The organism is Ewingella americana ATCC 33852, assembly GCF_000735345.1.
Classification (GTDB): domain Bacteria; phylum Pseudomonadota; class Gammaproteobacteria; order Enterobacterales; family Enterobacteriaceae; genus Ewingella; species Ewingella americana.
Genome location: NZ_JMPJ01000076.1, coordinates 55,942 through 113,612 on the forward strand (window position 1 = coordinate 55,942; position 57,671 = coordinate 113,612).

The 57,671-nt window shown below is 54.0% G+C and carries 49 protein-coding genes and 1 pseudogene (2 of these 50 only partly in view); 25 read left to right on the top strand and 25 right to left on the bottom strand.

Features of this window, described 5'->3' with window-relative positions; genetic code table 11:
* Nucleotides 1–783: the final stretch of a peptidase domain-containing ABC transporter gene (locus GEAM_RS21845; RefSeq protein WP_034796108.1), read on the top strand. 1,329 nt of this gene lie to the left of the window's left edge; only the last 783 of its 2,112 coding nucleotides appear in the window; the start codon falls outside the window, past its left edge; the stop codon is at nucleotides 781–783.
* Nucleotides 784–812: 29 nt separating this feature from the next.
* Here the strand turns inward: GEAM_RS21845 and GEAM_RS21850 are convergent, their stop codons facing one another.
* Complete coding sequence (locus GEAM_RS21850) at nucleotides 813–2,012, bottom strand: enolase C-terminal domain-like protein (RefSeq protein ID WP_034796110.1); 1,200 nt, start codon at nucleotides 2,010–2,012, stop codon at nucleotides 813–815.
* A gap of 343 nt (nucleotides 2,013–2,355) precedes the next feature.
* On the opposite strand from GEAM_RS21850, the gene GEAM_RS21855 reads away from it, so the two are divergent.
* Nucleotides 2,356–3,771: a PTS transporter subunit EIIC gene (locus GEAM_RS21855; protein ID WP_034796112.1), complete on the top strand. Its 1,416-nt coding sequence runs from the start codon at nucleotides 2,356–2,358 to the stop codon at nucleotides 3,769–3,771.
* On the opposite strand, the gene GEAM_RS21860 is transcribed toward GEAM_RS21855, so the two are convergent.
* The 5 genes from GEAM_RS21860 to GEAM_RS21880 are packed head-to-tail and all read right to left on the bottom strand — an operon-like array spanning nucleotide 3,763 to nucleotide 9,347.
* Entirely contained in the window at nucleotides 3,763–4,731 is a 969-nt protein-coding gene (locus GEAM_RS21860) for an ABC transporter ATP-binding protein (protein ID WP_034796114.1), read from the bottom strand. The genes GEAM_RS21855 and GEAM_RS21860 overlap by 9 nt on opposite strands.
* On the bottom strand, nucleotides 4,728–5,738 hold the full coding sequence (locus GEAM_RS21865; RefSeq protein ID WP_034796118.1) for an ABC transporter ATP-binding protein: 1,011 nt from the start codon (nucleotides 5,736–5,738) through the stop codon (nucleotides 4,728–4,730). The genes GEAM_RS21860 and GEAM_RS21865 overlap by 4 nt, the downstream gene beginning before the upstream one ends.
* A gap of 4 nt (nucleotides 5,739–5,742) precedes the next feature.
* A complete protein-coding gene (locus GEAM_RS21870) occupies nucleotides 5,743–6,684 on the bottom strand; it encodes an ABC transporter permease (RefSeq protein WP_034796120.1) in 942 nt (313 codons plus the stop codon).
* Entirely contained in the window at nucleotides 6,684–7,643 is a 960-nt protein-coding gene (locus GEAM_RS21875; protein ID WP_034796122.1) for an ABC transporter permease, read from the bottom strand. Before GEAM_RS21875 ends, GEAM_RS21870 begins: the two co-directional genes overlap by 1 nt.
* A 51-nt stretch (nucleotides 7,644–7,694) precedes the next feature.
* Nucleotides 7,695–9,347: an ABC transporter substrate-binding protein gene (locus GEAM_RS21880; protein WP_419471244.1), complete on the bottom strand. Its 1,653-nt coding sequence runs from the start codon at nucleotides 9,345–9,347 to the stop codon at nucleotides 7,695–7,697.
* Nucleotides 9,348–9,605: 258 nt separating this feature from the next.
* Here GEAM_RS21880 and GEAM_RS21885 point away from each other — a divergent pair, with 258 nt between their 5' ends.
* Nucleotides 9,606–9,824 (top strand): DUF7661 family protein, encoded by a 219-nt coding sequence (locus tag GEAM_RS21885; protein WP_034796129.1) that lies wholly within the window; start codon nucleotides 9,606–9,608, stop codon nucleotides 9,822–9,824.
* Between the two features lie 153 nt (nucleotides 9,825–9,977).
* On the opposite strand, the gene GEAM_RS21890 is transcribed toward GEAM_RS21885, so the two are convergent.
* From GEAM_RS21890 to parA, 3 genes are all read right to left on the bottom strand, one after another.
* The gene (locus GEAM_RS21890; protein WP_034796133.1) at nucleotides 9,978–10,967 is read right to left on the bottom strand and encodes a replication initiation protein; all 990 of its coding nucleotides are present in this window, start codon (nucleotides 10,965–10,967) and stop codon (nucleotides 9,978–9,980) included.
* A gap of 1,261 nt (nucleotides 10,968–12,228) precedes the next feature.
* Complete coding sequence (locus GEAM_RS21895; RefSeq protein ID WP_034796136.1) at nucleotides 12,229–12,438, bottom strand: plasmid partition protein ParG; 210 nt, start codon at nucleotides 12,436–12,438, stop codon at nucleotides 12,229–12,231.
* On the bottom strand, nucleotides 12,435–13,061 hold the full coding sequence (parA, locus tag GEAM_RS21900) for a ParA family partition ATPase (RefSeq protein ID WP_034796139.1): 627 nt from the start codon (nucleotides 13,059–13,061) through the stop codon (nucleotides 12,435–12,437). Before parA ends, GEAM_RS21895 begins: the two co-directional genes overlap by 4 nt.
* A gap of 1,084 nt (nucleotides 13,062–14,145) precedes the next feature.
* Between parA and GEAM_RS21905 the strand changes: the two genes are divergently transcribed.
* The 3 genes from GEAM_RS21905 (at nucleotide 14,146) to GEAM_RS21915 (ending at nucleotide 18,232) form a co-directional block, all read left to right on the top strand.
* Entirely contained in the window at nucleotides 14,146–15,780 is a 1,635-nt protein-coding gene (locus GEAM_RS21905; RefSeq protein WP_072009949.1) for a methyl-accepting chemotaxis protein, read from the top strand.
* Nucleotides 15,773–17,086, top strand: a complete 1,314-nt coding sequence (locus tag GEAM_RS21910; RefSeq protein WP_034796141.1) for an ABC transporter substrate-binding protein — start codon at nucleotides 15,773–15,775, stop codon at nucleotides 17,084–17,086. The genes GEAM_RS21905 and GEAM_RS21910 overlap by 8 nt, the downstream gene beginning before the upstream one ends.
* A 651-nt stretch (nucleotides 17,087–17,737) precedes the next feature.
* Nucleotides 17,738–18,232: an Rrf2 family transcriptional regulator gene (locus tag GEAM_RS21915; protein WP_034796144.1), complete on the top strand. Its 495-nt coding sequence runs from the start codon at nucleotides 17,738–17,740 to the stop codon at nucleotides 18,230–18,232.
* 105 nt (nucleotides 18,233–18,337) lie between these two features.
* Here the strand turns inward: GEAM_RS21915 and GEAM_RS21920 are convergent, their stop codons facing one another.
* Both GEAM_RS21920 and GEAM_RS21925 read right to left on the bottom strand, forming a co-directional pair.
* Nucleotides 18,338–21,487, bottom strand: coding sequence for an efflux RND transporter permease subunit (locus GEAM_RS21920; RefSeq protein WP_034796147.1), 3,150 nt, complete (start codon nucleotides 21,485–21,487; stop codon nucleotides 18,338–18,340).
* A 23-nt stretch (nucleotides 21,488–21,510) separates the two neighbouring features.
* The gene (locus GEAM_RS21925) at nucleotides 21,511–22,695 is read right to left on the bottom strand and encodes an efflux RND transporter periplasmic adaptor subunit (protein ID WP_072009951.1); all 1,185 of its coding nucleotides are present in this window, start codon (nucleotides 22,693–22,695) and stop codon (nucleotides 21,511–21,513) included.
* Between the two features lie 403 nt (nucleotides 22,696–23,098).
* Between GEAM_RS21925 and GEAM_RS21930 the strand changes: the two genes are divergently transcribed.
* Complete coding sequence (locus tag GEAM_RS21930; protein WP_034796152.1) at nucleotides 23,099–23,458, top strand: helix-turn-helix domain-containing protein; 360 nt, start codon at nucleotides 23,099–23,101, stop codon at nucleotides 23,456–23,458.
* Nucleotides 23,459–23,536: 78 nt separating this feature from the next.
* On the opposite strand, the gene GEAM_RS21935 is transcribed toward GEAM_RS21930, so the two are convergent.
* Nucleotides 23,537–24,658, bottom strand: coding sequence for an NADH:flavin oxidoreductase (locus tag GEAM_RS21935; RefSeq protein ID WP_034796153.1), 1,122 nt, complete (start codon nucleotides 24,656–24,658; stop codon nucleotides 23,537–23,539).
* Nucleotides 24,659–24,757: 99 nt separating this feature from the next.
* Here GEAM_RS21935 and GEAM_RS21940 point away from each other — a divergent pair, with 99 nt between their 5' ends.
* A complete protein-coding gene (locus GEAM_RS21940) occupies nucleotides 24,758–25,129 on the top strand; it encodes a winged helix-turn-helix transcriptional regulator (RefSeq protein WP_034796154.1) in 372 nt (123 codons plus the stop codon).
* Between the two features lie 43 nt (nucleotides 25,130–25,172).
* On the opposite strand, the gene GEAM_RS21945 is transcribed toward GEAM_RS21940, so the two are convergent.
* From GEAM_RS21945 to GEAM_RS21965, 5 genes are all read right to left on the bottom strand, one after another.
* The gene (locus GEAM_RS21945) at nucleotides 25,173–25,634 is read right to left on the bottom strand and encodes a helix-turn-helix transcriptional regulator (RefSeq protein WP_034796155.1); all 462 of its coding nucleotides are present in this window, start codon (nucleotides 25,632–25,634) and stop codon (nucleotides 25,173–25,175) included.
* Nucleotides 25,631–26,980: a type II toxin-antitoxin system HipA family toxin gene (locus GEAM_RS21950; protein WP_034796156.1), complete on the bottom strand. Its 1,350-nt coding sequence runs from the start codon at nucleotides 26,978–26,980 to the stop codon at nucleotides 25,631–25,633. Before GEAM_RS21950 ends, GEAM_RS21945 begins: the two co-directional genes overlap by 4 nt.
* A gap of 240 nt (nucleotides 26,981–27,220) precedes the next feature.
* A complete protein-coding gene (locus GEAM_RS21955) occupies nucleotides 27,221–29,617 on the bottom strand; it encodes a virulence factor SrfC family protein (protein WP_034796157.1) in 2,397 nt (798 codons plus the stop codon).
* Nucleotides 29,614–32,616 (bottom strand): virulence factor SrfB, encoded by a 3,003-nt coding sequence (locus tag GEAM_RS21960; RefSeq protein WP_034796158.1) that lies wholly within the window; start codon nucleotides 32,614–32,616, stop codon nucleotides 29,614–29,616. Before GEAM_RS21960 ends, GEAM_RS21955 begins: the two co-directional genes overlap by 4 nt.
* A 3-nt stretch (nucleotides 32,617–32,619) precedes the next feature.
* The gene (locus GEAM_RS21965; protein WP_034796159.1) at nucleotides 32,620–34,002 is read right to left on the bottom strand and encodes an SrfA family protein; all 1,383 of its coding nucleotides are present in this window, start codon (nucleotides 34,000–34,002) and stop codon (nucleotides 32,620–32,622) included.
* Nucleotides 34,003–34,400: 398 nt separating this feature from the next.
* Between GEAM_RS21965 and abiEi the strand changes: the two genes are divergently transcribed.
* The 3 genes from abiEi (at nucleotide 34,401) to GEAM_RS21980 (ending at nucleotide 36,049) form a co-directional block, all read left to right on the top strand.
* Nucleotides 34,401–34,934 carry a type IV toxin-antitoxin system AbiEi family antitoxin gene (gene abiEi / locus GEAM_RS21970; protein ID WP_034796161.1) on the top strand — a complete coding sequence of 178 codons (534 nt, stop codon included), beginning with the start codon at nucleotides 34,401–34,403 and terminating at the stop codon, nucleotides 34,932–34,934.
* On the top strand, nucleotides 34,927–35,244 hold the full coding sequence (locus GEAM_RS23505; protein ID WP_034796164.1) for a hypothetical protein: 318 nt from the start codon (nucleotides 34,927–34,929) through the stop codon (nucleotides 35,242–35,244). Before abiEi ends, GEAM_RS23505 begins: the two co-directional genes overlap by 8 nt.
* A gap of 163 nt (nucleotides 35,245–35,407) precedes the next feature.
* The gene (locus GEAM_RS21980) at nucleotides 35,408–36,049 is read left to right on the top strand and encodes a hypothetical protein (RefSeq protein WP_034796166.1); all 642 of its coding nucleotides are present in this window, start codon (nucleotides 35,408–35,410) and stop codon (nucleotides 36,047–36,049) included.
* A 953-nt stretch (nucleotides 36,050–37,002) separates the two neighbouring features.
* On the opposite strand, the pseudogene GEAM_RS23040 reads toward GEAM_RS21980, so the two are convergent.
* Together GEAM_RS23040 and GEAM_RS22000 are read right to left on the bottom strand one after the other, a co-directional pair.
* Nucleotides 37,003–37,624: pseudogene (locus GEAM_RS23040) on the bottom strand (transposase); the annotation flags it as partial.
* 250 nt (nucleotides 37,625–37,874) lie between these two features.
* The gene (locus GEAM_RS22000) at nucleotides 37,875–39,611 is read right to left on the bottom strand and encodes an ABC-F family ATP-binding cassette domain-containing protein (RefSeq protein WP_034796172.1); all 1,737 of its coding nucleotides are present in this window, start codon (nucleotides 39,609–39,611) and stop codon (nucleotides 37,875–37,877) included.
* 330 nt (nucleotides 39,612–39,941) lie between these two features.
* On the opposite strand from GEAM_RS22000, the gene GEAM_RS22005 reads away from it, so the two are divergent.
* From GEAM_RS22005 to GEAM_RS22030, 6 genes are all read left to right on the top strand, one after another.
* Nucleotides 39,942–41,306: a cation:proton antiporter gene (locus tag GEAM_RS22005; protein ID WP_034796175.1), complete on the top strand. Its 1,365-nt coding sequence runs from the start codon at nucleotides 39,942–39,944 to the stop codon at nucleotides 41,304–41,306.
* A gap of 78 nt (nucleotides 41,307–41,384) precedes the next feature.
* Entirely contained in the window at nucleotides 41,385–42,161 is a 777-nt protein-coding gene (locus tag GEAM_RS22010; RefSeq protein WP_034796177.1) for a DUF3750 domain-containing protein, read from the top strand.
* A 182-nt stretch (nucleotides 42,162–42,343) separates the two neighbouring features.
* Complete coding sequence (locus tag GEAM_RS22015; RefSeq protein WP_034796180.1) at nucleotides 42,344–43,969, top strand: ABC-F family ATP-binding cassette domain-containing protein; 1,626 nt, start codon at nucleotides 42,344–42,346, stop codon at nucleotides 43,967–43,969.
* Between the two features lie 87 nt (nucleotides 43,970–44,056).
* Nucleotides 44,057–44,773, top strand: coding sequence for a dienelactone hydrolase family protein (locus tag GEAM_RS22020; protein WP_034796181.1), 717 nt, complete (start codon nucleotides 44,057–44,059; stop codon nucleotides 44,771–44,773).
* Between the two features lie 232 nt (nucleotides 44,774–45,005).
* Nucleotides 45,006–45,305, top strand: coding sequence for a helix-turn-helix domain-containing protein (locus GEAM_RS22025; RefSeq protein WP_034796182.1), 300 nt, complete (start codon nucleotides 45,006–45,008; stop codon nucleotides 45,303–45,305).
* Between the two features lie 42 nt (nucleotides 45,306–45,347).
* The gene (locus tag GEAM_RS22030; protein WP_034796183.1) at nucleotides 45,348–45,674 is read left to right on the top strand and encodes an NIPSNAP family protein; all 327 of its coding nucleotides are present in this window, start codon (nucleotides 45,348–45,350) and stop codon (nucleotides 45,672–45,674) included.
* Nucleotides 45,675–45,737: 63 nt separating this feature from the next.
* Here GEAM_RS22030 and GEAM_RS22940 read toward each other — a convergent pair whose 3' ends face one another.
* From GEAM_RS22940 to GEAM_RS22045, 3 genes are all read right to left on the bottom strand, one after another.
* Complete coding sequence (locus GEAM_RS22940; protein WP_425591326.1) at nucleotides 45,738–45,962, bottom strand: HigA family addiction module antitoxin; 225 nt, start codon at nucleotides 45,960–45,962, stop codon at nucleotides 45,738–45,740.
* 231 nt (nucleotides 45,963–46,193) lie between these two features.
* Nucleotides 46,194–46,418, bottom strand: coding sequence for a YgdI/YgdR family lipoprotein (locus tag GEAM_RS22040; protein ID WP_034796184.1), 225 nt, complete (start codon nucleotides 46,416–46,418; stop codon nucleotides 46,194–46,196).
* 71 nt (nucleotides 46,419–46,489) lie between these two features.
* Nucleotides 46,490–47,281: an AraC family transcriptional regulator gene (locus GEAM_RS22045; RefSeq protein WP_034796185.1), complete on the bottom strand. Its 792-nt coding sequence runs from the start codon at nucleotides 47,279–47,281 to the stop codon at nucleotides 46,490–46,492.
* Nucleotides 47,282–47,392: 111 nt separating this feature from the next.
* On the opposite strand from GEAM_RS22045, the gene GEAM_RS22050 reads away from it, so the two are divergent.
* Nucleotides 47,393–48,211, top strand: a complete 819-nt coding sequence (locus GEAM_RS22050; RefSeq protein WP_034796186.1) for a sulfite exporter TauE/SafE family protein — start codon at nucleotides 47,393–47,395, stop codon at nucleotides 48,209–48,211.
* A gap of 60 nt (nucleotides 48,212–48,271) precedes the next feature.
* Here GEAM_RS22050 and GEAM_RS22055 read toward each other — a convergent pair whose 3' ends face one another.
* Complete coding sequence (locus GEAM_RS22055) at nucleotides 48,272–49,297, bottom strand: YrzE family protein (protein ID WP_034796187.1); 1,026 nt, start codon at nucleotides 49,295–49,297, stop codon at nucleotides 48,272–48,274.
* Nucleotides 49,298–49,662: 365 nt separating this feature from the next.
* On the opposite strand from GEAM_RS22055, the gene GEAM_RS22060 reads away from it, so the two are divergent.
* The 7 genes from GEAM_RS22060 (at nucleotide 49,663) to GEAM_RS22090 (ending at nucleotide 55,723) form a co-directional block, all read left to right on the top strand.
* Nucleotides 49,663–51,063 (top strand): ATP-binding protein, encoded by a 1,401-nt coding sequence (locus GEAM_RS22060; protein WP_051899615.1) that lies wholly within the window; start codon nucleotides 49,663–49,665, stop codon nucleotides 51,061–51,063.
* Entirely contained in the window at nucleotides 51,053–51,715 is a 663-nt protein-coding gene (locus tag GEAM_RS22065) for a response regulator transcription factor (RefSeq protein ID WP_034796188.1), read from the top strand. The genes GEAM_RS22060 and GEAM_RS22065 overlap by 11 nt, the downstream gene beginning before the upstream one ends.
* Entirely contained in the window at nucleotides 51,712–52,542 is an 831-nt protein-coding gene (locus tag GEAM_RS22070; RefSeq protein ID WP_034796189.1) for a DUF2861 family protein, read from the top strand. Before GEAM_RS22065 ends, GEAM_RS22070 begins: the two co-directional genes overlap by 4 nt.
* Before the next feature lie 87 nt (nucleotides 52,543–52,629).
* Nucleotides 52,630–53,583 (top strand): hypothetical protein, encoded by a 954-nt coding sequence (locus tag GEAM_RS22075; RefSeq protein ID WP_210435897.1) that lies wholly within the window; start codon nucleotides 52,630–52,632, stop codon nucleotides 53,581–53,583.
* Nucleotides 53,584–53,691: 108 nt separating this feature from the next.
* The gene (locus GEAM_RS22080) at nucleotides 53,692–54,990 is read left to right on the top strand and encodes an NtaA/DmoA family FMN-dependent monooxygenase (RefSeq protein ID WP_034796190.1); all 1,299 of its coding nucleotides are present in this window, start codon (nucleotides 53,692–53,694) and stop codon (nucleotides 54,988–54,990) included.
* Between the two features lie 157 nt (nucleotides 54,991–55,147).
* The gene (locus GEAM_RS22085; RefSeq protein ID WP_034796191.1) at nucleotides 55,148–55,369 is read left to right on the top strand and encodes a putative periplasmic lipoprotein; all 222 of its coding nucleotides are present in this window, start codon (nucleotides 55,148–55,150) and stop codon (nucleotides 55,367–55,369) included.
* Between the two features lie 132 nt (nucleotides 55,370–55,501).
* Nucleotides 55,502–55,723, top strand: a complete 222-nt coding sequence (locus GEAM_RS22090; RefSeq protein ID WP_034796193.1) for a hypothetical protein — start codon at nucleotides 55,502–55,504, stop codon at nucleotides 55,721–55,723.
* A gap of 18 nt (nucleotides 55,724–55,741) precedes the next feature.
* Here GEAM_RS22090 and lldD read toward each other — a convergent pair whose 3' ends face one another.
* On the bottom strand, nucleotides 55,742–56,887 hold the full coding sequence (gene lldD / locus GEAM_RS22095; protein WP_034796195.1) for an FMN-dependent L-lactate dehydrogenase LldD: 1,146 nt from the start codon (nucleotides 56,885–56,887) through the stop codon (nucleotides 55,742–55,744).
* Between the two features lie 43 nt (nucleotides 56,888–56,930).
* Nucleotides 56,931–57,671, bottom strand: the 3' portion of a protein-coding gene (gene fucP / locus GEAM_RS22100) for an L-fucose:H+ symporter permease (protein ID WP_034796196.1). The gene runs 495 nt beyond the window's last position; the window shows 741 of its 1,236 coding nt (coding positions 496–1,236); the start codon falls outside the window, past its right edge; its stop codon occupies nucleotides 56,931–56,933.

Consider the following 57,671-nt stretch of genomic DNA (forward strand, 5'->3'; position numbering starts at 1 on the left):
GAGCGCGCCTCAAGCCTCATCGATATGCTGCTGGCCCTGCGAATGCTCAGCCTGCATAACGAAAGGGTCTCAGACATCGTGCTCTCTGATAAAGAAAAACAGATGCCTAACCAGAACCTCTTTCATGCCGGAAAAGCACTCTCTTTTGATGTCCACCAGCTGTCTTACCAATATGACGACATTTCAAAGCCCTTAATTAGGGATATGAGTTTCCATATTCATTCCGGCGAAAGCGTGGCAATAATCGGCCCGTCGGGCATCGGCAAGACAACATTAATGAAATTGATGTGCGGATTATTAGTACCGACATCAGGAACGCTGCGGGTTGATGGCGTAGATATACATGCCATAGGTATTAATAATTATCGAAAATGCATCGCCTGTGTGTTGCAAGACGATAAACTTTTGGCCGGCTCAATTGCGGAAAATATCGCCGGATTTACCTCGTCTGCTGATAAACAGTGGATTGAAGAGTGCGCGCAGCACGCCAATATTCACGAAGAGATCATTGCCATGCCGATGGGTTATGAAACCTTAATTGGCGAGCTGGGAGGAAGTTTGTCTGGAGGCCAGAAACAGAGATTGCTGATTGCCCGAGCCTTATATCGCCGCCCGAGCATCCTCTTTATGGACGAAGCCACCAGCCATCTCGATCTTGATAACGAAGCCTGTATTAACGCGGCGATCTCAGCGCTGCACATTACCCGAATCATTATTGCCCACCGCCCATCAACCATCGCTTCAGCAGGAAGAGTCATCAGGCTTGAACCTCCCGCCTTTTGACCCTCACTCTCGCCTTTAACCGCCCTGCTTTACGGCGTATGGATCGCGCCATTCGGCAAACGGCTCTGGGTCCATTCGTGTGGGCGATAGACCACCGGGAATTCCTCCGCGGCCTTGGCATCAAAACCGACGCCGATCCCTGCCTTTTCAATTGGATAGAAGTATCCACCTTCGGGTTTCACGGCATCTGGGAACACGCGCTGAGTGTTGGCCGGATAGGCCACGAACTCCTGAATCGCCGCGTTGTGCAGGTGAATATTCAGATGAGTATTGACCGCCGCGCCGATGGGCGTCATGTCTGGCGGACAGTGCCAAGCGAGACGCACACCGAAGCTTTGGCAAAAGCTACCCAGCTTGAGGGCTGGGGTGATGCCGCCAATCTGCGAGACGTGGCAGCGGATAAAATCAATGCGGCGATTGATCACCAAATCTTTCCACTCGGCCGGGTTGTTGAACAGTTCGCCGGTCGCCAGCGGCACGGCGGTTTGATTGCGGATCTGCTCCAGCCACTCGTTTTGGTGCGGCGGCAGGATGTCTTCGATGAAGTACGGACGGTAGGCTTCCACCTGTTTGGCGAACTGCAAAGCCTGCTGCGGGAATAAGCGCTCGTGGACGTCGTGCAGGATATGGAAGCGATTGCCGTATTTCGCGCGCAGCGCTTTGAACATCGCCAGCGTGTTGTCCATGTACTGATCTTGGTCGTAATACGCGCCCTCGGTCGGATTTTTGGTACTGTGGAAATCCTGCGCATTGCCGCCATAAAACCCCAGCTGGCAGCGAATATGGCGATAGCCTTCCGCCAGCAGGCGATCTACTTCGGCATACAACCCTTCCAGTGTGTCACTGGCCGCGTGGCTGTAGGCGGTGATGGCGTCTTTGGATTTGCCGCCGAACAGCTGGTAAAGGGGCATATCCGCCAATTGGCCTTTAATGTCCCACAGCGCCATATCAATTCCCGCCACGGCGTTGTTCATCACCGGGCCGTTGCGCCAGTAAGCGTTGACCATCATCATCTGCCACAGGTCTTCAATATGGTTGGCGTCGCGGCCTATCAGCAGCGGCTTAAGGTACTCATCCACCATCAGTTTTACCGCCAGCGGGCGCTGCTGGAAGGTCGCGCAACCCAATCCGCGAATGCCTTTATCTGTCTCAATGGTCACCACCACCAGATTATGGCGATCGGGGCGAGTTATCTGACATTCAATATTGGTAATAAGGGTGGGTTGCATAATGTATTCCTCGGCGGCTCGAATAAAATTGCCGGTAAAAGCTATTTTTCGAGTGACCATGGTGGATTGAAATAATCTGATTTAATTAATTTCACCCTATTTTAAGCCCTGTTGTAAACCTTAAATTTAATTCATTTTAAATGGTTTGGCATTCCACATTAAAGACCCATAAAAACCATACCAATTGACTCATACCCCTATCAAACCCAGCCTTTAACGGTGGTTTTGTGAGGTGAGTCATGTTTTATTGGTTTGTTTTTATAGAATGGGAACATTAGTATCCCATGCTATTCACCACATTATTTTTGACTTCATAATAATAACTGTTCGCAGTGAGGCTTTTATGGCAAAAACAGAAGCAATGCAGAAAATTATCCAACTTGTGGGTGGGCCGGAAAATATTAATAAAGTTTGGCACTGCATGACTCGGCTGCGTTTTGATCTGATTGATGAAAATAAAGTGGCGTGGCAGGAAATAAAAGCCCTGCCCGGCGTATTAGGTGCGCAAAGCCAAAGTGAGCAGGTACAGATCATCATCGGCCCGAAGGTGAATGACTGGTATGAAGAAATAGTCAGCCATCTCAAGCCGGTGACGCTGGAAAAAACCGATAAACCGAAAGCGTGTAAAGGGCTGGTGTCGCTGTTTATGGATACCGTCTCCGGCGTTTTTGGCCCTATCGTTCCGGCCATCGCGGGTGCCGGGATGATCAAAGGCCTGCTGGCCGGGCTGATCGCGCTGAAAGTGATTTCAGCCAAGAGCGACACGGTGATGGTTATCGACCTGATCGCCAGCGGCGTGTTTTACTTCCTGCCCTTCTTCCTCGCGGTGTCTGCGGCGAAAATCTTTAAAACCAATGAATATTTAGCCGCGGCGGTAGCAGCATGCCTGATGTACCCGACGCTTATCGACGCCGCCAAGGCACTGGCCAGCCACACGCCCGGCGCGGCCAACGCGATTTACTTTATGGATGTCATCCCGGTCTCGGTGTTCAACTACTCGGCCAGCGTGATCCCGGTGATTTTCTCGGTTCTGGCGCTCAGCTATATTCACCGCTGGGTAGACAGGTTTATGCCGGACGTGCTGAAGACCGTGTTCACCCCAACGCTGACGCTGTTTATCGCCGCGCTGGTGTCGCTGTCCGTGATTGGACCGGCGGGCATTTACCTCGGCAAGCTGCTGGCGTTCTTCATTCAGGGGCTGTTTGACGTCTCGTCGGTGTTTGCGGGCTTTATTGTCGGTGCCATCCGGCCAGTGGCAATTTTGACCGGCATGCATCACGCCATGACGCCGATTGCCTTGCAGAACTTCACCGATCAGGGCTGGGATATGTTGATGCCAATGATGTTCATGGCCAACATGGCGATTGCCGGTTCGACCTTTGCCATCTACTTCCACGTGAAAACTCGCGAGGAGAAAACGCTGGTGGTTTCGGCCGCCGTCTCTGGCTTACTGGGAATTACCGAGCCAGCGCTGTTTGGCGTGCTGACCCGTTATAAGAAAGCCTTTATCGCCACCACCATCAGCAGTTCGATTGCCTCGGCCTTCATCGCTTTCTTCGGCGTGCGGCTGTATGGCTATATTTTGTCGAGCATTTTCAGCCTGCCAGCCTACATCGGGCCTTACTTTATCTACATCCTGATGGGGGTGACCATCGCGCTGGTGCTATCATTTACCCTGACCTATATGCTGGTGGTGAGAGGCGATAAAATCTCAGAATCACAAAATCCTGAGATTATAGCATCCCAAGATTCACACTAAGTGACAGGCCACTCGATGCCCCGCTCCGCCAATTGCGCGCAGTTGGGGCACTTCTTTGCGGCAACGCTCGGTAGCTAACGGGCATCGCGTATTGAAGCGGCATCCCGACGGCGGCTGCGACGGGTCGGGGATCTCACCTTTGGCCATCGCCACCGGCACGCTGCCGGGGTCCAAGGTCGGCACCGCAGCCAGCAGAGCCTGAGTGTAAGGATGCAGCGGCTGGCGGAACAGGGTGTCGCGGTCAGCGGTTTCGACAATCTGCCCAAGGTACATCACCGCCACGTCATCGCACAGATGCTCCACCACCCCAAGGTCGTGGGAGATGAACAGGAAAGTGACGCCGTGGTCATCGCGCAAATCCGAAAACAGGTTGATGATCTGCGCCTGAATCGACACGTCCAGCGCCGAAATAGGCTCGTCGGCAATGATAAAGTCAGGTTGCAGGATAAGCGCTCTGGCAATACCAATACGCTGGCGCTGGCCGCCTGAGAACTCGTGCGGGAAACGGTTGTAATGCAGCTCGGATAAGCCGCAAATCTTCATCACTTCCAGCACTTTGCCGCGCAGCTCGCCCGGCGCGCACAGCTTGTGTTCCAGCATTGCTTCGCCAATGGCATCGCCCACCCGGATTCGCGGGTTCAGCGAGCTATAGGGGTCCTGAAATACCAGCTGAATTTTCGGCCGCAGGGCTTTTAGCTGTTTGGGCTTCAACGCCGAAAGGTCTTCGCCGCGAAACTTCACGCTGCCCGCCGTCTTCTCATATAAACCGAGCAGGGTTCTGCCGACGGTGGTTTTGCCACTCCCCGACTCCCCCACCAGCCCAAAGATAGAGCCTTTGCGGATGTTGAAACTCACGCCGTCCACGGCACGAAGCTGGCCGGTCACCTGCCCGAATAGGCCATTTTGAATCGGAAAATGCTTTTTAAGGTCTTGCACTTCGACCAGATATTCTGTGTTCACGGCTGTACCTCTAACGGCGTCGCGGTGGCAAGTCCGCTGGCTGGCAAACCACTGTAAAAGCAGGCGGCCTGACGGGTATCACCCACCAATGGCGGGATCCCCTGACGGCAGCGTTCGGTGGCTTTGGCGCAGCGCTCGGTAAATGCGCAGTACGGCGGCAGCGCGGTAAGGCTAGGCACCTGACCGGGGATGGAATACAAGCGGCGGCGGCGTTCGCCGGGAACCGGCCTTGAGGCAATCAGCCCCTGGGTGTAAGGGTGCAGCGGGTTGCGCAGCACGTCGGCAGTCGGCCCCTGCTCAACGATTTTCCCGGCATACATCACCACCACGTGGTCGGCCATCTGGGCTATCACGCCCAAGTCGTGGGTGATGAGCATCAGCGCCATGTGCTGGCGCTGGGCCTGCTCGCGCAGCAAGGTGAGGATCTGCGCCTGCACCGTGACGTCCAGCGCGGTGGTCGGCTCGTCGGCAATGAGTAATTTAGGCTTGCAGCTCAGCGCCATGGCTATCATTACGCGTTGCAACATGCCGCCGGAGAGTTGGTGCGGGTAGCTCTCCATCAGGCTTTCCGCGCGGGCTAAGCCGACTTCGGTCAGCAGAGCCGCGGCCTTGGCCCATGCGGCTTTTGGCTTCTCACCAAGATGGCGAATCAACGGTTCCACCAGCTGCTCGCCGATAGTTAGTACCGGGTTTAGCGCGCTCATGGGCTCTTGGAAAATCATCGCCAGCTGATTGCCGCGCAGATCCGCCATGCGGGAGGGCCGCAGCGTCAGCAGATTGGTGCCTTCGAATAGGATCTCGCCGGAGTCGATGCGCGCCGACTGCGGCGGCAGTAAGCCCATCAAGGACATGGCGGTGACGCTTTTACCGCAGCCGGACTCGCCGACCACGCCGACCGTCTGGCCGGGCATCACGTCGAAACTCACGCCTTGCACCGCGCGTACTCGGCCCTGCTCACTGGAAAATGACAGCGAGAGGTTGTTAAAACTGACTAAAGGTTGCGTCATGGCGTTAACCCCGCTTCATTTTTGGGTCTAAGGCGTCACGCAGCCCGTCGCCCAGCACGTTAATCGCAATCACGGTGAGGAAGATGGCAATCCCCGGTGGCATCCACAACCACGGGCGACGCTGGAAGTCGATCAGGCTGTTGGCGGCGTCCATCATGTTGCCCCAAGAGGCCATCGGCGGCACGACGCCCAAACCGAGGTAGCTCAGCGCCGACTCCATCAGAATGGCGTTGGCCACCGCCATGGTCGCCATCACCACCAGAATAGGCACGGTGTTTGGCAATAAGTGGCGGAACACGCGGCGGCGAGAAGAGAGCCCCAGCACCTGCGTCGCCAGCATAAATTCGCGCTCGCGCAGTGAGAGGATCTGCCCGCGCACCAGACGCGCCAGCTTAGGGCATTCAATCAGGCTAAGCATCACGATGACCATATAGATGCGCGAGTCCGGCGAGAAATCCAGCTCAGACAGCATCGCGCCCATCACCAGCAGCAAAGGCAAAGTGGGAATGGTCATCATCAGGTCGGCAAGGCGCATGACGATTTTGTCCGTCAGGCCACCGACATAGCCTGAAAGCGCCCCGAGCAGATAGCCCAGCGTCACCGAAAGCAGCATGGTCAGCAGGCCGATCACCAGTGAAATGCGCCCGGCCAGCAGCAGGCGGGTGTAGATATCACGGCCCAAAAAGTCAGTACCCAGCCAGTGCTGGGCATTGGGGGCTTTGTTGATCATCAGGGCGTCGGTGGCTTCATCGCGCCAAGGGGAGAACATCGGGCCAAACACGCACCACAGCGCCATGACCACCAGCAGAATCAGACAGAACATCGCCAGCGGGTTGCTGCGCAATGCTTTCCACGCCTGATGAAGGGGCGAAGGCGTGGCCTGCGCCAGTGCGGGGATCTGCGCTTTTCGCAGGCGGCGCTGGCTGGAGAATAGAGAACTTAACATTATGACTTCACCCGAATTCGTGGATCAGCCCAGGCATAAAGCACGTCAGCGATCAGGTTGCCAAGGATAGTGAGTACCGCCAAAAACAGCGTGAAACCCATCAATACTGGGTAATCGCGGGCAGCCAGTGAGTCAATATTGATGTGCCCGGCTCCCGGCCAGTTAAAGACCTTCTCGGTGATGATCGCACCCGAAAATAGCCCCGGCAGCTCAAAGCCCATCAGGGTGATCAGCGGCAACAGCGCGTTGCGCAGCGCGTGCTTGAAGATAACCGTTCTCTCGCGCAGCCCTTTGGCGCGGGCGGTGCGGATGAAGTCCATGCGGATAACGTCCAACATGCTGGCGCGGAAGTAGCGCGTCAGGCTCCCGGCCTGCAACATCACCAAGGCCAGCACAGGCAGGATCAGGTGTGCTGCGACCTGCATCACCCAAGCCCAGCCGGTGGCATCGCTGCCGGTATTGGTCATGCCGCCGACCGGCAGCCAGTGTAAATCCACCGCGAACCATTTAATCAGCAGCAGACAGAGGAAGAAGGTGGGGAAAGACATGGCGGCGAAAATCACCACGCTGACCACGTGATCAAACAGCGAATAAGGTTTCAACGCTGAGACAATACCCACCGCCAGCGCGATGCCCCAATAGAGCACCATGGAGATCGCGGCCAGCAGGAAAGAGTTCCAGATATATTGGTTGAGCAGCTGACTGACAGGGATTTGGTATTGCAGCGAAAAGCCGAGATTGCCTTGCAGCAGCTGGCCCAGCCAGCGGAAATAGCGGGTAAGCATGGGTTGATCAAGGCCGTAAAGCGCTTTGAGTTCGGCGGCACGCTGCGCCGTGAGCGTTACGTTGCCATCAATAAAGTCGCCCGGAGTGAACGCAAACAGCATGAAGATCAACAGCGAGGCGAGGAACAGCATCGGGATGGTTTGCAGCAATCGCCGCAGGATAAAATTTCTCATGACGTTCTCATTGCCACTGCCAGCAAAGACCGGCAGTGGCGTTATTTCTGATTATTTAACTACTTTCACATCCGGCAGGCTTCCCGTCAGACCGTTGTAGATATCCGGTTTGAAGCCTGTGACCCGTGCGCTACTGGCCGAGAGAATTTTACGGTTTGCCAACAAGATAACCGGCGGATCGTTCGCCAATACCTGATACAACTTGTGGTAAATCGGCTTGCGTTTCTCAATGTCCAATTCGGCATTGGCCTGATGGATCAGTTCATCCACCTGCGGGTTGTTGTATCCACCCTGAGTGGCGGCTTCTTTGCTGTAGAAATCCCATACGCCGTCGTGCGGATCGTTTAGCGTGCTGGTGCTAAAGGAAGCCAAATCGTAGTTGCCCGCTTTGCGTTGGGACATCAGCGCGTTGAAGTCCAACACCTGAGGTTTGAGCAGCACGCCAATCTGGCGATAGTTTTCTTTGGCAATCGGGATCAGCGCGTCGTTCAGCACTTTCTTGCTGACCAGCAGCGTCAGCTCAAGGCGCTTACCGTCTTTCTCACGAATGCCGTCAGAGCCGACTTTCCAGCCCGCTTCATCCAGTAATTTTTTGGCCTGCGCAGCGTCGTATTTGTACTGGTTCACGCCTTCGGAGTTAAAAGCCCAAGAGATTGGCGAGATAGGCTCGTTGGCGACGGTGCCATAACCCTGATAGACCACGTCGACCAATTTCTGGCGGTCAAGACCGTAAATCAGTGCTTGACGGACTTTGACGTCTTGCAGCGCCGGGCGGCGGAAGTTGAACTCAATTTTGCTGTAATCGCTCGAACCATAAAGGTTGATGTTGGCGAAGCCCAGTAGCTTGAGTTGTTCGATATCATCAGGGCGCGAGGTAAAGGCGTCGTAGTCGGTGTCACCGGTCTGGAACAGCTGGAAGTTAGTTGACGGGTTGGTCACGCGGTAGATAAAGCGCGGCGTTGGCGGCACACCTTTATAGTAATGGGTGTTGGCGTGGAAACGGATCTCTTGCCCCGGAATGTATTTCTCGTAGACATAAGGGCCATTGCCCAGCGGCTTGCCGTGCAGGGTTCTTAAATAGTCGAGATTGCCGCGCGAGTAGCCTTTGCCATAATAGGCTTTCGACAGCACCGGGCCGCCGATTTTTTGCAGCGTCGTCGCACCCGCTTCCGTGGTGGTGACTTGCAGGGTTTGCGGGTCGATCACTTTCAGCCCAGAAACGCTATCTGCTTTACCGGCTTTATAGTCATCCCCGCCGACGATATGGGCTAATGAAATGTCGGTGTCACCGTCATATTTCGGGTCATAAAGCACGGTCAGCGTGAACGCCACGTCTTCAGCGGTTAACGGCGATCCGTCGCTGAAGGTCAGATTGGGGTGCAGCTTGATGGTGTAGGTTTTGCCATCGGGGGATACGGTCCAGCTTTCGGCTAAGCCGGGGACAGATTCGCCGTGGCTGTCTAAATCGATCAGTCGGGCGAAAATCACATTAGTGACGTTTTCATCCCAACCGTTGACGAAGAAGTAAGGGTTAAAAATACCCTGAGGTTCAGAGATACCCGCGATCACGGTATCTTTGCGTAACTTAGCCGCAGCGGGAATTTGGCTGGCATCGGTGGCAGGCGTAATGCCTTCTTTTAACTGCTCGTCAGCAATAGACAGAGAGGAGAATAGAAGAGAGCCACAGAGCACTGCCAGCTTCAGTGGCGTAAAACGCGGCAGGCCGCGGGTCTTAGAATCGTGCAGAGACTTTGCCAAAAGACGTTCCTCATCAAGGTATTTGCATTAATTTTTACAAAACGTGACAAAGAGTAAGGTCGGGTTTTAAGCTTGTCTAACAACGAAAAAGTATGGCTTATAGCAAATTTGTACTGGCACTATGCTGGTAAGGCTGAACCATACAGCAGCTTATACTCACGTCTAAAATAGCCATAATGAAGAATGTAACCAAGGGGTGGGCAGATGATGATTTACAACGTGTTCGGGCGCCTGTTGGGCGTAAAGCAGGTCAATGGTCGCTGGCAGGTTTTCAACGTGGCGCTGCCCGAACGGAAGTACTCGCTCAATCATCAGGTCGCTATTCCAGACTTTATAGAAGAGCATGAGATAGCCACTTACCTCGGCGACATCTTCCACGAAGCGGCCACTGAAAAACACCCGGATGTGCTAAAGGTGGAATGATTTCCTGCTCTCACCCAGTAAGCACTTACTAACCATGTAAGCCATATTAAAAGAGCCCTCCCCTGAGGGAGAGCGCCGAAATAAGGTGTTCTTCAGAAGTTAATTACGCGTAATTACGTGAAGATTAAAGCGGATTTTGTGTTTGCTGCGGCATCACTTCGCGGCGGCTTTTTTGCTGCGGGAACCGACTTCAGCCATCACTTCTTTCTGTTTGTTCTTATCGCCAATAATCTTATACCAGCCCGCCAGCTTGCGAAGATCCGGCACTGCGGATTTTTCATCAGCATCGTAATTAGCTAATTTAATTCGATAATCTTCGAATATGGCGATACAGCGACGTGCCCACTCCCCCTCAAGCTGCGAGCCTGCTACAGCGCGTGGGCGACGCGGTAGGCGTGGTCGCATAGGCTTGGTGGCCTCTGGCGTGGACTCGTCCATGTAGGCGAATTTAATCGATACCACGGTTCTGCCACTCTTCACCGGCTCCCATACCACGGAGATGTCGGTATTGGCGTTGATCCGGTTGATCGTCGGCTCCAGCAGCTTCTGGCGGAAGTCGCGGTAATCCTCGTATTTGCCCGCCAAACCGGCCTTCTCGCGCATCCAATTAAGATCCAGTGTCACCTCAATGGCTTTGCCGGGGCGACGGCCGTAAAGGTTCTTGGCTTTGATCAACCAGCCATACAATCGCACCGAGAACGGCGTATCCAGCTTGGCAATGTTGGCAAAATTAAGTTTGGTAAAAGACTCTTTTAATTCATAGAGATAAGGGGCAACGTCTTGGCCGAAACGCAGCACGACGGCGCTGTGATCGTCGCTACTGACATACTCAAGTCGCGAGAACCAAGAGAGCTGAACCGTTCGGATCTTGCCGGTTTTAGCATCCGGCTTGTAGATAGTAACCGGCTTTTTCATCAAGCTTTCAGCGGCTTCGCGCAGCTGTCTGTGGCTGCTGGTGGGATTCACGCCATAGATCCGCTGATAATCCTGAGGGAAAAGTCGGTAAAGAGTGTCTGGCTGTGGTTTCCTGCTATCGATTTGGGCTAAAGCCAAATTGAGTAACCGCATCTCATCAAGCGTAACGCTATAAGCGCCCTCAAGAAGATCATTTCCCTGAACAACGGTTAGTTTATTGAGTTCCATGTCGCAGGATCCATAGGTGGAATGTAGACAAATTATTCCACATATAAATTGCTGCCGTAAAGCAAAAATACTAACTAATTAATTCTTTAATATCATTATGTTATGTAAGTTCCAAAAAAGTGCGATCAGGAAATTTCTCCACATAAGATTTTTCGAGATGTCTCGCAAGATAAGATCCTTGGCGATTTGTGGCGCTGACCGAACAGGAAATTCCTCCACATTAAGCGATAAGGATCGCACTTCGCCGTGCAACCCAATGTGAGATTTCTTTCGGTTGGGATCAGGAAATCTCTCCACATATGAACTTCCGACAGAGTTATTGGGTTGTGTGATCCAGCTCTCATCCCGCTATTTACTGGTTTCTAGCTGTGCCGATGCCCATCACAGGAAATCTTTCCACATTAGCCTTCACCAAGCAGCAGGAAAAGTTTCCACATATAGCTGAGTCCGAGGCAACAGGAAATTTCTCCACATATCGCCCTGCCCCCTTTTGGAAAGGCCTATTGATAAGGGATCCACGCCTGTTAACAGGAAATCTCTCCACGTATGCAGAGATGTTAAATGATCAGATAATCTTTCCACATATAACAATGTGACGCTGTCACAACGGCCATAAGTGGATGATTTAGTGAAAAGTATAAAGCGGAGGTTTAAGAGCAAGTATTGCAGCGCGAACAGGAAAAGTGTCCACATTAGGCAACCAGAACCGTAACAGGAAATCTCTCCACCTTTAGCCATTACTGCAGCTGTTCAAGCCAGTGACTCATCCGTGACGCGGTAACAGGAAAAGTCTCCACATAAGGACGGGCAGACCAACAGGAAATTTCTCCACCTTTGGTACTCTCCCCTGTTTGTTGAGGAGCTAAACCCTTTACACATAACGCTTAGTGGCGAGGATCCTGCTAAAATGCTAAAAGTCCGAAACGGCCCTGAGTTATCAACAGGAAATTGCTCCACATATGTAAGATCATGATTTTCCGAAAGTTATCCACAGGAAATTACTCCACTTGGAACAGGAAAAGGATCCACATTCAACAGGAATGATCTCCACATGAGACATGAAATCACTCCACATATAGGCGTGTAACCTCATGATAATAAAAGTGAAAAAGGTGCTCTAAAGAGAAAGGTTTAAAGTTAAAAAGAAACAAAAGAGTTATTAGATCTTTGGATCCTTCCACTAAAACAGGCGTCTGATGGAGGTTGCCGAAGAAGTGAGAAGATCATGCTGACCATCGCTGATCAGCATGCAGAGCGGGGATTAAATGCGTTCGTTGTGGATCAACCAGCCTTCGATCAGCTCGGTCAGAACATCTTTCATTTCGCGATCTTGCAAAAAGCAGCTGGTCTTGAAGCGCTTATGCAGATCTTCATCGATATTGGTTTGCAGCTTTTTGACACTGGATGGCGGTTTAGATACGGCCTCTAGCGCCGTATTGAGTTGCCGATGCTGGCCTAATTTCATTTTCATTTCAGCAACTCCATGATCTCTTTAGTCATAATTTCAATCTCCCCTTTCGCATTGCCGTCAGTGGTATCGAATACCGTGCCGCCATCCATCATGGTGCGGACATAAACCTGACGCTGAGAGGTGCCTGTTCTGAGTGCTGGCACGCCAGTGTCGGCAATCGACTCTTTCAACACTTCTAACATTTTAGCCGAAGCCACCTTCTTGGTGATCAGAAAACGCGCAATCACGGGTTGCAGGTTTTCACGCGCTTCTACGACCGCCAGGATAGCGCCACAGGCCGCAAAGTCTAAAGGTGAGGGAGTAACCGGAATTAACACCAAATCGCTTACCATGACCGCTGCGGACGAAATTGCCGAAATGGCCGCTGCTCCGTCGATCACTACGTAGTCATACTCCTTCAGCTGTTTTCTGACGGTATAAACCTCTTTCTCCGACGCTGCCTCTGCAAGGTCGAACTGGCACTTGCTTTCGTCATACCAGTTACTGATGCTGCCTTGTGGGTCAGTATCGACCATCACAACTTTGTGTCCTTGTCTGGCGAGACAGGTTGCGATGTTAATGGACGTTGTGGTCTTCCCTACCCCGCCCTTCCCGTTCAGGAAGGAAATTATTTTCGCTGCCATTGCAACCTCTTGATGATGGATGATGGGATCATGAGATTTCAGCATCTTTGAATCTTGGGATTATAAGATTTCAAGCTATCTTTATCATATAATCTCAGGATTCTGTGATTATGAAATCCATGAATCTCATGAGTACGGGATACTATAATGTTCGACGGCGAGGATTTCAATATCTCCGGATTTTGAAATCTCATGATTGCATAATCCTAGGATTCTAAGATTGCATGATTTAGGGTCACGATATCTTACGATTATACAATCTTGTGATTATCTCATCCTAGAATCTCAGGGCATTAGGATTCTAGAATTTCAGGATTCCAGCATCATCTAAATCCCAGCCTTATGAGATTCTAAGATTCCACAATCTTGAGCTGCTATCGTCATGCAATCTTGGAATCCTTTCATTCTAGAATCATAAGATTTCAGGATTTTACCTATCCGAAATATGAAACATGCGATTCTCCTTCTAAAATAGAATTACTGTATCCTATGATTTTAGAATCCTTAAATCCTTAAATCCTTAAATCCTTAAATCCTTAAATCCTTAAATCCTTAAATCCTTAAATCCTTAAATCTCATGACCAATGATTTTATAATTGTTGGATGCTAGGAGTATGGGATTCTAGAATCATGTGAGGTTGAGAGTTGTAAAGCTAATCTTGGGATGTTGGAATCTAATGATTTCATAATCCTGTAATCATTAATATTAAATCAATTGGTTAAAGGTGGTTGTGCCGTGTGTTGATGGCGGAGGAGGGGAGGGGGTAACAGGAATGAGCTAAATTCTGCTGCCAGTAATTTGGTGATTCTGGGATGTAAGGATTGTGAGATTTTTGAATCTTAACATCTCATGATTCAGGGATTTCTAAATCTGGAACTTCGGTAAATCATAGGATTCTGTAATTATGTGATGCTTGGATTATGAGATTTACAGCTTGAAAAGCATGCCAAATATTTATACCGCTGCATAAAGTTTACCCATTAACTGCCGATAAGTTGTTCTCTGGGTGGTGACATCACGCTGGTTTTGGAGTGTCGACAGCCCGCAGATTAATCGCTTTTATCTTAGGTTATGGAGTGCGTTATGCGATTCACCATTCGCACGCGACTGATCGGCATCGTCAGTTTGCTGTGTATTTTGCTAGCAATCACCACGGGGTGGGGGATCATCGGATTACGCGCAGCCGACCAGAGAGCCATATCCACTTACCGTACCGAACTACTTCCTCTGCAACACTCCGCCAAGCTTTACCGACTGACACAGCTTCAGTCCGCCACCTTGTTTGAAACGCTGCGCTACTGGACCGATAGCGATGAAGTGAGCCAGCGGATGCAGCAAATCGACACGTACCGCAAACAAATCGTCGCCGAGCAGAAGGGCTATCAGTCAACGCCGACGGTTTCTGGCAGTGCATCTTTGCGCCAAAACTTTCTCAAAGACCTGTCAAATTATCAGGTCGCGCTGAGTGACGCGGGTATTCTGTTGTCCTCCGGCAATCCATCCGGAGCCTTAGTGATTATTGAAACTCGCCTGCGCTCGGGCAGCCTCGCGCTGCAAAAAGACATCGATGCGCTGGATAACCTGATGCGCCAGCAGGCCGAAGCAAACTACAGCGCCAGCTCTAATGCCTTTAACACTATGCGCAACAGTATGTTAGGCATTCTCGCCGCTGGGATACTGATTGCCTTAATTGCAGGAGGCCTGCTGATTCGCTCACTGACAGCGGCTATCCGCCGGGCTAAACGCCTTGCCGAATCGATATCGGCAGGTGGTTTGAATCACCATATCGGCGATATCCCACGGGATGAGATGGGCGGATTGATGCAGGCGCTGGCGCAGATGGACGCCCGGCTGTCATCAATAGTACGCGACGTGGGAGAGAGCGCTCAGGCACTAAGCCAGGCGGCAGAACAGATGGCCGAGGGAAATCATGATTTGTCGGCCCGAACGCACTCGCAGGCAAGCTCTCTTGAACAAACCGCAGCCAGCATGGAGCAGATGACGGCAACGGTGAAATTCAATGCTGATAATGCTTCGCAGGCCAGCCAGTTAGTCCAAAACGTACGCCAACATGCTCAAAAGGGCAGTGCGGTATTAAGTGACGCTGTCACGGCGATGCAAGATATTGAGCAGTCGAGCAAGAAGATTGGTGATATTAACCGCGTTATTGATGAAATTGCTTTCCAAACTAACTTGCTGGCGCTGAACGCGGCGGTTGAAGCTGCCCGCGCCGGTGAGCAAGGCAGAGGATTTGCCGTGGTAGCCTCTGAGGTCCGCCAACTGGCGCAGCGATCGGCAAAAGCGGCGCAGGAGATTAAAACTCTGATTCAGGCCAGCGTCAGCAAAGTGGATATCGGCAGCAAGCTGGTGCTGCGTTCAGGTGAAACCCTGAATGAAATCAACGATGGGTTAGTGAAAGTCGTGGATTTTGTGGCTGAGATTGCCGTAGCCAGTAACCAACAGTCGAGCGGGATCACGCAGGTAAATGTCGCCATTGTGCACATGGAGAGTGCCGTCCAGCAAAACGAGGCGCTGGTTGAAGAGGCTACTGCCGCCAGCCAGACGGTAAATGCTCATGCCAGCAAATTGGTGGAGAAAATGGCTTTCTTCCATTTAAAGAAAGCGCCGACCACCGCGCAAATTGAAGAGAGTAAGCAGCCGGTTATTGAACCAGTCAAGACCGCGCCCCCTGTTACGCTGGAGCCGGTTAATGCTTGATTTCAAATGGTTAAAATGGGTGTTATCTCCGGCGTTAGCGGCGTTTAGCCTGAATGCTCATGCTGTGATCACCTTGAAAATCGCCACCATCGCCAATGGTGACATGACCATCATGCAGCAGCTTTCAAGCAGTTATGAGCAGGCTCATCCTGATATCAAGCTTGAGTGGCACGTGATGAATGACGGCGAACTGCGCAAGCAGGTGCTGAGCGACATGAGCAGCGGCAAGGCCAACTTTGACGTGATAACCGTAGGCACTTATGAAGTCCCGCTGTGGGGGCAAAAAGGTTGGCTAACGCCACTGGAAAACTTGCCCGCTGATTACCACGTTGACGACTTACTCAAGCCCATTCGCAGCGCTTTATCATGGCAGGACAGGCTCTACGCCTTGCCTTTCTATGGTGAAAGCAGCATGACTTATTACCGTAAAGACCTGTTCACGGCTAAGCATCTGACCATGCCAGATAACCCAAGCTGGGATGAAATTAAAAATCTGGCTGCTCAACTGACGGATAAATCACAAGGCGTTTACGGACTTTGCCTCCGCGGGCTGGCGGGCTGGGGTGACAACGTCGCGTTGGTGACTACCATGGCCAATGCCTATGGGGCGGAGTGGTTCGACGCTGACTGGAAACCCCATCTGGATAGCGATGAATGGCGTAACGTCTTAAAAGATTACGTTTTTCTGCAGCAAAATTATGGCCCGCCGGACGCTAAGTCGAACAGCTTTGGGCAAAACCTGAAGCTATTTTCACAGGGTAAATGTGCGATGTGGGTCGATAGTACGGTGGCGGCGGGCATGGTGACCAATCCGCAAATCTCGATGGTGGCGGATAAGGTCGACTTTGCGCCAGCTCCGGTGGCGATTTCCGCTAACGGTTCGCACTGGCTTTGGGCTTGGTCGCTGGCCGTGCCGCAAAGCAGCAACCAAAAAGCACAGGCGCAGGCCTTCATTACGTGGGCGACGTCACCCGCTTATATTCAACAAGTGGCGCAGACGGTAGGTTGGGGCGCAATTCCTCCCGGCAGCCGTAACTCGACTTATGCCGAACCACATTATCTAAAGCTGGCTCCTTACGCGGCAAGGGTGAAACAGGCCTTGGAAACCGCCACCCCCGAGCAGCCAACGCTGTTCCCGGTACCTTATCAGGGCGTGCAATATGTCAGTATTCCGGGCTTTGATCAGATGGGAGACGCAGTGGGTAAGAATATCTCGGCACTTCTGGAAGGTAAGATGTCGTTGGATGAGGTGTTAAATGCTAACCAACAGGCCGTGACGGCAATTTATCAGGCGGAGAATCATTGAATCTTGAGATTTTATGATTAGGTGATTATAGGATTCAAAAATCCCATAATCCTGAGATTTTAAGATGCTTGGATTATGGGATTGATTGATGCAATGATTAGTTATCAGCGACTTGCAGAATAACCTGCCAATCCATGACTAATTTTAACAGCAAGCAGGCGGAGCAAACGAAGATTATAGTTTTGTACATTGGGGCGTCATAAGTGTGATGGATGTCTCATTTTATCAGTCGGCTAAAAATTTAGAACAACCATTTTCTGATTTTCACTCCTGCTTTTGTGAAAAGCGCATTTATTGCTATCCAATCAGTCGCCACTGCCAACTTGGTCGGCACAGAAAATGTAACTCAGCGAATCCCAACCCCCGCAACAACCCTAGCGGCAGTAAGCCATTTGTGCGTTTATCACGCGAAGGCCCTAAAGTGCCAAGTTGTCATCCTTTAGCCTGAATTAACAATGACTACTGTATAGAACTTATGCGCGTGGCGAGGGTGAAAACGTCTGAAACATAGTCTATCTGTGCGCTCCGAGGGCGCTAAACTTCAATATTGCAGCAGTGTTTGTTATATTATTGTCCAATTGACGTTCAGCATTTTGGCGTATTTGACTAAAGCCAATATACTTTTAGAACTTCGTCGCTCAGGACAATGACATGTTAGATTTTCGCTTTCCGACTGCAATGCAAATGGTACTCAGCGTCGCCGTAGCCGAAAAAACCGGCGTACGTGCAACCAGTGCGGTTTTGGCTAAGGTTCTGGAAGCTAACCCCAGTTTTATTCGCAAGTTGATGGTTCCGCTAACGCGTAACGGCATTATTGTCTCGACGCTTGGCCGTACCGGTTGCATCACTCTCGGCCGCCCGACGGATCAAATCACCCTGCGTGACATTTACACCGCCGTGATTGATGACAAACGCATTTGGGCTTCCCGCCCGGCGGTGGAGGCTAAGTGCTTGGTGAGCGCCAACGCCTGCTGGTACTTCAAATCGGTCGTTAGCGAAGCTGAAGAAGCTTCTTTGGCCGTGCTGGCTCGCCACACCGTGGCCGACGCGCTGAGTGAGTTTGAGTGCAATGACACTCGCAGCTGGTGCAGCGATAAGAAAAACGCCTGCACGGAACAGGATGAAGAAGCTTCCGCCGAGAAATAAGCTAAGGCAGCTTTCATTGAGAATCAGTGCTCAGTGTTGTTTGAAACTGAGCCATAAAAAAGGCCGGGTTATTAACCCGGCCTTTTTGCTTTCTGCTATTTACCTTCAGGCAGTCACGGTTTCTTGACGATCTTTACGTGTTACCAGTCGGCGCAAGGCCACGTAGAACACAGGCGTCAGGAACAGGCCAAACAGGGTTACCCCCAGCATGCCGGAGAACACGGTAATACCCGTGACTCCGCGCACTTCCGCACCCGCGCCGTGGCCCAGAATCAGCGGAATAGTCCCCGCAATAAAGGCAATCGACGTCATGACGATAGGGCGCAGACGCAGGCGACACGCCTCAAGCGCCGCTTCGACAATCCCTCTGCCTTGCATTTCCAGCTCACGGGCGAACTCGACGATAAGAATGGCGTTCTTACAAGCCAGCCCCATCAACACCACCAGCCCAACCTGCACGAAGACGTTATTGTCACCGCCGGTGAGCCACACGCCAAACAGCGCGGAGAGCATGGTCATCGGCACGATCAGAATGACCGCCAGTGGCAATGTCCAGCTTTCATACAGCGCCGCCAGCACCAGGAACGCCAACAGGATGGCTACCGGGAAGACGATCAGCGCCGCGTGGCCCTGCGTTGATTGCTGATAGCTCAGGTCAGTCCATTGGATATTCATGCCGTTCGGCAAGACTTTATCCGCCAGCTCGCTCACCTTGGTCATGGCTTCGGTCGAAGACAACACGCGCGGATCGGCATCACCAATAATGTCCGCCGCCGGGAAGCCGTTATAACGAATCACCGGGTCTGGGCCATAAGTGGTGGTGATGTTCACCATGCTGCCAATCGGCACCATTTCACCTTTGTCATTGCGGGTGCGCAGGTTGGAGATATCTTCAATCGTTTGACGATATGGACCATCGGCCTGCGCCATCACTTTATAAGTACGGCCGTAGCGGTTGAAGTCGTTAACGTAGGTCGAACCGAGGTAAGTTTGCAGCGTGCTGAATAAATCATCCAGCGACACGCCCTGAGCCTTGGCTTTATCACGATCAATCTTGGCATCCAGCTGTGGAACGTTGGCCTGATAAGACGAAATCGGGAAGCCCATGCCGTGGGTCTGCATGATGCCGCCGGACATGGTATTGATCGCGGTTTGCAACGCACCATAGCCCAGACCCGCGCGGTCCTGAATATACAGTGAATAGCCGGAACCCTGACCTAAACCAAGAATTGGCGGTGGCATAATAGAGAAGGCAAAACCTTCCTGAAGCTGCGAAATCTTGGCATTGATTTCCGCATTGATCGCCGCCGCGGTGCGGGTGCGCTCATTGAGCGGTTTCAAGGCAAAGAACACCGTCCCGGTATTCGGCGTATTGGTGAATTGCAGCGCATTCAGGCCGGGGAAGGCGACTGAATCACTCACGCCGTCCACGCTCAACCCAATCTCACTCATCTTGCGGATCATCGCATCCGTACGCTCAAGGGAGGCACCTTCTGGCATCTTCACGCCGCCAATCAGGTACATCTTGTCTTGGGTCGGAATAAAACCACCCGGCACCAGTTTGAACATAAAGGCCGCGCCGCACAGCAGCAGCAGGTAAACCACGAACACTGAACCTCGACGGTGAAGCGTACGGGAAACCGCGCCCTGATAGCGTTCAGAACTTTTATGGAAGAAACGGTTGAACGGACGGAACAGCCAGCCGAACAGGCGATCGATGATTCGCGTCGGAACATCTTTCTTCGCGCCGTGAGGTTTGAGCAACAGCGCAGCCAACGCCGGGGAGAGCGTCAGGGAGTTGATCGCCGAAATCACGGTTGAAATGGCAATGGTGACCGCAAACTGCTTATAGAACTGGCCGGTCACGCCTGACAAGAAGGCCATCGGCACGAATACCGCGCAGAGCACCAAGGCAATGGCGATAATTGGCCCAGACACTTCGCGCATCGCCTGATGAGCGGCCGCCAGCGGCGAGAGTCCTTCCTCTATGTTCCTCTCGACGTTTTCCACCACCACAATGGCATCATCCACCACGATCCCTATCGCCAACACCAGCCCGAATAGGCTTAGCGTGTTGAGCGAGAAACCGAGTAGATAGAGCACGCTAAAGGTACCGACCACCGAAATAGGCACCGCCAGCAGAGGGATGATCGACGCACGCCAGGTTTGCAGGAACAGAATCACCACCAGCACGACCAGCAGCACGGCCTCAAGCAGCGTATGAACTACCGCGCTGATGGAGTCACGCACAAACACGGTTGGGTCGTAAGGCGCTTTCCAGGTCATGCCTTCTGGGAAACGCGTTGCCAGCTCGGCCATTTTGTCGCGCACGGCGTCAGAAAGGTTAATGGCGTTGGCGCCCGGCGCTTGGAAGATACCAATCCCCACCGCATCTTTGTTGTTCAACTGGGAACGCAGCGCGTAGTTGCCCGAGCCCATCTCAATGCGAGCCACGTCGCGCAGGCGCACCACGGTGCCATCATCGCTGGTTTTCAGGATGATATTGCCGAACTCTTCTTCATTTTGCAGGCGACCTTGGGCGTTAATCGACAGCAGATAGTCGCTTTTGGTCGGCATCGGCTCTGCGCCAAGCTGACCGGCAGAGACCTGAACGTTCTGCTCGCGCATCGCATTGACCACGTCAGAAGCCGTTAAGCCGCGCGACGCCACTTTGTTCGGATCAAGCCAGACGCGCATCGCGTACTCACCGGCACCGAAAATTTGCACCTGACCGACACCCGGCAGACGCGCTAACTCATCTTTCACTTTCAGCGTGGCGTAGTTACTCAGATACAGCGAGTCGTACTTGCCGGAAGGGGAGAACAGATGCACCACCAGCGTCAACGTTGGCGACTGCTTCTGGGTGGTGATCCCTTGGCGAATAACGTCCTGCGGCAATCTAGCCTGCGCCTGAGACACGCGGTTTTGCACCTGAACCTGCGCCTGATCCGGGTCTGTACCCGGACGGAAAGTCACGGTGGTGACCAGCACGCCGTCAGAACCAGCCACAGATTTCATGTACATCATGTTCTCAACGCCGTTGATCGACTCTTCCAGTGGCGTAGCCACGGTGTCGGCGATCACTTTCGGGTTGGCACCCGGATACACGGCGCGCACCTGCACGCTCGGCGGTACCACGTCTGGGTATTCGCTGATCGGCAGAAGCGGGATGGAGATTAAGCCACCAACAAAAATCAGGATCGACAGAACCGCGGCAAAAATCGGTCTGTCGATGAAAAAGCGGGAAAAGTCCATAATTCAGGATTCTCTTTCAGGGCTTAGTTAGAAGCGACAGTTGAAGCCATATCAATCGTCTTGGCATTCACCGGCATGCCCGGCATAAACACCTTCTGCACACCATCGACGATGACTTTGTCACCGCTGACTAAACCTTTTTGCACAATACGCAGACCTGAATACTGACGGCCCAATTCGACATCGCGACGCTGCGCCTTGCCATCTTTATCAAGCACATAGACAAACTTGCGGTCTTGGTCGGTCAGCACGGCTTTATCGTTGATCAGCACCGCGTCAAACTGCGGGCTGCCCGGCATTTGCACGCGAGCAAACAGGCCCGGCGTGAAGCGGCGTTCGCTGTTATCGAGCACGGCGCGCATACGAATAGTCCCGGTACCGGAGTTCAGCTGGTTGTCGGTAAAATCGACATAGCCGGTGTGCGGATAACCCTGTTCACCCGCCAGACCAACGTTGACCTGCAACTGGGTTCCCGGCGCGGCAATATGCTGACCATCACGGGCAAGTGACTGATAACGCAGGAAAGTGGCTTCATCTACATCAAAGTAAACGTAGACTTTGTCGAGTGACACCAGCGTGGTGAGCACGCTCGCGCTGTCACCGGCAGTCACCAGGTTACCCACGGTTATCATGGCGCGGCTGGCGCGGCCATCGATTGGCGCGGTGACCTGCGTGAAGTCGAGATTTAACTGAGCAACATCCAGCTGGGCCTGCGCGGCAAGAACGTCGGACTGCGCTTGCGATGCGGCGGCTTTACGCTGCTCCCAGATCTCGGTGGAGACGGCCTGAGTGCCAATCAATTTCTCAGTACGGCCTGACTCGCTGCGGGTCAGATTCGCCTGATTGCGCGCGTGAACCAGCTCGGCCTGAGCCTGTTCGCGGGCGGCGCGATAGGTGCGGTCATCGATGGTGAACAGAACCTGGCCTTTTTTAACTTCCTGACCTTCGGTGTAATTCACTTTATCGATATAACCCGATACGCGCGGGCGCAGTTGCACACTCTGTACGGCTTCAATACGGCCGTTAAAATCATCCCATTGGTTAATCTTTTTGACGACGACATCCGCCACGCTTACGCCCGGAGGGGGAGGCGGGCCATTTTTTGCTGTGCTGTTGTCGCAAGCAGTGAGAACCGTGACCAAGATCGCAACCAAAGAGAGTTGCAGTGCGAGCAGAGGCGCGCGAAGTGAGCGGCCCCGTTTAACCATTGGGTTTTGCAGACTTGCCATTATTTTTATTTCCAGTGAGTAAGCTCAGTCAGGCAATACAACCGGATCCTGTCATCCGGGTAACGTCCTTTGCCTGAGCGGGCTTTTGTCCGATTTGCGTCGTTCAATGACACAATTTTGCAGCGAGAAAAGAGGTGTTGCTAAATTTAAAGTATCAATGAAAGATACATTAAGTCGGGGGGATTGTAGGGAGGTCCCTAACAAAGAGCAAGAATTACTGTTGCACTTTATGTGCTGTTTTCAAAAGCGGATATCTGTGAAGCCGGTCACGGAGAAAAAGCGAAGATTTAATGCAACAATAATACTTGCATTTATCCGCAAATCCCGTCAGTCTAAAAACAGACCAGAAACTACATTTCGTCAGAGAGACGGGAGAAATAACATGAAAACGGCTGATTTTATTCACGATTTAACTGACTGGATCGACAAGAATCTGGAAGAGCGACTGGATATCAACACCGTCGCCGAGCGAGCAGGGTACTCAAAATGGTATCTGCAACGGATGTTTAAAGAGCATACCGGCTCGGCGTTAGGCGAATATATTCGTGCGAAAAAATTAAATATTTCTGCCGAGCGACTGGCGAACAGCGGCGAGCCCATCGTCAATGTGGCTATCTCTCTGGGCTTCGATTCCCAGCAGTCCTTCAATCGCAGTTTTAAACGTCAATTCGGCCAAACGCCGGGTGACTGGCGTAAAACACTGCACAGCCAGCCAGAACGCAGCGGCTGCATGTGTAGCTAAGTTCTCTGCGTAGATAAGACCCTTGATTAAGACTCCGCGTAACGACGCCCGGCCATCAATGACCGGGCGTGTTAATTTCTAGAAAAGTGTCGACAGTTCTGACACGTTGAAATCTTTTAGGCCTTCGGTATTACCCTCACGCACTTTGCGCACCCACTGCGGATCACCCAAAAGGGCACGGCCTACCGCGATAAGATCAAACTCATCCTTCTCAAGTCGCTGTACCAAATTGTCCAGACTGGCAGGGCGTACACTTTCGCCAGCAAAGGAAGAGGTAAATTCACCGGATAAGCCGACAGAACCCACGCTGATGGTGGTGGCACCGGTCAGTTTCTTCGCCCAGCCAGCAAAATTCAGCCCCTCTTTGCCATCAATCTGCGGGAATTCAGGTTCCCAGAAGCGACGCTGGGAACAGTGGAGAATATCCACACCTGCCTCGACCAGCGGCATCAACCATTTAGACATAGCATCCGGTGTATCGGCCATACGGACATCGTAGTAGTTAATTTTCCACTGACTGAGACGCAAAATAATGGGGAAATCGGGACCGACGGCTTTACGCATGCTCTCGACCACTTCGGCAGCAAAGCGGGTGCGTTGTTTGAGGGTGGCTCCACCATAGGCGTCGGTGCGCAGGTTAGTCTCCGCCCAAAAGAACTGATCCAATAGATAGCCGCTCGCGCCATGGATCTCTACGGTGTCGAAGCCTAGCCGCTTGGCGTCAACCATCCCCTGACTAAATGCGGCAATGGTATCGGCAATATCCTCTTCGGACATGGTTACGCCGTGAGATATTTTGGGAGCAAGCAGGCCAGACGGACTTTCTGCCGGATTATCCGCCGTTGCATCGCTGTCCACTCCGGCCATTGCCCCCACGTGCCACAGCTGCGGGCCCATTTTCCCACCCGCAGCATGAACCTCTTCTATCACATTTTTCCATCCCGTTAATGGGGCATCGCCATAGAAAAAAGGCACTCCTTGTTCATTTCTTGCGGCGGGGCGATTAATCGCCGTGCCTTCCGAAATAATCAGCCCAACGTCATTCTCCGCGCGTCGACGATAATATTGCGCGACATCCTCACCCGGCACACCCTGTGGAGAAAATTTACGGGTCATGGGAGCCATCACGATGCGGTTGTTCAAATGCAGTGATTTTATGGTTAATGGCTGGAAAAGCGCGTCTAACTTTGATGAAGGCATGATGCGAACTCCGGGTAGGTTGGAGCTTGATAGTATCGAATGTATACTTAATATCAATTAGGCACTTTAAAGGTATTAGGTACCCAAAAAGGAACCACGATGACCAAAATGAACGATGATGAAATCCAAAGGGCTTGTACTACGCGCCTGTTGTTAGAACAGATCACGGATAAATGGTCCATCGTTGTGCTGTGCGCATTATCCAAAGGACCATTACGTTTCAATGAGATAAAACGTCGTCTTGAGGGGATCACGCAGAAAACCCTCACTCAATGCCTGAGAAAGCTTGAGCGCAGTGGGATCTTGGTTCGCGAAGTCTTACCGGTTTCGCCCGTGGCGGTGATCTACAGCGTCACTCCGTTGGGCCGCACGCTGGAGAAACCCTTTTTTGCTCTGTTTGAGTGGACACAAAATAGCCTTGCAGAAGTGACCAAAGCCCAGCAGGCATACGATCAGCGGGAAGGTCTTTGACTAAACCCAATATCAGATTTTTATTTTTAAGCATGGTTGAACGTCACTTCAACAGCGTGCTTAACAGCTGTTTGGATACAGGCACCAACCCAACTTGCAGGCCAAACGGCTTGAACAATTTGTTGATGATGTCAGAGGTATAATTACCTTTGTCGTTCTCGACGTCTGACAAGGTTTTCCTTGAGACAGCAACCAATTTTGCATAAGCATCCTGCTTCAGGTTCAGCACCTCGATCCGCAACTTTTTCAACGCACCGCCCTGTGTTAACTCGCCCAATAGCAGCTGTTTAATGATGCCATGCATCACGGCTTGCCGGTCCTGAGTGCTTACAGCTGTTGAGCTTTTAGATACTCTTTGCCGAGTAGGAGTACGCGAGGAACTCTCTGCCATCGTTGCTGGCTTTTCGACCGGAGAATCTGAGGCATTTTGCAACAGCTTCTGCCTTTCCCGAATTTTGCGAATGGTCTCTTTCGCCGAGACCGGGGCCGATTCATGACCTTTCATAGCAGCCCCCAACGACGCAATTTTTCAGCGATAAAGTCAAAGCCGATCCCCGGCATGTTAATAATCTGTTCGGGCACGCCTCTTTCCACCAATCTTGCTTTAAGGCCGAGGAGCTGTTGAGCCGTTTCCCTCAAAGCATCTAATAGGGTTTCTGCCGGAACAAGGTCATCAAGCGCTGCCGCAATACCTGCAAAATCATACTCACCACCGATTTCTAATGGCGCACTCCATTTAGTGGTTCGGGCTATTCCTTCGGGGTCAGCTTTCATCGGGGCGAAATCGTATATCGGCGCCAGACGAATGATGTGTTCATCCTTGAGCAGCGACGTGTTACGCCCATGGTTATCACTATTGCCAAAGATAATATTGAGCAAATCGCGGCGCACCCATTCAATCACAAAGGCGGGAACATCAAAGTCAAAACCCTGTTCAATCACGGTGTCGCTGTGGGTGATTTTATTGATAAGCGCCCTGATGGCTTCCTCATGATACAGCGTCGTGCCGGGCGCTTTTCTTAATGCCGAATAGACTGACTCCATGCCAAAGCGCTTGATGTGGCTATCATCTGCAAAGCAAATATCAAATCTAGGCAGCCATAAAGAAGGGTAGTTCAGGCCTTCCTCAAGACGCATATGCTGAGTTGGGATGGTATCAAAACCCATTGCCGCAAGTTCGTGGTAGAAATGGAACTCAGCCCGCAGAATATTGCAGTCAACCTCACTACGGTTGCCGCGCGGGAATTTCACCAAATAGTGTGTATCTCGATTGAGTGAATCGTTCTGGTAGGTATCAATCCAGATTTGACCATGCTGGCTGCATCTTAGTAACAGTTTTGGTGCTTCGCCGCCCGCACCTGTCGCACCCCCGGCGGCAGCTCCGCGCTGCTGGGCGTAATCCAGAAAATCTGAGGCTCTATTTTTCACATCATCGAGGGTGAAAAAGAGCTGTTCAGCCTGAGGATGATAGTCGGGGAGGGACTCTTTAATTCTCAAATTACCGACCGGCGACATGGTGCCGTGGCGCAGTAATACGAAATCCTGTTGGTCGGCCGCCATGCCTTCAAGATCCAGATAGTTTGCCCAATAGCGCCTGCTGGCACCGCTCGGAATAATATCATCAAGGAATTTCAGCCAGCCGCGTGGCCCGTCGTTCTCAAAGAACAGAGAAACAGGGTGATTCAGTGACACCGCGTGATTATCATCGCGGCCGAGATTTTCAACGGCATAGTCCGAATCATAATGGAGTTCAGTGACTCGAAAGGCGTTGTCTTCGCTTTCGGGGAAGGTGATGTGCGCCATATCCACCCATTGATTTTGCAGGAAAACTTGTAGCGTTAAATATTCCATACGGATCCCCAGAAAGTCTTATGAGTAGTAGAGTACTCGTTAACTCATGTAAATTCAATTTTTGTCACTTATAGCACTCATTAATTGCTCTGCAAGATTTTATTGTTACTTATACCACTCATTGTCTATCTTCAAGGTTAGGACCTTAACGTCAGCGCCAACAGATGACCACATCGCCAGCGTTAATAATGAAAAAGGCCTGCTTGATGAAAGCAGGCCTTTTGTCAGTCTGGGGTCCGGCTAGTCGCCGCGTATCTGCTGCAAAATCTCTCCCAGCTTCTCGCGCTGTACTAGCGGAATTTCGCGTCCGGCGGAATATCCGGCGTTTTGGATAATCACGTCATTGAGCGCCACTAACCAGTCATAAATATAGAACGCGGTGTTATTGGCCGGGGTCAGCGTCAGCTTGGTTAAACGCTGGGAGCTGCTCCAGTTTTTCGGCGGCTTGGCGAAGATTTTGTGGCCACGGTTAATGCGGCTGTCCGGGCGCTGCGACTCTTCAATCTGCAAGAAGCCGAGCCAAGCCACAAAGTCACCCATCACCGTCAGCACGCGTGACACCTGCCGATCGGCCTGACTTTCGCTGGCCGCCACGGATTGCTGAGTCTCTTCCAGCACGCCAGACAGCATGCCCGCGACGTCCATCCGCACTCCGGCGGTGATCACCTCTTCCACCAGCATTTCGACTCCCGGCTTGCCGATGCCGAGCAGATCCACCAGCGGCGCATTGTCCGGCAGCCCGCGCAGATGGTTAATCCAGTAGTGCTGGGTTTGGCGTGCGAAGTCGGTTTCCGCGGCAGGCTGCTGGCTGGCGTGCTGCTCCTCGACCGGCGCATCCAGCGGTTCGTCGCTGAACAGGTCGATGCTGATCCCAATACCAAAAGTCTCGGTCAGAGCTGGGGCAGTCGCGCCGCTGCTGGTAACGCTGGCCGTGGGCTGAACCTCGAACTGCTGCAAGTAGAGGCGGCGCAGATCTTCGCGGGCGGGCAGCAGGCGCTCGAGCAGTTCGCCATGAACCCCCGCGCGGGTTTGCAGCGCTTTTAGCAAGCTTTCGGCAATTTTCTGCTTCTGGGCTAGCTCTTGCTCGTTTGAAGAAGGCAGCCAGCTCCCCAGCAGGTTATCGGCCAGCACGCGGCGCAACTCGTCGCGCTGCTCGCTAAGGCGCGCCTGCTTGTTGGCGGGAGTCACCTCGGCGGTGAGCCAGCTCGCCATGCGTTCAATGCCGCGTTTGTCCATCGCCAGCATGGTGCCCCAAGCATCGCCGGGGGTGCCGACGTGGCGCTGCACGGTTTCATCGAAATGCTCGCTGTGGGTGATTCGCTGGTCGAACGGCGTCAGCGCCCAAATCAGGCCCGGCTTGCGCTGGCTGCGGATTTGCGCGTTTTCACCTTGAGTCTGTTTCACCCAGTTATCCAGCGCCTTGCTGACGCTTTTCACCGCGTCGCGGTTGCCAGCGGCGGTACACACGAGCAGCGAATTGACCTGCTGATTTTCGGTGTAGCGCTCCAGCAGTCCGGCGTTTTTAGCGTGCAACAGGCCCGGCGACAGCAGGCTGTGGGTGGTGCCTAGCTCGCGGGCGTCAGCCTGCGTCGGGAACAGCAGCAGGTCAACCTGCTCAAACAGCGCTTCCTGCGGCGCGGACATTAATGGCAGCAGCAGCTCGGCGGTCAGCACCGTCAACTCCACCAGTGAAAACTCAACCGGCTGCCCGGCTACGCCCTGATGCAGCGGGCGAACCGACAGGCTCTGACCGCGTGATTCTGTCTCATAGTCGGCGGTTAGGGTGATCGGACTCATTATCCCATCGGCCGGTAGCAGGTGGTCATCCACCAACACGCTAAGAGGCGCCAGAAGCTGCGTCGCGCCTTCCAGCTGTTGTAGGACATGAGCAAAATGGCGATAAAACGCCGTGGCGTGGCTGGCTTCGTTCCACAGGATGGAGAACAGGCGCGCGCGGTCGTCAATGCCCAGATAAGGAGCCAGCTCTACCGCCGCTGGCCAGAAGTGCAGGGCGCGCAGCCGGTCGGCTTTGGCATCCATGCGCGCCAGCATGTCCCAGATTGCCACCACGTCGTCGCCAGTCAGGCCGTCAATGGCTTCCGGCTGGCGATGCAAAGAGAGGCTGTGCAGGTGAGAGAGGATCTGCTGCTGATCCCACTCGGCGCGCGGGCCTTGGGTGGCGGCATCCAGCGCGGCAATTTTTATTAGCTCGGCTTCGTTAAGCAGCGCCAGTTGCACCGGCCACTGCGAGTCCACGCTTTCGGACTCGCGGCTAAAGCGAGTGACCAGCGTGCTAGCCTGACTGCTCGGGTTGATGTGGCTGAAGTAGTCGAGAACGCGGTCGCCCAGCAGGGTTTCCAGCCTGCCGTTTTCACCGGCGGCCAGCGCATTCAGCAGGTAAGATTTCCCCGCCTGCGAGTAACCATAAAGCCCAATCCCAGGATTCTGTGATGCTGAGATGGCAAGATTCTCTGCCTTGTGGCGCTGGCGGCGCAGCTTCAGCTTCAGGCGGTCGGCTTCCATATTCAGGCGCGGCGACTGCGAGCGGTTGCTCTCAATCCACTGCATGGCCTGGGCCACGCCGTTGGCGACATGGGTCAGCTGGCTGCTGAGAAGTTCGGAATGGGTAGAAGTCATTTCTTAAATACGCTCCCGCTGTCGATCCAGTAATGAGTGGCACCTGAGCCACTGGCCGCCAGCGTGTTCAATTTCAGTCGCAGATGGTCGATTGGCACCGGCGTGCCGTCCTGAAGCGCCGCTTGGGCAATTTCCACCTGCTCCGGGCTGTCGCCATCGCCCTGTTTGCTGACTTTAAGCTTCAGCGTCAGCACGTTATCACCGGCAATGCGTCGCGCCAGCTTATGGTCGTTAATCGACAAGGTATAGAGCGGCGAGGCGGGCCAGCGGTCATTATCCAACTGGCGGAAACCTAGGCACAGCGGGCCGCGCATCTGGAAACTCACCTCTTGGCTGAGCTGGAAATCAGGCTGGTCGAGGTCAATATCGCTGTAATAAACGTTCTCCCCGGTCAGCGCATTATTGCTGTCGAGCATGCCGAGATAGCGAATGGTCGAGTACGGCTGGAAATCCCCGGCTTTGAAATAGAAGCTGTTGAGTCGCAGGTCCAGCGACAGCAGGCAGAGCATCGCGCCCACCGCGGCGGTGGATTTCGGGTTCTCAATGCGGCCTAACTTGTTAAACGGATACCAATCGCTGGTGTGATAGCCATCAAGGGACAAAATGCGGTTGGCCGGTAACGGCTGAAGCAGGCGGAACAGCGCCTGAATGCCCGGGAAGCGGGAAGGGCGGCCGGTCAGCAGCAGCACGTCACACGAGTAAAGCGCCACCACTTCGCACAGCGAGCGCAGCTGCTGGGTAATGTGCATGCGCGGCGACAAAAACTCGGCGTGCAGCTTGCTCAGATTGAGGATTAACGGCACTTGTAGAATGTCGAACGGCGCGGCGTCGTTGCGCAGTTCGCGCTGCACTTCGCTATTAATGTGGTCGCGGACTTTTTGTGTCGGCAGCTGCTCGAGCAGGTCACTGAAGCGCGTTTCGATTTCGGCGCTGGTGTCTAACGGGTCGAAGCTTTCATAGGCTTCGAGGATCGCGCGGCCTACCGGCATGAAGATCTGCAAAGTCACCTGCTGGCGCAGAATCGACAGGCCGTCCATCCGGCCTTCGTGGCCGAACAGCTTATCCATCAGCGGCTCGGGGTTGGCGATACCGGCTTTCTTCAGCGCGCCTTGCAGCGCAGGCAGCACGTAGAGCTGGATCACGTCGAGCAGGATGTCATCTCCCGCCACTTTAAAGCCTTCGCGGAACAGTAAACGTGGAAGGATTTTCACGTTATTGCCCACGCCGTCGTCCAGCCAATACTGAGTGATAGCCAAGTCGGTGGTGCCGCCGCCAATATCAATGGAGGCGATGCGCAGGGTTTTGCCGACGGTTTCCCCCTCGGCGAGCTCTTTGTCCGGGCGCGCCATGCTGGCAAAGAACGCCTCGGTGCGCCCGGCAAAATTCACCTGCGATTCATTATATAAGTAGACCATTTGGCCGCAGGTGGCTTCGTCCCACTCCATCTGCACCTCTGGCACCGGAACCTGACTTAGCGCGCGCTGGCTTGCCGTGGCGAACTCTTCATCGGCCGGGTGCCAGCCCATGGCTTTCCACACCACGCCAATGGCTTCGAGCATGCGGCGGCGGAAGATCTCGCGCTCCGGTTTTGGCATCGCCGAAGGCAGCGTCAGGATGATATTGCGCAGCTGGCGCGGCGCTCCCGAGTGGATCATTTTCATCCGCTGCGCGGCGCTGTTGATTTGCATCAGCGCCTGCGCCAGCAGCTCGGAGAGCATAAAGGTCATGATTGAGCTGCGGCTGTAGTGCGGCGAGAACACCGGCAGGCGTTCGTCCACCGGCACGGTAAACAGCGGCTGGCCTTCATCATTGAACAGATAAGTTTGCGGCAGCGCAGTGGCCGCTGGCTCCTGCGCGGAACGCCCGCTGCTCTGGCTAAATCGCCAGCCCGGGGCGTAGCTCTCTTCATCCCACAGGTAGCGGCGCGGGCTAGAAAGCCCGGTAGAGCCTTCGGTACCTTGACGCGTCAGCGCCATGCGGCTGGCTTCACGCCCGACGCGCACGATGGAAGGCCATGCAAAGGCGTCGTCGCGGCCACTTTCCACCGAGAAGTTCTGCTTGCCGAAATGGGCTTCGGCGAACTCAATGCGGCTTTCGAACAGTTCGTTGTAGAGCTGGTGGGGCTGGCTCAAGTCACGAATTTGCAGCTCATAAGTCTGCTTCAGCCCGTTGCTTTCGTCCGGGCTCTCTTCCACCAAAATCCCGCAGGTGTGCGAGTTGCCGACGTCCAGAATCAGATCCACATTGATCGCCGGTTCTTGCAGGGTGCTGGTGCTGATTTTGATTTCAGGAATAGACAGCTGGGTGCCGAGCATTTCCAGCAGATTCAGGTAGTGCGCCTGATACTCAAACTCGCGCAGCGCGGATTTGATATCACGCGGATTGCGGTTTTCGCGCTGAATCGCCTGTTGGCTAAATACCTCGCGCAGCCAGCCGTCGACCCACGTCAGGTCGAGGAAGTCACTCAGCTCATCATTATAAAAAGCCAGCGCAAAGCTGCTGCCGGTCTTGATGTCGTTATCGTTTGGCGTCAGCTGCTCGGGCTGTTGGCCTTCTTCCACTTCAGCCGCGTCAGCAGCAACCTTGGTATCGAAAGCCAAAATGATGCGATGGGTGTGGCCTTCGTTATCCGGCTTATCCAGCGCAATCACCTGCATCCGCGCCCAGTTATCCGGGCCGCCGGAGAAATTGCGCGGCGGGGTAAAGCGCAGGAAAGGCAGCGGCAGCCAAATTTTCTCCAGCAGCGCGAGAGACTGGGCCAGCGAAATACTCGATTCCGGGCGCACCACTTCAACCTGCGCCCCCGGCACCGGCAAGGAGTATTTGCCGGTCAGCGGGTCGTGGTCGAGGCGCAGCAGCGGGCCATTGGCACTTTTGCGCACAAATTTGGACGGCAGATCTTCATCAATCTGCGGCGTAAGGGCGAAGTCCAAAAACTGGATCCCGCTGTTCTTAATCAGCGTAATACGCTGTTTGTAATCAGGAATAGATGCCAGCATCGGTTATTTCCCCTCGCGCTTCATGGTCATTGGGATGACGGTGTTGGCATCGTAGCGGCCTTTACAATCTGCGGTACCGTTCAGAGGTTGAGTACAGACAATCTCTGGCATTTGATACCTCGAACCATCGCTACATTTGGCTTTAAATCGACTGTTGATCACCAGATTTCCTGAACTCATCAGACCGGCGCTGACGTCTGCTTTGCAGCTCATGCCGTCGCCATATTGGATTTTGGCCGTGCCTTTACCGTTTTTGATTTGGTATTTCAGGCTCGGCGGCTTGCCGGTGACCGGGGTTTTAATGTCCAGCACCACGCGCCAGTTGCCATTAAGGAACTTGGTGGAGCCGACTTTGACGGCGTCTGACGGCATGGTCAGCGCGTTTTTATCATCCGGCGCTGCCGGTGTGGCTGCCACAGGGGCAGGAGCCGGAGCCGGTTCCACCACTGGCGGCGTGGCGACGGCGGGAGCCAATGGCAACTCGGTGGCTTTAGCGGGAATAACTTGCGGCGCCGGTGTTGCGACCACGGCAGCCGGTTTATCTTCCACTTTATCTTCAACGACAGGTTTTGGCTCAATGGCCTTGGCGGTGACCACCGGAGCATCGCTGGCAGGCAGGGCGCGCTTCTCGGTAACTGTCGGAGCCACCGGAGCTGGGTGCTCTGCGGGGGCAAATGCGCCGGTAAATTGCATCACCAGCGTGGCGGCCAGCGCCGCACCGGGGATCAGCCACCAGAACCGCAGCCAGCCGCGATTGGCCGGGCTTTTTGCGGCGGCGGCAGGCGCGGCTTCTGGCTGCGGTTTAACTTCAACCTGAGGTTTAGGCTCCACCAGTGGCGGCAAAGGCTCAGTGCGTTTGATGGTCGGCAACGGCAGGTCAACCAGCGAGCTTTCAGGTTTAAACACCGGCGGGCGCAGGCAATCAAGGGCATCAATGCGGGATTTTTTGTCCAGATGGACAAAGCCCCAGAAGGTCAGAACGGGTCTGCCATCCACCAGATAGACATGGTTTTGATCTGGAAATTGAATGGCTTTCGCCAGCAAGGTGCCAAACAGCTGTTGGCCCGGCTTAGTGGACTTCAACGCCGCCTGACACAGCGTCTGTACCACGGCGCGGCACTGTTCGAGCTGGGTAATGGCCGAGGCGCGCTCGCTGTCGCTGGCGGATAACCACGAGGTGACTTTGCCCGCAATAGGGGAATACCAGTCAATGCGGTCGCCCGCTTCGTTGGGTTGGGGAATGGCCAGCACGTCGGCAATCGACTGCTGCTTGCGAAGACGTAATGTTTCGCGGATCTGGAGTGCAGAGGCATAAACCGGCTGGCCGTTTTCACCAAGTGCCTGAATATCGTCCAAACTTCCACTGCGTAAAAATGATTTTGCCACGCAAAAATTGCCCCGTATTGGAGGTGCTTGAAGAGGTGCCAGCGGCAGAAAATAATGCTCTATCGGCGATTGTGGTGATTTTACCGTCAGCCGCTGGCAATCAAACGCAGGAATAAGGGGGTAAAGCGGGTTTTGTTTAAGGCAAATGAGCCATTATGCGCACAGTGATTCGGCTTGCTGGTGAGTGGCGGCCAACAAATCAGCGCCGAAGAGGCTAAAAATGAGTTAGTGGAGACCATTTTGGGGCTGACGGGTCGGGCGTCACGGCACTAAGGCTTTTTATTATCTCTACAGTAAGGACTTATAAACGTGTCTTTTCTGTAGAGATAATTGCCTGTCTTTGAATTAAGTGTACAATAAAGACTCATTTTTAAGTCTTTATTGTAGAGATAAATGCAATGGATAAACTGACTGCTATCGCCAAGCTCGACGAGTTCAGCCGCAATGGGCGTTATGTCTTCCAGTTGCGTGACTTCGAAAAAATCTTCCCAGAAGAATCCCCCCGAGCCTTAAAGGAATCAATCAAACGTCTGGTCGATAAACAGATCCTTACTCGCGCAGTTAAGGGGGTATATGTTTATGAGCGTGGCGCGAAAGACAGCTATATCCTCGAGCACATTGTTAAGGCCATGCGACGCGGCGAGTACAGCTATGTGAGTCTTGAATCTGCGCTTTCGCAATATGGCGTTATTTCACAGATTCCGATGGGGCGTTTAACGGCCATGACCACGGGACGTTCTGGCGAGTATGAAACGCCGTGGGGCGTCATTGAGTTGACGCATACAGAGCGCTCGGTGAACGACATCCTGTCCGGCACGGTAGAGACAAAATCCCCAATCAAATTTGCCAAGAAAGAGACAGCTGTACGGGACTTACTGCGTGTGGGAAGGAATACACACTTAATGGATACCACGGAGAGGGAATATGGCTAAGCGCATAGATTTTGACTTTTTGGTCGCTGGGATAATTCAACAAGAAGGGCTAGCTGCTCTTCGGCCTGTTGTTGAAAAAGAACTGCTGCATTATGACATCCTTTTTTGCTTGTCAGAGGCAGGGTTACTCAAAAGGTTAACCACTACAATTCAGGGCGGCTACGCCGCGTCGCCGGCGACGTTAAGACTCGGCGTTCTCTCTGCCCATGTCTGTCGCCTCCATGCCGCCACGCGGCATAAGAAAATCCATTGGCTTAAAGTTTGTCCTAATAGCTGGCAGTCCCTAAAATATAAATTAGTTTTGTGTTAAGCAGTGATAACACAGAGTTATATGGAAATTGGGCGACGTGTTGGCCGGAAATATGGCTGTGAATTGCCAATCTTAGGCTGTAGTGAAATTTCGACGCCGAATCACTCAGATCTAAATTTGAACTGAAAAACTAAGCTTCTGCTTACCCAAAAGGATAAAGGGAATGAACGCTACTATGCTGGCCCGGTCGGTAATGTCGGGCGTTATATCGGTGCCCATGGATTTTTATCTGGGCCTTGAACGCACTTTTCAGGATCTGGATCTTTCGGATGGTGGTCGCCGGATACAGAATCGCAATATGCAGGACGATATTCGCGTCGGACGGGCTATCAGCAAAGCTTTCAGAGACAGAAATGAAATAACCAAAATCGCAAAAATCATTATTGATGACTCGCTCAAAAATTTGCCGGAGCCAGTGTTACAGAAGTTATACGACAAACTGATCGGCGGTGCCACATCGATGACCAGCCGAACATCAACCCAGCTTGCGCTGTCTTCATATCTGGGATCAAAGGTGGTCAGTGGAGTGATGCTGTCTTTTATTTCCCGGATTGCCTTGCGTGGGTTAACCGGAGTCATGACCGGCGGCGTGGTGGCTCAAGGGGTGATCTCGCGCGCTTGTGAAGCATCAAGGCGTTTGCAGTTGCAAAACCCTCAGTTATGGCAAAAACTCAGACTGAATGATTACGACATGCTTTACTTTTTCTTTGAAGAGCCGCTTCAAAACTTTATCCAAATGGGGGAAACGTTGCGCAAAAATCCCTCTGCTTCACAGGAGTTCATCAATGCTATCGAAAATTATTAGGCTGGTTCGAAAGCTGATAGCTGAAGTATCAGGCGGGCTTGTGCTCATGGCCGTTGTTATAGGGATTTTTCTGGCCGCTACGCTTAATGAAGGAGCTATGCGCATCATTGCCCCGTTACTGGTACTAATCGCCGGATTGGTGGTTTACGGACTTACTTACCTTATAGCTGCAAAGGCCGATCGGCGATAATCTAATGCCGCTAAAAAATTCTTAACGTGGACTGACATTGTTTCTTAATTTTAGAAACCGCCCTCAATCATTTTATTGAAGCGTTTAATTTTCGCACAATACAGGGACAACCGACTTTTGAACGGATACTTAAGATAGTCGAGAGTTAAATTAATGCGAAGAGATGAACCTCAAAAATTGAGCCTGTGGCGGCGAGTGTTTCACACTATTCTTGAGACCGGCGTTTCATTGTTGGGTGGTTTGCTTGTCGTCGTCTGCTGCTATTGGTTTTTCCATTATGAAACATGGCACGAGCGGTTTATTGCCATCGGATTATCAATTTTAGTCGTCTATATAGCGGTTAAGTTACTGCCAAATCGGCCAGAAGAATAGTTCTGGCCACCCAAAGGTCAGTCACGCGCATATTCAACATAGCTGCCGTCTGCACGCTGTAACAGCGTGCTTTCACCGGAATGCACCACGGTCCAACGTTCACTTACAGAGCCGCTTGCTAACCCCACCTGAACCTGTACGGCCTTGGTGTCAGGTTTAATGACGATGCATGAGCGAGACGTTTGACCTTCTGTATCCCCAAGGCTGACGACATCTTTGGCTTTCAGCTGACAATCATCCGAGCCGGATAACGCTGGGCGTTCTTCTTGTCCTGATTACTCTGAGGCCGCTGACATTTCACAGGTTGAGGTTTATACGAAAATACCCCCCTTACACAATAAAATTTATGATGAATCAATCGAATCACCTTCTTGAGGTAAGGTCATCGTGCCGGTATAGCAACGTGTTCATGACCGCCATGCTTATACTGGTGAATCGTTTGCTGGCAACTGACCAGCCCCAGTTCTTTCATGAGCCTGCCAGCAAGCCAGCGCCCCATCTGGTAGCCTCTCTGCGTTGCCATTGTGGCGATGCTTCTTGCTCCGGCCGAACCGTGGCTGATGCCATGCAGCTCAAGTACCTGACTTCGTAACGCAGCCCGTCTGCCGTCTGGTTTTTCAGGACGGTTTTTCCAGTGTTTATAGCTGCTGCGATGAACCCCAAACACATGGCAGAGGGTGGCCACAGGATAACGCGCTCTGAGTTTCCCGATTATCGAGAACTGTTCAGGGAGTCTGACATCAAGAGCGCGGTAGCTTTTTTAATATTTCGTTTTCCATTTCAATACTTTGTAGATTTTTCTTCAGCTCACGTATTTCGATTTGTTCCGGTGTAATCGGAGAGGATTTTGGTGTTTTGCCCTGACGCTCTTCACGCAGTTGCTTGACCCATTTTGTCATCGTGGAAAGACCGACATCCATAGCCTTTGCGGCATCAGAGACGGTGTAGTTTTGATCGACAACCAACTGAGCGGACTCGCGTTTGAATTCAGGACTAAAATTTCTTCTTTTTATTGGAGCACCTGTGTTGTTCTGAGGTGAGCATATCACCTCTGTTCAGGTGGCCAAATTCAGTAAACCACTACAGTTCCTGTACCGCACCAAGCTGGCACAGCATGAAAAGGGATTATGATTGAGCGCCAAGATGTGATTGACTGACTTGCATTAAGTCTACAAGAAGGACGCATTTTTAAGTCCTTCCTGTAGAGATAACTTTCTCCTTATCCCCATCCCGAAGTCAGGCCGCATCCCTGCGGCCCTCCGTTTACGCCAAATCTAACAACTGATTTAACTGCTCGATTTGCTGTTGCCATTCCCGCTGTAGGGCGGGTTTTTGATGCTTGGGTTTGCGGGCCAAATCCTCGGCCAGCTTGGTTTCGAGTTCGACTAGGGTTGCAAGCAGGCGCTCTTCCTCGCTGTCTGGTTTGAGAGGCGTCGCCTCTGGTTTTTCATCATCACTCGCACTTGTCACTGGCACCGGCTTGTCCGCCAAGATGGCGTAGACAGGGGCCAGATCGTGCCACTCCTCTAAACGCTGCTGGTGAATAAGCCAGAAACGGTTGCAGCTCTGCTCAATCAAGGTGCGGTCGTGGGAAACCAGTAGCACCGCGCCCTCGAAGGTTTTCAGCGTTTCGGCTAGCTCCTCTTTGCCTTCCATATCCAGATGGTTGGTCGGCTCATCGAGCAATAGCAGCGAGTAGTTTGCCAGCGTCAGGCCGATAAACAGCAGGCGCGAACGCTCGCCGCCGCTGAGGGTGCTGACCTTTTGCTGGTGGCGAAGATAGGGGAAACCCGCACCAATCAGCGCCATTTTTCGCTGGTCCTCGGTCAGAGGGGCGAAAGGAGCCAGCGCGTCGCTCAGCGAGTCATCGTCACGCAGCTGGTGCAGGCTCTGGTCGTAATAACCCATCTGCACCTTAGGGTGGAAAACCATCCCCGGCTGCGGGTTTTCGGGCTGTTCGAAGGCGTGCCACAGACTGCGGAGCAGGGAGGATTTTCCGCAACCGTTGCGGCCCACCAGCGCCACGCGATCGCCACTTTTTACGCGGATTTCGTCCAGCTCGAACAGCACCGGTGCAGCTTGGTCTGGGCGAACTTTCAGGTCTGTTAGCGCCAAAACCCGGTCGGCGGGCAGGGCTTCACCCGTCAACTTCAACTGCCACTGGTTGCCAGCGGTGAGCTGAGTCTGATCATCCTTCATCCGATCGACCTGCTTCTCCATTTGCTTAGCCTTGCGCGCCAGCTTCTCGTTGTCATACACGCTGCCCCAGATGGCTAACCGTTTGGCGCTTTTCGCCACGCGGTCAATCTCCTTCTGTTCGGCCTGATGGCGATGAGCATCGGCGGCGTCTTTCTCTTCAAGGGCCTGACGTGCCTGAGTGCAAGGTAAACGTATGAATTGCAGAGTTTTGTCGCGCAGGATCCAGGTGCAGTTAGTGACGCTGTCCAGCAGGCTGCGGTCGTGGGAAACCAGCACAAAGCTGCCGCCCCAGTTTTGCAGAAACTGCTCGAGCCACAGCAGCGTGGGCAGGTCCAAGTGGTTGCTCGGCTCATCCAGCAGCAGTAAATCCGGCTGGCGGATCAGCGCGCGGGCCAGCATCAGGCGAGTATGCTGCCCGCCGCTGAGGGTTCCCGCCGTCAGCTCCCACGCCGATTCATCAAAGCCCAGCGTGGCGAGCAGCACTTCGGCTTGCCAACGTTCGGGCTGATGCAGGCTGTCCGGCAAATGGTTAAGTACCGCGTCAAGCAAGGTGGAGTGCTGCAAGATGGCGGGCAAGTGCTGCTCGACGGTGGCCATCAAACAGTGACTGGCAAGGGTGATGCTGCCGGAGCTGGCGGAAAGTGCGCCGCTGAGGAGCTTCAGTAGGGTGCTTTTGCCGCAGCCGTTGTGTCCAATCAGGCCAATGCGGTCGCCTTTTTTTAGGCTAAAGGTGATCTCAGCCAGCAATGGGCCGAAGGAGTTGTCGTAGCCGACAGATTGTGCGGAAAGTAGTGTGCTCATGATGCTTACTCAGATTTTTAGGCATAGAGATGCCTATCGTCAAAAATCGCTGACGATAACCGGTAAGCCGGAGGGAAGTTCTCAGGTTGTTAGTTAGCTTCGCTCAAGCAGGTTATCGCAGCACGATACCGGTAACGCTTGAGCAGCGACGATCGCTAAGGACGAGCGAAATGAAAAACATTTCACGGGTCAGCATGGCAATCCTCCTTATATAACGTTGGTTTATGAATAATCTGATTATATTGAGGAATCTGTTATTTAGTCTAACCTTTTTGTATCCCCTTCAAATTTCAAAAATTTCACTCAACCCCGCTTTTACTGGAGGAGTCCATGAGTTTTCTAGGATGGACAGCGGCCGTGGGTGGACTGCTGTTGCTAATGTCATTGGCATCGGGCTGGATCCATCGCAGCCCGGTGACAACCTTTGGTCTGTACCTTGCCGCTGGCGTAGCCTGCGGCCCGTGGGTGCTGGATTTGCTGCACGTGGATATGGTGGAGCATTCAGAACTCACCGGCCGACTGACTGAAATCGCCATGGCGGCCTCGCTATTTATCACCGGCTTGAAGCTGCGTATGCCGTTTCGTAATCACGGTTGGCGAATGGGCGTCAGGCTGGCGTTTCCCGGCATGCTGATAACCGTCGCGGGCGTGATGCTGGTGGCGCACTACCTGTTTGGCCTGTCTTGGCCGATATCGCTGGCGCTCGGGGCCATCGTCGCGCCTACCGATCCGGTGCTGGCGAGCCTGATTTCAGTGAATAACGCCAGCGATGACGACAATCTGCGCGTCTCGTTATCCAGCGAGGCGGGCATGAATGACGGTTCAGCCCTGCCGATTTTGATGCTGGCGCTGCTGATTATGAATTCCCCCGAGCCTCTCAGCTGGCTGCAAATCGGCCACTGGGCCTTGGTGGACGTGCTGTGGGCGCTGCTCGGTGGCTTGGGCATTGGCTATCTGCTGGGGCGCTTGATTGGCCTGCTCGCCACGCGCCTGAGAAGCGTACAGGGCGACATCGCGCCGAGTGACTTTATCGCGCTCTCATTGATTGCCCTGAGCTATGCGGCAGCACAAAGCGTCGACGCCTCGGGCTTCCTCGCGGCTTTCGCCGCCGGGGTCGGACTGCGCGCTGCCGAACTGCGCATTGTGAACCTGCATCCGCCGGAGAATATGGATGATGACCAGCGCTATCGCCCCGCCGAAGAGCTGGTCAATCCGCACATTCGCCACTCGTTCTCTGACGGCGGCCCGGCCAAGTCGGTTGGGCTGATGGTGGGCGACGCGCTCTCCTTCGGCGATACCATCGAGCGGCTGTTCGCCGCCGCCATTATCGTGGTGCTGGGCATTACCCTTTCCCAGCATTGGGACCCGTCAGGGCTGCTGATGGCGGCGATTTTGTTTGTGGTGATCCGCCCGCTGTCGGTCTATCTGGCGACTATCGGCAGCGGCGCGCCGCGCGCCCGGCGGCTGATGATTGGCTGGCTGGGGATCCGAGGCATCGGCAGCATTAACTACATCGCCTACGCCTACACCCACGGCATTGGCGGCGCGGAGGCGGAACGCATGGGTGATATCGCGTTTACCCTGATTGTTGCCAGCGTGCTGGTGCACGGATTGACCGTCACCCCGCTGCTGAACTGGCGTCAGGGGCGGCAGCTCGCCCGAGCCGAACGTGCTAAACAGCAGGATGAGCCATAGCGTCGGCGGGTACATGTGATAATTTATCAGGCTGATTTTCCCGCAGGGCGCGGGCTAGCTTCCACAGGTACATAAGGCATGATGGCGATTAAATGGGTTCCCCTGTGCATTGTCTGCATCCTGTTTCTGTCGTTGGGATGCAGTTACGTTAAAAGCTCGCAGAGCAAAGAGCAGCAGGCCGTGGGTGGCGATTGGTCAACCGCGCGCCGTGATTCTGCGGGTATTGCTCCCAATCCGGTAGCGCTGAAAAGTACCGCCATTGTCCAGATTTACGCCGCGCCGACCTATGGCTGGCGCGGGCTGGTGGCGGTGCATCCGTGGATCATCTACAAACGGGCGGGAGACACCCAGTTCACCCGTTATGACGTGGTGAGCTGGGGCAGCAATAACGTGGTTCGCCGCGATTACGCTATTCCCGACGGCTACTGGTTTGGCTCAAAACCTAAGCTGCTGGCGGACCGCCGTGGCGAGCTGGCCGAAACGCTGATCCCGCAGATTGAGGCGGCGATAAAGAGCTATCCTTATCCGCACACCTATCACGCGTGGCCGGGGCCAAACAGCAACACCTTCATGGCGCATATCGGTCGCGAAGTGCCGGGGCTTAAGCTGGATATGCCCTCTAACGCCATCGGCAAAGACTACCGTGGGCTGACTAACCCGATAGGCTTGCCGCCGTCCGGGCGCGGCCTTCAGGTCTCGGTGCTCGGCGTTCTCGGCTTTACGCTGGGTGTCGAAGAGGGGGTTGAAGTCAACCTGCTGGGGCTGAACCTCGGCGTAGACATCAAATCTCCGGCGCTGCGCCTGCCGTTTGTCGGACGGGTTGGCTTTGATAACCCCGGCGCCGCCGAGCTGTAAAAACCACAAAATTGACCGGGAGATTTGACAGCCGAAAACCGGCTGTTTTATAGTCACCCGGTCTTTTCACATCTCAATGAGGTATTCGTCCAATGCGCAATTAATGCCCACCGCCACCCTCGGCGGCTCTCTTGCAGCTCCTCCGTGGAGTTGTTTTGGTGCATTAATTTTAAGGTTATCGCATGACGAATCCTATTCTGACGCTGGACCGCGTCTCTTTGGTTTTACCCAACGGCACGCCGCTGTTCACTGATCTCACCGAGCAATTTGATGGTCGCCACACCGGGCTGGTGGGGCGTAATGGTGTGGGCAAAAGCCTGTTGGCGCAGCTATTGGCCGGGCTGCTCGCACCTTCTTCCGGACAGTGCAATAGCGCCGGTAAAGTTAGGTATCTGGCGCAACATCTTACTCCTGAAAAATATCCCCACGTCGCGGCGCTGGCGGGCGTTGCCAGCACCCTTGCCGCGTTACAACGTATTGAGGCGGGGAGTGTCAGCCCGAGCGATTTCGAGCAGGTCGGGGATGACTGGGATATCCGTCAGCGGCTGCAAACCCAGTTGGAAGATGCCGGATTGGGCTATCTCACGCCGGAATCGCCGGTCAGCCAGCTCAGCGGCGGTGAAGCGATGCGCGTGGCGCTGATTGGCGCGACGCTTTCTGACGCCGATTTCCTCATTCTTGATGAGCCGACCAATCACCTCGACGGCCCCAGCCGACGTGCGCTGATGCAACAATTGCAAAACTGGACCGGCGGCTTAGTGGTGATAAGCCACGACCGCGCGCTGCTGCAGCAGATGGCGCGCATTGTCGAGTTGTCTTCACTAGGGTTGCGCAGCTATGGCGGCAATTACGCCTTTTACCAGCAGGCGAAAGCACAGGAGACGGCCGCCGCAGCGCAGAAGCTGGAGAGGCTCAAAGTCGAGCGAAAACGGGAGGAATTGGCTTTGCGCGATCAGCGTGAAAAGCTCGAGAAACGCCAGTCACGCGGCGATCGCCGTGGCAAAGAGGCCAATCAAGCCAAGATATTGCTGGGGAGGCAGAAAGGGCGCAGCGAGGCTTCGGCGGGTAAGTTACACAAGCAGCAACTTGAAGCGCGAGTGCAGCTCAGCCAGCAGGTCCAAGAGGCGGCGAAGCACCTCGAGACGGCGGCGCATATCGCCATGCACTCCGGCTCGCTCACGACTGCTACTGCTCAAAAGGTGGCGGCACTGACCGAGGTCACACTGCCCTTTGTCACACCGCCATTCGACCAGATAACCTTGGCCATTAGCGGCGGCCAGCGAATTGGCGTGGTAGGCCCCAATGGCTGTGGTAAATCGACCCTGCTAAAAGTGCTGTCGGGCGTGCTGCCGACGGTTTCCGGACTGCGCGAGGCATGGGCGAACATGGCTTATCTCGACCAGCAGCTCTCCAGCCTTAATCCACACCAAACGATCCTCGAGCAGTTACTTGAGGTGAATAGCATCGCCGGGAAATCTCAGCTGCGTATGCAGCTTGCCCAGTTAGGACTAGACGCTAGCCGGGTGCTGCTGCCCTGCGCGCAACTCAGCGGCGGCGAGCAGCTCAAAGCCGCGCTGGCTAAGGTGATTTATGCCGACCCACCCGCCGATTGCCTGCTGCTCGATGAGCCGAGCAACCATCTGGATCTTCCCTCTCTGGCTGCGCTCGAGGCGCTGCTCAATCAGTATCAGGGAACGCTGCTGGTGGTGTCGCACGACGAGGCGTTTCTGGCGCAGCTTGGGCTTACCCATTGGCTGGTGGCGGGGGAGAAGGGTTGGGAACTTCATCATCATCGAAATTCTGTATGACATTCATATTTATACGCAATTTGACTGATACATTTATGGCGAGATAGTTTTTAATGATAACCAAACCAAAATCTATTGGAGTCGTGAATGAGCAATATCAACGTTGAGTATGTCGATTATCAGGTTGCAGGGCAGGATTTTCAGGGCTGTCTGCTGTTCCCAAAAGGGGCCAAAAACCAGCCGGCCGTTCTGTTAGCGCCAAATTGGATGGGCGTGGCCGATGTGGCTATCGACGCCGCGAAATCCGTGGCTGAAAAAGGCTATGTGGTGTTTGTCGCTGACCTGTACGGCGCGAAAGTTCGCCCGACCAATGGTGATGAAGCCGCCGCGGCGATGATGGCAGTAAAAGACCAGCCCGCCGAGCGCCAACGCATGCAAGGCGCGCTGGACGCGCTGCTGGCGCAACAACATGCGCCAGTGAACGTGGCGAAAGTAGCCGCGATCGGGTTCTGCTTCGGCGGCCACTGCGTGCTCGAACTGGCCCGCAGCGGCGCAAAACTCAACGCCTTCGTGACCTTCCACGGTGGATTAGACACCAAGGACACCGACGGCGCGAAGAACATCAGCGGCTCCGTACTGGTGTTGAACGGCGCAGAAGACCCATTGATCCCAGCAGAGCAAATTTCTGGCTTTGTCGAAGAGATGAAAGGTCACAACGTTGATTGGCAGCTCATTAACTACGGCGGCGCGGTTCACTCCTTCACCGACCCAACCGCCAACGTTCCCGGCATGAGCCAGTACAATGAGAAAGTCACCCACCGCGCCTTCGCTCAAATGTACCAACTGTTTGCTGACGTGCTGTAAGGTTTGATGCCTAAACCCATTTCCAAGTCTTATTGGGAATGGGTTAAATATCAGCAATATAACTCCAGTTATTTCCTCGTAATTCTGCTTTCCCGCCTAAATCGCATCTCACGTTTCGTCTATTTACTATGCAGTGGAAGATTGATGTTATAAGTTGTAGCTTATATTTTGCTTTTGAATGTGAGCGTTAGCCCTGTGTTGACCGCCACTTAGCTCTCCTTGAGGTGAAAAAATGAAAACATTACGTGAAGCTATCGCTGCCCGTTCGCCAGAGAGCCAGGCTCGCATTAAAGAGATGGCGGATGAAATGATTCTGGAAACCGGTTTGCAGTTGCTGCGTGAAGAGATGCAGGTCTCACAGAAGAAACTGGCGGAATTAATGGGCGTCAGTCAGCCCGCCATAACCCAGATAGAGCAAAGAGGCAATGACGTAAAACTGGCTACTCTCAAACGATATATTGAGGCGATGGGCGGAAAGCTGAGCCTGAACGTTGAATTGCCTGAAGGCGTGGGGCAGGTGTTTCATATCTGATAGATTCTCGTTTCAGCCATCTAATCAGGGATAAGGTTATTTATGAAAACTGTAGAGATATTGCAGTACACATTAAAGTCAGGGACGGGGCATCGTTTTCATCAAATCATGGTCGAGCAGAGCAGCCCTCTTCATCGTGCTGCGGGTATGGATATTGTGGCTTTCGGTAACTCTCTTCATGACTCGGATTCTTACTATCTAATAAGAGCTTACGACAGTCTTGAGCATCTTGAGAGTTCTCAAAATTCTTTTTACAACAGTGACGAATGGCGGAATGGTCCACGACTCAGCATCATCGAGAGTATTGAAACTAGCGTGAAATCTGTACTTATTCTGAGTAAAAATGCTGTTGATAGCTTAAGAAGCTAAAGTGACTGCATTAAAATATCAGTCAGGTTTGGTGATGAGAACAGCCCCATTGGGGTGCCGTTTCTAATGTGCCGTCTGAGCCTGAGTGTGGGACGACGGCACAACGCTTGAAAGATCGACTCTTTCCCGAGCCTTGCTGAGGTCATACGTTGCCTGCATTGCCAGCCAAAGGCGGGCCGCGATACCTAGCCCCACTTCGAGCCTTAATGCCATTTCGGGAGTAATTGCTGTCTTACCCGCAGCGGCCTTGCTCAAGGCTGAGGGAGATACGCCCAAATCTTTCGCCAATTAGCGAAGCGAGATCCCGTAATCTTCAAGATATTCAGTGATCAAGCCGCCCGGATGCGGAGGGGTGGGTATAGCCATTAGTGATAATCCTTTAAAATAAGTTTTCCAGAATGGCTATGATGACACCTGTTTCCCAAAAAGAAACACTTTCTCCCAAATTGCTATCTTCTCCATAAATCCACAACAAAAAACCCGCCGAAGCGGGTTTTTACTTTTAAGGCTCAGTACATCCTACTTGCCGATTTCCGTCATCACTTTCACGTCGGTCTGGGCAATTTGGCGCTCTTTGCCCCATGCATCCTTGTACTTGATTAGGCCGGTATCCCGGTCAACTCTTGGTTTGCCTTCGCTGACAATGGTACGCCCGTCGTTGGTCTGAATGGCGTAATTGCTGGAGCAGCCTGCCAGTAAGGCGGAAAGAACTAACGCTGATGCTACTAGATAACGCTTCTTCATAACTCACTCCTTGTTGATAAGCCTGTTTAAGGTTTAGCACAGCTTATGAAATGAGCCAGATAAACGATGATTTATCGTGAAATATTCGACACTGCGCCGGTGAAATGGCTGAAAGCCGAGGGTGGCTGGCCGAGCATTTTGCGAAACATGGTCGAGAAAGCCGCCGGACTGTCATAACCCATATCCAGCGCCACGGTGGTCACCGGCTCTCCGGTGGCGAGCCTTGAGAGCGCCAGCACCACGCAGGCCCGCTGCCGCCATTGCAGGAAAGACATCCCGGTCTCTGCCCGAAACTGGCGATTGAAGGTGCGCTCACTGATATGCAGCAACTCTGCCCAGTGGCTGGGAAGAGTGTGAATATTGGGCTGCTGAAGAAACCCCTGACACAGCTTCGCCAGAGCCGATTGGCGCGGAAAGGCGATATGCAGCGGCAGGGTGGGGGCACGGGCGATTTCATGCATCATCAGGCTGACCAGCGCGCCATCGCGGCCAGAGGTGGCGTATTCCAGAGGCAGCTCCACGGCGTCCAAAAGCAGCTGGCGCAAAAGCGGAGGAATGGCGATCACTTCACACTGTTCGCCACTTCTGGGTATGGCCGCCGGTTCGATATACAGGCTGCGCGTGCTGACGCCGAGCATCACCACTTTGTGTGGCGTTTCGGCGGGTATCCACACCGCGCTTTGCTGCGGCACCACCCAGCTACCGTGCTGCGTAGAGACCTCCATCACGCCCGGCGCGCCGTAGAGCAGCTGAGCACGGCGATGGCTGTGCCAGGCCAGCTGAGTGCCGTAGGCGTAGTCTGTGCGGATGGCAACCACCGGGCGGGGGGTGGCATCCAACAGATTGATAGAAACGTTGCGCACGCAGGATTCTCATATTGGCTGAAACACAAACATTATTGACTGAATAACGAAAGCAGGACAAGCCTAGCTTGCTTACAGTGGGGCCTATTTTGCAACTTCAGGCCCACCACCATGTTCACTTTGTACTTCACGTTAACGCTATTCGGCTTTATCGCCGGGATCACCACGCTCTTATTCGGCTTTGGCGGCGGTTTTATCATCGTGCCGCTGCTGTATCGCACTTTAATCACTCTTTATGGCGCAAATAGCCCGATAGGCCATGCGGCGATGCACATCGCGGTGGCGACCTCGACCTGCGTGATGATTGTCTCCTCGGCGATGGCGACTCGCCGCCACTGGCGCAAAGACAACCTGATACTTAGCCAGATATGGCCGCTGGCGGGCTATATCGCCCTAGGCGCGGTGGCCGGGTCTTTACTCGCCAATGCCACCGGCGGCGGCGTGATCCGCTGGCTCTTTGTGGCCTATCTGGCGGTGACTATTGCCGACGGCGTGTTGCGAAAAGGCTTTGTTTCTCAACCGGCTAAGACAGCTCCCCATCAGCCAACCGTAGGGAAAACCGCGTTCAGCGGGCTGGTGATTGGCACCATTGCCACCTTTCTCGGCGTCGGGGGTAGCGTGATTACCGTGCCGATGATGCGCCGCCGGGGGCTAAGCATGACCGTCGCCACCGCGATGGCGAACCCGCTCAGCCTGCCGGTTGCCATAGTCGGGACGCTGACCTATATGCTGGCCTCGCCGGGCGCGGCGGCTCTACCGGGGCATGGGTATTGGGGTTATGTGGATATGCTGGCGTTTGTGGTGCTGCTCGCGGGGTCATGGCTGGGCATGCAGGCGGCGACGCCGTGGGTGGGACGAATTCCTGACAAGCTGCACGCCAAGATTTATCTGGCGCTGTTAACGCTGGTGCTGCTCACCATGGCGCTGTAAAAATGAAAAAGAGAGGATATTGCTATCCTCTCTCTTAGTTAACAACGACTTACTTCAGGCTTATCTTAATGGACGTTGATCGCTAAACACCGCGCGTGGCTGAGTGCGACGACCCAAAGCCCCCATAGCACCGGCGAGAACGGCTTCAACAATCAGTAAGAAGAAGGCGAACCAGCTGGCTTTCGCCGTCGCGGCAGCGGCTTTATCGGCGGCTTCGCGGGCTTTTTGCTCGGCTTGCTGTTTCAACTCTTCATATTTTGCTCGGGCCTGTTGATAGCTTTTCTCGGTCTGCGCGACAATCTGTTCCACTTCCTGATCGCTTTTACCAGTACGTGCTTTAATGATATTTTTCAACGCGTCACGGTCAGCAGCCTGGAATGTACTCTCATTGCGCTGAACTAAACCTTTAATAAAGTTGACGACGTCGGTGTCGGCGGTTTGTGGATGATTAGCCGTATTTGCAGCTTGATTTTGGGCATTGTTAACTTCTCCCTCAGCTTTATTTTGCAAATTCTCAGGTTGTAATTCTGGCTTGCCGGTTTGGCGCAGCGTGGTCTCCAGTTCATTCTGCAAACTGTCGAGATTAATATTATTTTCTCCCAACTTGTCTTTTACCATCTGAGTCACCGGCGGCGCGGCGGCTGATATTCCGCTACCCAATGTCTGTAGCCCGCTACCAACCACGCTGGCTGCGCCGCTCACCGCGCTATTAACCACCACCACCAAGAACCACAGGCTGATTAAGGTATTGACCCCAAACATTAATACTCCATGCAAAGCCCCTTCGCGCTGGGCCAGACGGCCGCTGGCGTAGCCCCCGGCAGCAATGGAAATCAGCATGCTGACGCCGGTCCAGATCAGGGCGCCGGTACCAATGTGGTCTAACGGATTTTGCTCTTTCAGCGGGTCAATGGTGCTAGCCCCCACTGCGGTACCCAAAATGGATAACAGTAAATAAACTACGATTGAAATAATGACGCCGGCGAAAATAGCGCTCCATGAAATACGTTTTAATGGCACACCGTTTACCGGTTCTACATAAGCTTCATTGTAATGAGCCGATGTAGGAGCAGAATGATCGTTCATAGACTCTCTCCCTTTATTACCATGCTTTTCATCTTTGAATGTTCGAGCGCGAATTCATTATTCGTGCGCCAGGTCACTAATTTCACGTAGAGTAATTACGTTGTATTAGCTGACTTAATGTTAGTCAGAGAATCAGAATTGCACCAACAAATCTTTACTTAAGCAAAATTAGCAGAATATGTTTCGATAACCCCATGAATTCACATTCAAATAGAACCAGTAGATAAAGTGTGGATATAAATAAAATTCTGCGATGAGTAAATGAGAACAATAAAATTCAATAAATAAAGGCCGTTTTGCTGAGTTGGGATTTTTGGTATTGCAGGGCATAATCGCGGCATTCTCAGCAAAGGAGTGCGACACCCATGAGGGAGAAAGTCAGGAAGTTTGGCCTGATATTTTGTAGCGCGCTGCTATTGGGCGGCTGCTCGGCTGCGCCTTTATCTCAGGCGCTGCGCGATTTCTCTCGCTTGTTGGATGGTGCGCCGGTTCTGGGTCAAGTTTCACTCAGCCCGCTGCGCCAGCTTGATCCGCTGCTTTTACGCCCAGCCTCTCTCTACCCTCAGCTCAACGAAATGCCACTCCCCGCGTTATCCGCGCTTTATCAATACAGCCAGCACTGCTCGGGATCGCTCGAGGGTATTCCGCCGGCTTTTCAACAGTTTGAACAGGCACAGTGCCAGCAGACTGATTTGCCGGAGCAGTGGTTTGTGGCTCACCCCGTCTATCCGCTGGGGGGCAGCACGGCGTGGCACTATCTCCAGCGCCATCCTGCCGAGGCGGGGCGATTGCAGGCTTACCTGCATGTGCGGGAAAGGCCGCAGGCGCTGGGCGGCGTCGGTCAGCTATCGGATGACAATCTTGACGCGCTGGCGAATGGTCAAACTTGGCTGATGCAGGACGGGGTTCTGTGGCGTCAGCAGGCCCAGCAGTGGCTGCGCTATGCGCCTGAGGTCTGGCAGCCGCTGGCCAAGCGCGCGGGAGTTGAGCTGGTGGCTGCCGGAGGGCGATGCGACGTCGTGCTGGGTACCCTGTGCGCCATTCCCGCCACCAGCTATGCCAACGGTTGGCGGGTATTGCTGGCCGTGGCGCTGCTAGCAGCCCTGTTGGCCTTAGGCTGGACAGGCTGGCAGCGGCGGCGATTACAGCAGCGCCAACGGTTTATTGTGCAGATGCTCACCCATGAATTACGTACGCCGATCAGCCAGTTAGGGAATGTGGTCGAGCATTTCCGCCGCGATTTTGACAGCCTGTCGGCGGATGCGCAGGCAGGGTTCGGCGAACTGGCCGACAGCGTGCAGCGTATGCGCCAGATGGCCGAGGCCAGCAGGCACTATCTGGCCGGAGACGGCATTCGCGACGTGCTGGAAGCGCCGGTAAAAATCACCTTGAGCGACTGGCTGTGGCATATCGCCGAGGCGCATCCCGGCCTGACATTTTGCCTTGATAGCGACCTTGAGGTTGAACTGCCGCTCTATTGGTCCAGCCTGTGCCTGAATAATTTGCTCGATAACGCATTTCGCCACGGCAAACCTCCGGTGCGTCTTTGCGCCAGTTGCCGCAACGGGCGGCTGATTTTAGAGATCAGCGATGGTGGAGATCTGGGTGTCAAAGCTCTGCCCCAGCTGCGCCGCGAGCTCTCTTCCCGCGCCGGGATGGGGCTTGGCCTGAGCATCGTCCAACGCGTAACCCGCAGATTGGGCGGCAAACTGACTCTCAGCGGCCCGCCGACCACTTTCACTTTGGAGCTGCCTTGTGAACAGTAAAACCCAACATAGCCTGCTGCTTATTGAAGACGACGCCGCGCTGGGGCAGGGATTGCAGCTGTTTTTGCAGCAGGAAGGCTTTAACTGTCAGTGGCTGAGCGAGCTGAGTCAGGTGGAGCGCCACTGGCATCTGGCGGACTTGGTTATCCTCGACCGGCAATTTCCCGATGGCGACAGCCTGAAGTACTTACCCAACTGGCTGGCGAAAAAGGCGCTGCCGGTGATTGTGCTGACCGCCCGGGTCAATGTGGAAGACCGGGTTGCCGGTCTGGAAGCCGGGGCGCGAGATTACCTCAGCAAACCTTTTGCTCACGTGGAGCTGCTGGCCCGCATTCGCGCGCAGCTGCGGCCGCTGGGGGAGGGGCAATTGGGCAGCGGCGAGCTGCTGCTGTTCCCTTCGCGCCAGTCGGCCAGTTGGCAGCAAAAAGAGGTGGCGCTGACCGCCACCGAGTTCGCCCTGCTGGCGATGTTGGTGCAGATGGCCGGGCGGGTGTTTACTCGCGATGAGCTGCTCAATCAGGTATGGGGCTACCAGCATTTCCCCTCGACTCGCACGGTAGACACTCATATTTTGCAACTGCGGCAAAAGCTGCCCGGCATTGCTATCAGCAGCGTGCGCGGCGTGGGTTATCGTTTGGATAAATTATCATGACGCCGAAAATTCTTTCTGCCCTGTTGCTTACGCTGGCGATGATTCCTCCCGCAAAGAGCGCGCTGCCCGCGACGCCTCTCGAGCCGGTGTATCACGCCTTATTCAGCCAGCAAGATGCTCAGGCGTGGCAGCAGCTGATTAACCTTTGGCCGCAGATGAGCAGCGCCGCGCAGCGCGACGCATGGCGACAGGCGCTGGACGCCGTTGTGTCTCGCCAATGCGGCAATGACCTGCCGATAGCCGCGCCCGCGTGGTTAGATCACCCGACGCTGGTGCTGATACAGCGCGATATTCCTCTCAATCGGATTTACCGCGTGCAGTTCAGCGGCAAAAGTTTGCGACACGACCTGCACATCTCCCTGACATTGCTAAACGGTGAAGAGTTGATGGATGAGGCCAAGGCCGAATATGACCCAGACCAGCAATTTAGGCTGAACAGTCAGGAGCGCGGCGAACCGTTCCCCGCCGGCATTTATCAATTAACCGTCCGTTCGGGCGGCGATGTGTGGCAGCAAACTTTGGCGTTGCAGGGCAGCGGCGGGCTGAACTGGCTCCAGCGGCAGGGGCAAAAAATCATTCTCCAGCCGCCAACTGTGCCAGCGGCCTGCCCACCGGTGTGGCTTGAGCAGACGTTGCTGCGCCGTAGCGACTTCCAACAAATCTGGTGGCAGCGCGGCGACAATCTTCAGCTCAAGCCGTGGCCACAGCGCGCGGATGCCGACGCCATCTGGGCCAATATGTCGGTCATTCGGGTGGAGGCGCGGGGAGGTTTGACCCTGCGGCTGGAGCATCGCCTCGCTGGGCCATTGCTGACATTGCAAAATTAGTTTTGCATCCTGACATTGCTCTGACAATTCCCCCCGGAGCCACCGCCATACTGTTATTCCTATCTCAGTGGAAATAAGGTTTCAGGTATGCGATTCATCATTATGTTTATTCTGTTTGCCCTGTTATTTGCCAGCAGCGTGCAGGCCGCCACGCCACAAAATTATCTCTTTACTGATTCTGACCAGTTGGAAAATATCCACCCGCTGTTGCAACGAGAGGATATTCAGGGCGTGCAGATTGTCTATTCTTGGAAGCAGCTAGAGAAGGCCAAAGGCCAGTATGATTTTTCGGCCATCGAAAAGGATTTAGCGTTCACCAATAAGCTGCATAAGAAACTGTTTATTCAACTGCAAGATCGCTTCTTCGAGCCGCAACATAAAAATATCCCGAGTTATCTCCAGCAGGAGCCTCAGTATCTCGGCGGCCTGATGGAGCAAACGGACAACCCCGGAGAAGGCAAGCCCGAGGGTTCTGGCTGGGTGGCGATGCAGTGGAATCCGGCACTTAGGCAGCAATATCAACAGCTTTTGGCCGCACTCGCCAAGAACTTTGATGGCAGAATTGCCGGGATCAACTTGCCGGAAACCTCTATTGATATTGATGAAAAACAAGCCGCAAAACGTGGTTTTACCTGTGAGCGTTATTTCGCCGCTACGCAGGAAAATATGCTGTTTGCCAAGTCGGTGTTCAAGAAATCTTATGTCGTGCAGTACGTCAACTTCTGGCCGTGCGAATGGAATAACGACCATGGTTATATGTCACGACTGTTTGAGACGGCTCAGGCCAATAATATTGGGCTAGGCGGCCCGGATATTGTTCCCTATAAAAAGGGTCAGATGAAAAATGCATATCCGTTTTTCCATCAATACAAAGGCAAGTTGAATCTGGTGGCGATGGCTGTACAGCAGCCCACGCTGACCTATACCAACCCTAAAACCCACAAGAAATTCACCGAGCAGGAGTTTATCCAGTTCGCTGAAAACTACCTTGGGGTGAATATTATTTTCTGGACCACCGCCGCCCCTTGGCTGCGCCAGTAACTGCCCTGATTATCTTATATTGTGGAAAGCTCATGCCTTTTTCTTGGTAGCCAATAAAAAGCACCGCGCCCTATTTTATAGGTTTGGCTTAGCAAAGAAGGGAATACCGTGGCTGGAAACAACAGAAGACGCTTAAAAACGCTGGTGGGGGCGGGAAGTTACCTCTATGCCGCCAACGACTCGCGGCCATTACCGGGCATAAAACGCGCCGTTGAGTTGGCGCGTAAGGCCGAAGCGCAGAAAATCACCGGGCTGTTTACCGCCGACTTACTGCAAGCCGATCCCGCCGGTTTGGCGGGTTCTACCGGCAGTCAGGATCCGCTGATCACGCTGGCGGCACTCAGTCAGGTCACCGAGCATATCGGTCTGGTCGCCACGGTGTCGACCACCTATCAGCACCCCTATAATCTGGCCCGGCTGGTAGCGACGCTGGACCACGTCAGCGGCGGTCGCGCCGCGTGGAACGCCGTCACCTCCTCGGTAGGGGAAGAGAATTTCGGCGGGACTAATCTGCCAGACCCCTCCCAGCGCTATGCCCGCGCGGCAGAGTTTATTGCCGTGCTGAACGCGCTGTTTGACGCCAACGACTCCAGCGCGGTGCAGCGCACGGCGTCCGGCGGCACCAAGATTGACCCATTAAAGCTGCATCCGGTGAATTTCCACGGTGATTTTTTCCGCGTGCAGGGGCCGCTAAACGTGCCGGTTCCCCCTCAGCGGCGGCCGGTGCAGTTTCAGGCCGGGCAGTCGGAAGAGGGCGTTTCGGTCGGCGCGCGCTACGCCGAAGTGATTTACACCTCGCAGCCGACCTTCGAGGACGCCGTGGCCTTCGTCGAACAGCTACACCAGCGGGCGCGGGCCTATGGCCGACATGACAACCTGCCGTTTGTGATGAACTCCTTCCATTCGGTGATTGGCGAGAGCGACGCCGACGTGGCGCGCCGACTGCGCGAAAAGCACGAACGCATCGACTATCAGCAGGGGCGGCTTAAATTGGCCGATATGTTGGGTGGCGAGATTGATTTGAGCGAGGTGCCCCTTGACCAGCCTCTGCCCGCTAGCCTGCTGCCCGACGTGGCGCAGGTCAACCGCCGTCGCGGCCGCGCGGAGATTTTCAAACGCTTCGCCCAGCAAGGCTTAACCGTGCGCGAGTTGATCATTCAGGCGCAGGAAACTGGCCACTGGTTTAACGCCGGGACGCCGGAACAGCTGGCTGACGCCATTGAAAAACGCTATCACGCCGGGGTGCTGGATGTGATTTCCCTCCACGGTTTGGGCCAGCCCGATCAGGAAGATTTGCTGCTCAACGGCCTGCTGCCCGAGTTGCGAAAACGCCACCTGCTCGACGAGGATTATCTCGGCGATACCTTCCGCGAGAACCTCGAACTGCCGCCGCTTACGCTTTCTTAGCACTTGGCGCAGAGTTCTCGCGGTTCATTGCTGAAACTTTACATTCCAAATAATTTGCAAATATTCCCCGATAATGGCGCGCGATAGAAAAGTGGTAAAGTCGCGCGATAATCACCCAGCCTGCCATTGCAGAGGGTGACACCATGAAGGGAATACCATGAAAAAATTCATTATCGCTGGGCTATTGGCAACCTTACTGGCGGGCTGCGCCACCAACTCTCCGTGCCCGCCGATGTACGACTCCGAAGGCCGTTTGGTTCACACCAATACCTGTATGAAAGGCACTACGCAGGACAACTGGGATACCGCAGGCGCCGTCGCCGGTGGTGTTGCCGCCGTCGCCGCCGTGACCCTGGGTATCGTTGCCTTAACCAAGTAACCCGAGATCTCGCTCTGCATCACGCCCGCTTATTGCGGGCGTTTTTGTTGGTGCTAAAACAGTTATTTTCGGTCTGGCAATAATGAGAGTAAAAGCGCTAAGCTGGGTAAAAGGACTTAGGAGGAAGTTGCTATGGCTCGCTTGGTGATTGATCTATCTGAAAAGGAACTTCAACGGTTAGATGAGCTGGGAACCTTGTTACAGGTTCCCCGAGATGAGGTTATTCGAAACGCCATCACTGCATTGGCGCGCACCAGCGGCCTGATTCAGAATGACTCAGCTTTTGGGCTCTGGGCAAACCAGTCGGTCGAAGGCGTTGCCTTTGAAAACCAGCGTCGTGACGAGTGGCGATAATCACTTTGTCTGACTAGGTTAACCAAAACGCCCCGCCACCAAAGAATCTCTACTGATATCGGCGATGGTCTTCGCGCCGGTCAGGGTCATGGCGACGCGCATTTCTTTTTCGATCAATTCTAACAAGTTTATCACCCCGGCTTCGCCTGCGGCGGCGAGGGCGTAGACGAAGGCGCGGCCCAGCAGCACGCTGTCGGCACCTAGCGCAATCATGCGCACCACGTCCAGACCCGTGCGGATGCCGGAGTCGGCCAAAATCGTGATATCCCCTTTCACCGCGTCGGCGATGGCGGGGAGGGCGCGAGTGGTGGAGAGCACGCCGTCCAACTGGCGGCCGCCGTGGTTGGAAACGATGATGCCGTCTGCGCCAAACCTCACTGCGTCTTTGGCGTCTTCCGGGTCAAGAATGCCTTTGATGATCATCGGCCCTTTCCAGAATTCGCGGATCCACTCCAAATCCTTCCATGAAATCGATGGGTCGAAGTTGGCGCCTAACCAGCCGATATAGTCCTCAAGGGTGGTGGGTTTGCCGCGATAAGCCGAGACATTGCCCAAGTCGTGCGGCTTGCCGTTAAGGCCGACATCCCACGCCCACTGCGGGTGCGTCACGGCTTGCAGAATGCGGCGTGCGGCGGCGTTTGGGCCACTCATGCCGGAATGAGCGTCGCGGTAGCGCGCCCCCGGCACTGGCATGTCGACGGTGAACACCAGTGTTTTGACGCCTGCCGCCTGCGCGCGCTCCAGCGCATTACGCATGAATCCACGGTCCTTCAACACATACAGCTGGAACCACATCGGCCGATCAATGGCTGGCGCCACTTCCTCAATTGGGCAAACCGACACGGTGGAAAGCGTGAAAGGGATGCCTTTCTTGGCGGCGGCGCGCGCGGCCTGCACCTCGCCACGGCGGGCGTACATGCCGGTTAACCCCACCGGGGCGAGAATAACCGGCATCGCCAACTGCTCGCCGAACAGCGTGGTGGCGGTGCTCAGCTCAGACATATTATTAAGAATGCGCTGGCGCAGCGCGATGTCCGCTAGGTCGGCGGTGTTACGGCGTAACGTATGTTCGTTGTAGGCACCACCATCAATATAGTGGAACAGGAAGGGTGGCAGCCTGCGCTGCGCGGCCGCCCGATAGTCAGTTGAAGCAGAAATAATCATAATGGTTCAGCATTCCTTTGAATTTCCCGGCAAGCCTGTGCGCTTAACGCGCTCTCTGACGTAAACCATAGACCAGCACCACGGCAAAACAAGCCAGCGGCAGGAGATAGGAGACCGCGGTGTCGTAATGGTCAGCGACCGCGCCCATCAGATAAGGCATTATTGCCCCGCCGACAATCGCCATGATCATCACCGAGCTGGCGCGTTTGGTCTGTTTGCCCATGTCCTTGACGCCCATGGCGAAAATAGTGGGGAACATGATCGACATAAAGAAGAACACCGCCACCAGCGCGATCACCGAGACATTATCAATCCCCGCGACCACGATGCCGCACAGCACAATGTTAATGATGGCGTAGGTCACCAGCAGGGTGGCCGGGCGCACAAAGCCCATCAGCCACGTGCTGAAGAAGCGGCCAATCATAAAGCTCACCAGCCCAATCGACAGCAGATAAGAGGCATTTTGGTTCGACAGGGTGTGCCAGTGCTCGGTGGTGTAGTTGATGAAGAACGCGCCGACGCCAACCTGTGCCGCCACGTAGAAGAACTGCGCAATCACGCCGCCGGTAAAGTGAGCGTGCTGCCACAGGCCTTTCTCCACGCCGCTGGCCTGCTCAGATGCAGAGCCACTCTCGCGAATATCCGGCAGCTTGGTGCGGCCAAACAACAGGGCAATCAGCAGCACCAGCACGGCGATGGCAACATAGGTTATTTTTACCGAATCGAGGCTTTCTGAGGCCGGGCCTTGGGTGGCGCTGAAGAACAGCGAGCCGCCAATGATTGG

Bases quoted from the DNA above. Each gene is read 5' to 3' on its own strand.
- GEAM_RS21850 (WP_034796110.1), bottom strand. From the start codon at position 2,012: ATGCAACCCACCCTTATTACCAATATTGAATGTCAGATAACTCGCCCC.
- GEAM_RS21855 (WP_034796112.1), top strand. From the start codon at position 2,356: ATGGCAAAAACAGAAGCAATGCAGAAAATTATCCAACTTGTGGGTGGG.
- GEAM_RS21865 (WP_034796118.1), bottom strand. From the start codon at position 5,738: ATGACGCAACCTTTAGTCAGTTTTAACAACCTCTCGCTGTCATTTTCC.
- GEAM_RS21870 (WP_034796120.1), bottom strand. From the start codon at position 6,684: ATGTTAAGTTCTCTATTCTCCAGCCAGCGCCGCCTGCGAAAAGCGCAG.
- GEAM_RS21875 (WP_034796122.1), bottom strand. From the start codon at position 7,643: ATGAGAAATTTTATCCTGCGGCGATTGCTGCAAACCATCCCGATGCTG.
- GEAM_RS21885 (WP_034796129.1), top strand. From the start codon at position 9,606: ATGATGATTTACAACGTGTTCGGGCGCCTGTTGGGCGTAAAGCAGGTC.
- GEAM_RS21890 (WP_034796133.1), bottom strand. From the start codon at position 10,967: ATGGAACTCAATAAACTAACCGTTGTTCAGGGAAATGATCTTCTTGAG.
- GEAM_RS21895 (WP_034796136.1), bottom strand. From the start codon at position 12,438: ATGAAAATGAAATTAGGCCAGCATCGGCAACTCAATACGGCGCTAGAG.
- parA (WP_034796139.1), bottom strand. From the start codon at position 13,061: ATGGCAGCGAAAATAATTTCCTTCCTGAACGGGAAGGGCGGGGTAGGG.
- GEAM_RS21905 (WP_072009949.1), top strand. From the start codon at position 14,146: ATGCGATTCACCATTCGCACGCGACTGATCGGCATCGTCAGTTTGCTG.
- GEAM_RS21910 (WP_034796141.1), top strand. From the start codon at position 15,773: ATGCTTGATTTCAAATGGTTAAAATGGGTGTTATCTCCGGCGTTAGCG.
- GEAM_RS21915 (WP_034796144.1), top strand. From the start codon at position 17,738: ATGTTAGATTTTCGCTTTCCGACTGCAATGCAAATGGTACTCAGCGTC.
- GEAM_RS21920 (WP_034796147.1), bottom strand. From the start codon at position 21,487: ATGGACTTTTCCCGCTTTTTCATCGACAGACCGATTTTTGCCGCGGTT.
- GEAM_RS21925 (WP_072009951.1), bottom strand. From the start codon at position 22,695: ATGGTTAAACGGGGCCGCTCACTTCGCGCGCCTCTGCTCGCACTGCAA.
- GEAM_RS21930 (WP_034796152.1), top strand. From the start codon at position 23,099: ATGAAAACGGCTGATTTTATTCACGATTTAACTGACTGGATCGACAAG.
- GEAM_RS21935 (WP_034796153.1), bottom strand. From the start codon at position 24,658: ATGCCTTCATCAAAGTTAGACGCGCTTTTCCAGCCATTAACCATAAAA.
- GEAM_RS21940 (WP_034796154.1), top strand. From the start codon at position 24,758: ATGACCAAAATGAACGATGATGAAATCCAAAGGGCTTGTACTACGCGC.
- GEAM_RS21945 (WP_034796155.1), bottom strand. From the start codon at position 25,634: ATGAAAGGTCATGAATCGGCCCCGGTCTCGGCGAAAGAGACCATTCGC.
- GEAM_RS21950 (WP_034796156.1), bottom strand. From the start codon at position 26,980: ATGGAATATTTAACGCTACAAGTTTTCCTGCAAAATCAATGGGTGGAT.
- GEAM_RS21955 (WP_034796157.1), bottom strand. From the start codon at position 29,617: ATGACTTCTACCCATTCCGAACTTCTCAGCAGCCAGCTGACCCATGTC.
- GEAM_RS21960 (WP_034796158.1), bottom strand. From the start codon at position 32,616: ATGCTGGCATCTATTCCTGATTACAAACAGCGTATTACGCTGATTAAG.
- abiEi (WP_034796161.1), top strand. From the start codon at position 34,401: ATGGATAAACTGACTGCTATCGCCAAGCTCGACGAGTTCAGCCGCAAT.
- GEAM_RS23505 (WP_034796164.1), top strand. From the start codon at position 34,927: ATGGCTAAGCGCATAGATTTTGACTTTTTGGTCGCTGGGATAATTCAA.
- GEAM_RS21980 (WP_034796166.1), top strand. From the start codon at position 35,408: ATGAACGCTACTATGCTGGCCCGGTCGGTAATGTCGGGCGTTATATCG.
- GEAM_RS22000 (WP_034796172.1), bottom strand. From the start codon at position 39,611: ATGAGCACACTACTTTCCGCACAATCTGTCGGCTACGACAACTCCTTC.
- GEAM_RS22005 (WP_034796175.1), top strand. From the start codon at position 39,942: ATGAGTTTTCTAGGATGGACAGCGGCCGTGGGTGGACTGCTGTTGCTA.
- GEAM_RS22010 (WP_034796177.1), top strand. From the start codon at position 41,385: ATGATGGCGATTAAATGGGTTCCCCTGTGCATTGTCTGCATCCTGTTT.
- GEAM_RS22015 (WP_034796180.1), top strand. From the start codon at position 42,344: ATGACGAATCCTATTCTGACGCTGGACCGCGTCTCTTTGGTTTTACCC.
- GEAM_RS22020 (WP_034796181.1), top strand. From the start codon at position 44,057: ATGAGCAATATCAACGTTGAGTATGTCGATTATCAGGTTGCAGGGCAG.
- GEAM_RS22025 (WP_034796182.1), top strand. From the start codon at position 45,006: ATGAAAACATTACGTGAAGCTATCGCTGCCCGTTCGCCAGAGAGCCAG.
- GEAM_RS22030 (WP_034796183.1), top strand. From the start codon at position 45,348: ATGAAAACTGTAGAGATATTGCAGTACACATTAAAGTCAGGGACGGGG.
- GEAM_RS22040 (WP_034796184.1), bottom strand. From the start codon at position 46,418: ATGAAGAAGCGTTATCTAGTAGCATCAGCGTTAGTTCTTTCCGCCTTA.
- GEAM_RS22050 (WP_034796186.1), top strand. From the start codon at position 47,393: ATGTTCACTTTGTACTTCACGTTAACGCTATTCGGCTTTATCGCCGGG.
- GEAM_RS22055 (WP_034796187.1), bottom strand. From the start codon at position 49,297: ATGAACGATCATTCTGCTCCTACATCGGCTCATTACAATGAAGCTTAT.
- GEAM_RS22060 (WP_051899615.1), top strand. From the start codon at position 49,663: ATGAGGGAGAAAGTCAGGAAGTTTGGCCTGATATTTTGTAGCGCGCTG.
- GEAM_RS22070 (WP_034796189.1), top strand. From the start codon at position 51,712: ATGACGCCGAAAATTCTTTCTGCCCTGTTGCTTACGCTGGCGATGATT.
- GEAM_RS22075 (WP_210435897.1), top strand. From the start codon at position 52,630: ATGCGATTCATCATTATGTTTATTCTGTTTGCCCTGTTATTTGCCAGC.
- GEAM_RS22085 (WP_034796191.1), top strand. From the start codon at position 55,148: ATGAAAAAATTCATTATCGCTGGGCTATTGGCAACCTTACTGGCGGGC.
- GEAM_RS22090 (WP_034796193.1), top strand. From the start codon at position 55,502: ATGGCTCGCTTGGTGATTGATCTATCTGAAAAGGAACTTCAACGGTTA.
- lldD (WP_034796195.1), bottom strand. From the start codon at position 56,887: ATGATTATTTCTGCTTCAACTGACTATCGGGCGGCCGCGCAGCGCAGG.